Source organism: Methylobacterium sp. JK268 (assembly GCF_054052225.1).
Genome location: NZ_JBSVZN010000002.1, coordinates 109,345 through 163,542, shown reverse-complemented (window position 1 = coordinate 163,542; position 54,198 = coordinate 109,345). Strand labels below are relative to the sequence as shown.

Genomic DNA, 54,198 nt, shown 5'->3' with positions numbered 1-54,198 from the left:
AGACTGGTCGCAACCGGGATTCTGCCGCCCCCGACCCTACGTCGGGTTGCCTCGCACAACCTTCCTCCCGCTCGGCCGCGCTAGAGGCCGGCCAGCGGGAAGGCCGCAACGGCGGCCAGGAACACCACGTCGGAGATCAGCGTCGTCCAGAGGGCCTTGCGGCGCATCTGCGGGAGCGGCGGGGCACCGGGATCCTGGCCCGGCACGTAGGGGATCGACCCGTCGTCCTTGGCGCGGAACGGCAGCACCGCGAAGAGCAGCGTCCACCAGACCACGAAGTAGAGGGCGAGCGCCCCGAACCAGCTCAGGCCGAACGGTCCGGTGGCGAGGAGCAGCGCCGGCAGCATCGCGACGATGCAGGCGAGGAGAGCCCGCGGGATCGAGGCGGTGGCGCTGGTCAGGAGGGCGCTCAGCACCGGGTCAGGCCTGTTCCAGCTCGACCAGCGTCCCGAGGAAGTCCTTGGGATGCAGGAACAGCACGGGCTTGCCGTGGGCGCCGATGCGCGGCTCGCCGGAGCCGAGGATGCGGGCACCCTGCTCCTTGAGCCGGTCGCGGGCGGCCAGGATGTCGTCCACCTCGTAGCAGACGTGGTGGATGCCGCCCCCCGGGCTCCGCTCCAGGAAGGCGGCGATCGGGGAATCGGCCCCGAGCGGCTCCAGGAGCTCGATCTTGCTGTTGGGCAATTCCACGAAGATCACCGTGACCCCGTGCTCCGGCTGCGGCAGCGGCGGCGACAGGGTGGCGCCGAGACCGTCGCGGTAGACCTTGGCGGCGGCCTCCAGGTCCTTCACCGCGATGGCGACGTGGTTCAAGCGACCGATCATGGGCGTCACGCTCCTCATCGTCTCGTCGTGCGCCCGTTCTACACGAGGCCGCGGCGGTGCCACCCGGTCTTTCGTCGGACCGGGCGGCGGCGATCGGGATCAGACCTCGACCACCTGCACGTGGCAGGCCGGCTTCTTGCCCCAGACCTCGTTGACGGCCGAGCGGACCGCGCGGTCGACGGCGTTCTCGACCGCCTCGGAATCCCGCCGCTTCTGCCGCGACAATCCCTCGAAGGTCCGCTCCACCGCCTCCTCGACCACGTCGATGATCGCCTCGCCCTTGCGGCCGAAGGTGGGGAGCCCCATCAGGTCGATGGCCGGCTCGCCCTTCATCTGGCCGTGCTGGTCCACCGCGAGGGCGACCGAGATGATGCCCGTGAAGGCGAGCTTGCGGCGCTCCGGGATGGCACGGTCGTTCTCGCCGATCAGCACCATGCCGTCCTTGTAGAGCCGGCCGCGGGTGACGTGGTCGATGATCTCCGGCTCGCCGGGTGCCAGCCGGATCAGCGTGCCGTTGCGCGCCTTGACGATCTCCGCGACCCCCTGCTTGCGGGCGAAGGTCGCGTGCTCGGCGAGGTGGAGCGCCTCACCGTGGACGGGCACCGCGATCCGCGGCTTGGTCCAGCGATACATGGCGGCGAGTTCGTCGCGGCGCGGATGGCCGGAGACGTGGACCAGTTCCGTGCGGTCGGTGATCACCTCGACGCCGGCCTCGACGAGGTCGTTGATGATCGCGCCGATCGAGCGCTCGTTCCCGGGGATCGCCCGCGAGGAGAAGATCACCCGGTCGCCCGCCGCCAGGGCGATGTCGGGGTGCTCCTCCCGGGAAACCCGGCCGAGGGCCGCGCGCGGCTCGCCCTGGGATCCGGTGAGCAGGGCGACGACCTTGTCGCGGGGCAAGTAGCCGTAGGCGTCGGCCGAGCGGAAATCCGGAAGACCGTCGAGGTAGCCGCATTCCCGCGCCACGTCGATGACCCGGTCCATGGCCCGGCCGACCGCGATCACCTCGCGGCCGCAGGCCCGCGCGGCCTCCGCCACCGCCCGGATGCGGGCGACGTTCGACGCGAAGGTCGTGACCGCGACGCGGTGGGGCGAGGTCTTGATCAGCTCCGCGAGGTGGGCCGCCACCTCGGTCTCGCTCGGCGAGCGCCCCTCGCGCGTGACGTTGGTCGAGTCGCAGATCAGCGCCAGCACGCCCTCCTCGCCGAGGCGCAGGAAAGCCTCCTCCGAGGTGACGTTGCCCGCCACCGGCCCGTCATCGAGCTTCCAGTCGCCCGTGTGGAGGACGAGACCGTGCGCGGTGCGGATCGCGAGCGCGTTCGCCTCCGGGATCGAGTGGGCCACCGGCACGTACTCGACGTCGAACGGGCCGAAGGTCTGACGCTCGTTGGGGCGGATCTCCCGAAGGTCGATCTTCGGAGCGCCGGGCTCGCCGAGGCGCCGGGTCTCGATCAGGGCCTTGGTGAACTTCGTCGCGTAGACCGGCACCTTCAGGCGCGGCCACAGCTCCGAGAGGGCGCCGATATGGTCCTCGTGACCGTGCGTGATCAGGATCGCCAGCAGGTTCTCACGCTGCTTCTCGATGAAGCTAAGGTCCGGATACATCAGGTCGACGCCCGGCATGTGCTCCTCGCTGGCGAAGCCCATGCCGCAATCGACCATGATCCACTTGCGGGCGTTCGGCGGGCCGAAGCCGTAGAGCGCCGCATTCATTCCGATCTCGCCGACGCCGCCGAGCGGCAGGAAGACGAGTTCCTCTCCCTTCGCAGTCATGGACACATGTGACCTCGTGGGCCGCCGTCGCGGCTCCTCAACAAACGGCATCCTGCCGCCACGGTCGCGGCGCCGTCACGTCCTTCGCGGTCGCCCGTGGGCGACCCGGGGCCGCCATCGGCGCCCCGTTCCTGGTCTCGCGAGGGCCGTCGTCGCCATCCCGGCGCCGCCCCGACCCCGTCCCTACGCCGCTGACGCGGCAGAACCGAAATGCACCTCGCCCGCGGCGACCGTGCGGCGCGACCCATCGGCGAGGCGTAGCACCAGCCGACCGCCGAAATCGATGGTCTCGAAGGTGCCGGCGAGCCGGTCCGGTCCGGACTGGACGCGGACCTCGCTGCCCACGCCCGCCGCGGCGGAGAGCCAGGCATCGCGGACCGCCGGAAAGCCCCGCCCCTCATCCCACAGATGGAGGGCCCGAAGCCAGGTTCCCGTGAGCGTCCGCAGCACGCCCTCCGCGTCGGCGGGCCGGCCGGCGGCGCGCAGGGACGTCGCCCGGTAGGGCAGCCCCTCGGGCGCGGCCGTCACGTTGACGCCGAACCCGATCACCAGCACCGCACCGCCCCGCGGCAGCGTCTCGAATTCGAGCAGGATGCCGGCGAGCTTGGCGCCGTCGACCAAGAGGTCGTTCGGCCATTTCAGCCGGACCGGCGCCGCGCCCTCGCGCAACGGGCCGCAGGCGGCGGCGAGCGCCCGCTCCAGGCTCACCCCTGCCACGAAGCCGAGGGTCGCGACCTGCTCGGCCGCGAGCCCCGCCGGGACCGGCCAGGACAGGCTCGCGGACAGGTTGCCCTCGGGCGCCGACCAGGCATTCCCGCGGCGTCCCCTCCCCTCGGTCTGGCGGCGCGCCACCACCCAGAGCGGGCCCGGATCGCCCTCGCGGGCACGCAGCATCGCCTGCGTGCTCGTCGAGCCGAGTGTGTCGTGGGCTTCGAGGCGGTACCCCGAGGCGGCGGCCGCGGGGTCGAGGGAGAATGCCATGCAGTCGGATCAGAACAGGGATCGGGCGGCGGTGCCGGCCGCGGCCACCAGCGGGGCCGGGACGATCCAGAACAGCACCACCACGATGCTCGACGCGGCCAGCACGATGCGCAGGCCCGGCGCCAGGGGTTCGTAGGCGGCCTGCGGCTCGTCGAAATACATCACCTTGACGACGCGCAGGTAGTAGTAGGCGCCGACCACGCTGGTGACGACGCCGATCACCGCCAGCACGTTCAGGCCCGCCTTGATGGCCGCCGCGAAGACGTAGAACTTCGCGAAGAACCCGGCGAGCGGCGGGACGCCGGCGAGCGAGAACATCATCATGGCGAGGCAGAAGGCCATCCACGGATGGGTGCGCGACAGGCCCGAGAGGTCGTCGATCGTGTCGAACATCTGCCGCCCGCGCCGCATCCCGAGGATGATCGCGAAGGCGCCGAGCGTCATGGCGAGGTAGATCGCCATGTAGATCACGACGCCGCGCACGCCCTCCTCGGTGCCGGCCGCCAGCCCGATCAGCGCGTAGCCGACATTGCCGATCGACGAATAGGCCATCAGGCGCTTGAGGTTGCGCTGCCCGATCGCGGCGAAGGAGCCGAGCGCCATCGAGGCGATGGCGATGAACACGATGATCTGCCGCCACTCGTCGACCACGCCCGGGAAGGCGCCGACGAAGACGCGCACGGTCATCGCCATGGCGGCCATCTTGGGGGCCGAGGCGAAGAAGGCGGTCACCGGGGTCGGGGCGCCCTCGTAGACGTCCGGCGTCCACATGTGGAAGGGCACGGCCGCGAGCTTGAAGGCCACGCCCGCCGCCACGAAGACGATGCCGAGCACGAGGCCGAGGCCGACATGGGTCTGGCTGAGCGCCGTGACGATGCCCGGGAAGGACACGCTGCCGGTGAAGCCGTAGACCAGGGAGGCGCCGTAGAGCAGCATGCCCGACGAGAGCGCGCCGAGCACGAAGTACTTCAGGCCGGCCTCGGTCGAGCGCACGTCGTCGCGGTGGAACGAGGCGATGACGTAGGCGGCGAGCGACTGCAGTTCGAGGCCGAGATAGAGGCCGATCAGGTCGTTGGCCGAGGCCATGACCAGCATCCCGATCGAGGAGAGCACGATCAGGATCGGGTACTCGAACCGGGCGATGCGCTGCCGGTTGAACAGGTCCTGCGCCAGCAGCAGGGCCGCGATCGAGCCGAGCAGCGTCAGGGTCTTCATCACCCGGGCGAAGGCGTCGACCACGAAGGAGCCGTTGAACGTCGTCACCTTCGCCCCGAAGGGCTGCGTCACCACGGCGAACAGGGCGACGATCAGCACGATGATCGCCCCGACCGTGACGCTCTCCGCGGAGCGCTCACCCCGGAACGCCCCGTAGAGGATCAGCGTCAGGACGCCGAGCGCGAGGATCAGCTCCGGCAGGGCGGGCCCGAGGGCGGGCATGACGAGTGGGGCGGGATGCATCGGGGATCTCTATTGCGCGACCGGGAGCGCCGCGGCGGCGGTCTGGGTCGAGGAGAGGGCGGCCCGCAGCCCCTGCATCAGGGCGTCGGTCGAGGGGGCGAAGGTGTCGAGGATCGGGCTCGGGTGCACGCCGTAATAGATCGTCAGCACCACGAGCGGGGCCAGGATCGCGATCTCCCGGCGATCGAGGTCGGTGATCGCCTGCAGGCTCGGCTTGTCGAGCTTCCCGTAGATCACCCGCGCGTAGAGCCAGAGCGCGTAGCCCGCCGACAGGATGATGCCGAAGACCGAGAAGAACGACACCATCGGGTTCGCCCGGAAGGCGCCGAGCATCGACAGGAACTCGCCGACGAAGCCCGAGGTGCCCGGCAGGCCGACATTGGCCATGGTGAAGACCATCATGGCGACCGCGTAGACCGGCATCCGGTTCACGAGGCCGCCATAGGCCGCGATCTCGCGGGTGTGCATGCGGTCGTAGACGACGCCGACGCAGAGGAACAGCGCGCCCGAGACGATGCCGTGCGAGATCATCAGGAACAGGGCGCCCTGGATGCCCTGCTCGGTCATGGTGAAGAGGCCGAGCGTCACGAAGCCCATATGAGCCACCGACGAGTAGGCGATGAGCTTCTTGATGTCGGTCTGCACCAGCGCGACGAGCGAGGTGTAGATGATCGCCACCACCGAGAGCGCGAAGACCAGCGGCGCGAACTCGTGCGAGGCGTCCGGGAACATCGGCAGCGAGAACCGGATGAAGCCGTAGCCGCCCATCTTCAGAAGGATGCCGGCCAGGATCACCGAGCCCGCGGTGGGCGCCTCGACGTGGGCGTCGGGCAGCCAGGTGTGGACCGGCCACATCGGCATCTTCACCGCGAAGGAGGCGAAGAAGGCCAGCCAGAGCCAGGTCTGCATGTTCACCGGGAAGTGGTGCTGCAGCAGGGTCGGGATGTCGGTGGTGCCGGCCTCCCAGTACATCGCCAGGATGGCGAGCAGCATCAGCACCGAGCCGAGCAGGGTGTAGAGGAAGAACTTGAACGAGGCGTAGATCCGACGCTTGCCGCCCCAGATACCGATGATCAGGAACATCGGGATCAGGCCGGCCTCGAAGAAGAGGTAGAACAGCACGAGGTCGAGCGCGCTGAACACGCCGATCATCGTGGTCTCGAGGACCAGGAAGGCGACGAAGTACTCCTTCACCCGGGTCCCGATCGAGTGCCAGGAGGCGGCGATGCAGAACGGCATCAGGAACGTGGTGAGGAGCAGGAGCGGCATCGAGAACCCGTCGACGCCGAGCTTGAAGCGGATCGAGTCCGTCAGCCAGGCGTGGGTCTCGACGAGCTGGAACGCCGCCGTCGAGGTGTCGTAGCGGCCCCAGGCCACCAGCGAGAGCAGGAAGGTGGCGATCGTGGCGATGAGCGCGGCCCAGCGGGCGTTGCGCTGCACGCCCTCCTCGTCGCCCTGCAGGGTGAGGATGAAGGCGGCGCCGACGAGGGGCAGGATGAGGAGGCCGGAGAGGATCCCGAGGCCGAACATCAGACGCGTCTCCGGTCGATTGGGGCGGGGCGGACGGGCATCAGTGGGCGCCCACGCCGTTCAGGAGGTACCAGCTCACCAGCGCCGCGACGCCGACGAGCATCACGAAGGCGTAGTGGTAGACGTAGCCGGTCTGGAGCCGGACCACCCCACGGGTCACGTCCACCACCCGGGCCGCGATGCCGTTGGGGCCGAGCCCGTCGATGATCGTGCCATCGCCGACCTTCCACAGGAACGTGCCGAAGCCCTTGGCCGGGCGCACGAAGATCCGGTCGTAGATCTCGTCGAAGTACCACTTGTTGAGCAGGAAGCGGTAGAGCAGCGGCTGGCTCGACGCGAGCTGGTTCGGCAGTTCCGGCCGGCGGATATACATCACGTAGGCGAGCAGGAAGCCGAGCACCAGCATCACGAAGGGTGATGCGGAGACCCAGGCCGGGGCCTCGTGGATCGCGTGCATGATGTGGTTGTCCGGCGAGTGCGCGATCGCGCCCTTCCAGAACTCGTCCATGCCCTCGCCGATGAAGCGGTTCTTGAACACCAGGCCCGCGAACAGCGCGCCCAGCGCCAGGATCGCGAGCGGGATCGTCATCACGCGCGGGCTCTCGTGGGGCGTGTGCGCGTGGTGGTGATCGTCGTGGTGCGCGAGGTCCGAATGCGAGACCGGCTCGACGTCGTGGCCCTTGTCGTCGTGGGCGACGCCCTCGTGGTGGCCCGGCGCGCCGTCGGCCTCGGCCGCGTGGGCCGCGACCGCGTGGTGGCCCGTGGCATGCGCGTGGTCGTCGTGGTGACCATGCGCGTGGGCATTCTGCCATCGGGCCGGCCCCTCGAAGGTGAGGAAGAACAGGCGCCAGGAGTAGAAGGAGGTGAAGAAGGCCGCGATCACGGTGGCGAGGAACGCGAGCACGTGGCCCGGCCGGTCCGACATGTAGGCCGCCTCGATGATCGCGTCCTTCGAGTAGTAGCCCGCCGTGAAGGGGAAGCCGATCAGCGCCAGGGTGCCGATCGCCATCATCAGCGTGGTGAAGGGGATGTAGCGGCGCAGCGCGCCCATGTTCCGCATGTCCTGCTCGTGGTGCATCGCGTGGATGACCGAGCCGGCCCCGAGGAACAGCAGCGCCTTGAAGAAGGCATGGGTGAAGAGGTGGAAGATGCCCGCCGCGTAGGCGCCGACGCCGAGCGCCACGAACATGTAGCCCAGCTGCGAGCAGGTCGAGTAGGCGATGACCCGCTTGATGTCGTTCTGCACGAGGCCGACCGTGGCCGCGAAGAAGGCCGTGATGCCCCCGATCACCGTGACGACGGTGAGCGCCGCCGGCGCCGCCTCGAAGAGCGGCGAGAGCCGCGCCACCATGAACACGCCCGCCGTCACCATGGTGGCGGCGTGGATGAGGGCCGAGACCGGGGTCGGGCCCTCCATGGCGTCGGGAAGCCAGGTGTGCAGCAGGAACTGCGCCGACTTGCCCATGGCACCCATGAACAGGAGCAGGCAGGCCAGCGTCAGGGCGTTCCAGTCATAGCCGAGGAAGTGGAAGCTCGCGCCCTTGAGCTCGGCCACCCGCGGGAAGATGCCGTCGAAGGCCACCGAGCCGAACAGGACGAAGACCAGGAAGATGCCGAGCGAGAAGCCGAAATCGCCGACGCGGTTGACGATGAAGGCCTTCATGGCCGCGGCGTTGGCCGAAGGCTTCTCGTACCAGAAGCCGATCAGCAGGTAGGAGGCCAGGCCGACGCCCTCCCAGCCGAAGAACATCTGCACGAGGTTGTCGGCCGTCACCAGCATCAGCATGGCGAAGGTGAACAGCGACAGGTAGGAGAAGAAGCGCGGCCGGTGCGGATCCTCCTCCATGTAGCCCATGGAGTACAGGTGCACGAGGGACGACACGCTCGTCACCACGACCAGCATGACGACGGTGAGGGTGTCGGCCCGGAAGGCCCAGTCGACCACGAGGTCGCCGGCCGAGAACCAGTGCGCCACCTGGTGCCGGGTCGCCCCGTGCCCCTCCCCTCCCGTGACCTCGAAGAAGGCCACCCAGGACAGGAGCGCGGCGAAGAACAGGATCGAGGTGGTGATGACCTCGCTCGCCTTGGCGCCGATGCGCCGGCCGAACAGGCCGGCGATGAGGGAGCCGATGAGGGGCAGGAAGACGATCGCGTGGTACATGCTCGGGGTCCGGCCTTCGGGCTGGGGCTCGGTGACGGCGAAGGGCTGGGATCTCAGCCCTTCATCATGCTGACGTCCTCAACCGCGATCGAGCCGCGGTTGCGGAAGTAGACCACCAGGATCGCGAGCCCGATCGCCGCCTCGGCGGCGGCCACCGTCAGGACGAACAGCGCGAAGACCTGGCCGACGATGTCGCCGAGATGGGTCGAGAAGGCGACGAGGTTGATGTTGACGGCGAGCAGGATCAGCTCGACGCACATCAGGATCACGATGATGTTCTTGCGGTTGATGAAGATGCCGAGCACGCCGAGCGTGAACAGGATCGCGGCGACCGTCAGGTAGTGGCTCAAACCGATCATCTGTCTGCCTCTCGGCCGCGGGGCGGCCGCCTCGTGTCAGCGTGCATTCATCGGGCGCGTGATCCCCTCTCCCGGGTGGGAGAGGGGTAGGGGCGATCGAAGATCGCGCAGGGTGGCTCGGGTTCAGGATCGTTCTGAACGGTCGAGCCGCCAGCGGCACGGTCCCGCCCTCTCGCGGAACCGTCTCCACCCTCACCCCTACCCTCTCCCACCCGGGAGAGGGGATCCCGCGCTCTCCTCGTCTGCCGTCCCGCCGTCACACTTCGACGCCCTGGCCGGTCGGGACCTTGCGCAGTTCCACCGCCATCGCCTGGGTGCGGGCGTTCTGCAGCGAGATGTCCTGCCGCTTCACGCCCGGCCGGTCGCGCAGCGTCAGCACGATCGCGCCGATCATCGCGACCAGCAGGATCAGCCCGGCGATCTGGAAGAACAGGAAGTAGTTCGTGTAGAGCACCGACCCGAGGGCCTGCGTGTTGGTGATCTGCTCGCCGCCCGGCGCGATCGCCAGCGGCGCCTGGACCAGGCCGGGGTCGATCGCCCAGGAGCCGACCACCAGCAGCAGCTCGACCAGGAACACCGCGCCGATCAGGCCACCGACCGGGAGGTAGTCCTGGAAGCCCTGGCGCAGCTCGGCGAAATCGACGTCGAGCATCATCACCACGAACAGGAACAGCACGGCGACGGCGCCGACATAGACCACGACCAGGATCATCGCCAGGAACTCGGCGCCCATCAGCACGAACAGGCCGGCCGCGTTCACGAAGGCGAGGATCAGGAACAGGACCGAGGTCACCGGGTTGCGGGCGGCGATCACCATGAAGCCCGAGGCGACCGTGATCGCGGCGAAGAGGTAGAAGAAGGCGGCGGCTGCGGTCATGCGCGAAACTCATGCCGCCTCGCGGCGGCCTCCTGCCTGGTGCCGACATCCGGCCCCGGATGCCCCGGCGGCCCGTCTATAGATCCCGCTCCCGCGACGCACAACGGGGGAAGCCGCTGCGCGAGGCGAATGCCGAATGGTGAGTGACGAATGGATTGGCGGTCGGCCGGGCGCCTTCACCCCATTTGCTATTCGCCATTCGCCATTCGCCACTCGCCATTCGCCCTACCGGTACGGTGCGTCCGCCGCGATGTTGCGAGCGATCTCGCGCTCCCAGCGGTCGCCGTTCGCGAGCAGCCGCTGCTTGTCGTAGAGGAGCTCCTCCCGGGTCTCGACGGAGAACTCGAAGTTCGGTCCTTCGACGATGGCGTCCACCGGGCAGGCCTCCTGGCACATGCCGCAGTAGATGCACTTCACCATGTCGATGTCGTAGCGCGTCGTGCGGCGCGTGCCGTCGTTGCGCCGCGGCCCCGCCTCGATGGTGATCGCCTGGGCCGGGCAGATCGCCTCGCAGAGCTTGCAGGCGATGCAACGCTCCTCGCCGTTCGGGTAGCGGCGCAGCGCGTGCTCGCCGCGGAAGCGCGGCGAGCGGTGACCCATCTCGAAGGGGTAGTTGATCGTCGCCTTGGGCTTGAAGAAGTAGCGCATGGCGAGGGTGAACCCCGACACGAACTCCTTCAGCAGCAGGCTGCGGGCGACTTGATCGAGCCTCATCGCTCAATCTCCGATTCTCAGGTTCAGGCGACCGGCGCGAGGCCGGTCAGCTTCAGGACGAGGGCGACGACGAAGACCATCACGAGCGACAGGGGCAGGAATACCTTCCAGCCCAGCCGCATGAGCTGGTCGTAGCGGTAGCGGGGCACCATCGCCTTGACCATGGCGATGAGGAAGAACAGGAAGCTCGCCTTCAGGGCGAACCAGATCAGGCCCGGCACCCAGGTGAAGGGCGCGAAGGGGATCGGCGAGAGCCAGCCGCCCAGGAACAGGATGGTTCCCAGCGCGCACATCGTGACGATCGCCACGTACTCGCCGAGCATGAACAGCAGGTACGGGGTCGAGGAGTACTCGACCATGTAGCCCGCCACGAGCTCCGATTCGGCCTCCGGCAGATCGAAGGGCGGGCGGTTCGTCTCGGCGAGCGCCGAGACGAAGAACACCACGAACATCGGGAACAGCCACAGCCAGTACCAGCCGAGGATACCGAGCGAGGTGTCCTGCGCGCGCACGATCTGCGACAGGTTCAGGGAGCCGGCGCACATCAGCACCGTGATGATCACGAAGCCGAGCGAGACCTCGTAGGACACCATCTGGGCGGCGGAGCGCAGGGCGCCCAGGAAGGCGTATTTCGAGTTCGAGGCCCAGCCGCCCATGATCACGCCGTAGACGCCGAGCGACGAGATCGCGAAGATGTAGGTCATGCCGACATTGATGTCGGCGATGGCCCAGCCGTCGGCCAGCGGGATCACCGCCCAGGCCGAGAGCGCCAGCGTCGCGAAGACGAGCGGCGCGAGCAGGAAGTACGCCTTATTGGCGCCCGCCGGGATCACCGGCTCCTTGAGCACGAACTTCAGCAGGTCGGCGAAGGACTGGAACAGGCCCCAGGGCCCGACCACGTTCGGGCCGCGCCGGAGCTGCACCGCCGCCCAGATCTTCCGGTCGGCGAGGAGCGCGTAGGCGATGAAGACGAGGAGCGCGACCAGCAGCACCACGCTCTTCAGCGCGATCAGGCCGACGGTCAGCAGGATGTCGGTGATGCTCATGGGGCGAGCGTCCTATTCGGCGGCCTGGAGCACGCGCTCGCGGGCGAGCCCGGAGCACTCCGCCAGCACCCGGGAGGCGCGGGCGATCGGGTTGGTGAGATAGAAATCGGCGATCGGCCCGCGGAAGGGCTCGCGGCCCGGCTCGCCGCCGAGTCTCTCGAGGGCCGTCAGCGCCGTCCCGAGATCCGATCCGGCGACCTGGTCGACCGCCGCGAAGTGCGGGTGGTCTGCGTAGAGCGCGCGGCGGAGCTGCGCCAGCGAATCGAAGGGCAGGCGCTGCCCGAGCGGCTCGGAGAGCGCGCGCAGGATCGCCCAATCCTCACGGGCGTCGCCCGGCGGGAAGCCGGCGCGGTTTCCGAGCTGCACGCGGCCTTCCGTGTTCACGTAGGTCGCCGACTTCTCGGTATAGGCGGCTCCCGGCAGGATCACGTCGGCGCGATGGGCACCGCGGTCGCCGTGGGTGCCCTGGTAGATCACGAAGGCGCCCGGCCCGACTTCCACCTCGTCCGCACCGAGGTTGTAGAGCACGTCGAGGGCGCCGGGCGCGATCATGCCGGCGAGGTCGAGCCCGCCCTCCCCCGGCACGAAGCCGAGGTCGAGCGCCCCGACGCGGGCGGCGGCAGTGTGCAGCACGCCGAAGCCGTTCCAGCCCTCGGCCAGCGCCCCGATGGAGCGGGCGTAGCGCGCCGCCGCCGCCAGGATCGCGCGGCCGTCCGGCCGGGCGAGCGCGCCCATACCGACGATCACCAGCGGGTGCTCGGCCTTGGTCAGCACCTCGGCGAAGCTGTGGTTGCCCGCAGCCAGGTCCGCCAGCGTCTCCGGACCGGCGCCCAGATAGGTGTGAGGATAGGTCAGGTCCGTCGGCTCGCCGATCACGCCGACCGCGAGCGGCGCCATGCGCCAGCGCTTGCGGATGCGCACGTTGAGGAGGGAGGCCTCGACGCGCGGATTCGCGCCGACGAGCAGGATCGCGTCCGCCTGCTCGATGCCGGCGATGGTTGTGCCCAGGGTGTAGGCGGCGCGGCCCCAGGCCGGGTCGATCGCGGCCGCGTCCTGCCGGCAGTCCAGGTTGGTCACGCCGAGGGCGGTCATCAGGCGCTTGAGCGCGTAGATCTCCTCGACGCCCGCGAGGTCGCCCACGATGGCGCCGACGCGCTTGGGATCCGCCCCCTTCAGCTTGGCCGCGATCGCCGCGAAGGCCTCGGCCCAGGAGGCGGGCCGCAGGCGGCCGTTCTCGCGCAGGTAGGGCCGATCGAGGCGCTGGAGCCGCAACCCGTCGACCACGTGCCGGGTCTTGTCGGAGATCCACTCCTCGTTGATGGCCTCGTTCACCCGGGGCTCGATCTGCATGACCTCGCGGCCGCGCGCGTCCACCCGGATCGCGCTGCCGACCGCGTCCATCACGTCGACCGATTCGGTCTTCGACAACTCCCAGGGGCGCACGTTGTAGGATTGCGGCTTGTGCACGAGCGCGCCGACCGGGCAGAGGTCGGCGACGTTGCCCTGCAGCTCCGATTCCATCGCCTGTTCGAGGTAGGAGGTGATCTCCATGTCCTCGCCGCGCCCGATGGCGCCGAGATCCGGCACGCCGGCCACCTCGGCCAGGAAGCGCACGCAGCGGGTGCAATGGATGCACCGGTTCATCGCCGTGCGCACCAGCGGGCCGATGTACTTGTCCTCGACCGCGCGCTTGTTCTCGCCGTAGCGGGTCGAGTCGACCCCGTAGGCCATCGCCTGGTCCTGCAGGTCGCAATGGCCGCCCTGGTCGCAGATCGGGCAGTCGAGCGGGTGGTTGATGAGGAGGAACTCCATTACCCCCTCGCGCGCCTTCTTGGTCAGCGCCGACTTGGTCAGCACCTGCGGCGGCTCGCCGTTCGGGCCGGGCCGGCAGTCGCGCACGCCCCAGGCGCAGGAGGCCACGGGCTTCGGCGCGCCCTTCAGCTCGACGAGGCACATGCGGCAATTGCCGGCGATCGACAGCCGCTCGTGGAAGCAGAAGCGCGGGATCTCCGCGCCGGCCGCCTCGCAAGCCTGCAGCAGCGTGTAGTCCGGCGGGACATCGACCTCGGTGCCGTCGACGACGATCTTGGTCACGGTGTTGTCTCCAGGCGTTCGCCGCGCGCGCTGCTCACTCCGCCGCCATCGGCACGGGGTCGCTGTGCGGATTGGCGCTGTAACGGTCGATGCGCTTCTCGATCTCGGGGCGGAAGTGGCGGATGAGGCCCTGGATCGGCCAGGCCGCCGCGTCGCCCAGCGCGCAGATCGTGTGGCCCTCGATCTGCTTGGTGACGTCGAGCAGCATGTCGATCTCGCGCTTCTGCGCCCGGCCCTCGGCCATGCGCAGCATCACGCGCCACATCCAGCCCGTCCCCTCGCGGCAGGGCGTGCACTGCCCGCAGGATTCGTGCTTGTAGAAGTACGAGATGCGGGCGATCGCGGCGACGATGTCGGTCGACTTGTCGAGGACAATCACCGCCGCAGTGCCGAGGCCCGAGCCGAGGCCGCGCAGGGTGTCGAAGTCCATCGGCGCGTCGGCGATCTGCTCGGCCGGCACCAGCGGCACCGATGAGCCGCCGGGGATCACCGCGAGCAGGTTGTCCCAGCCGCCGCGGATGCCGCCGCAGTGGCGGTCGATCAGCTCGCGGAAGGGCAGCCCCAGCGCCTCCTCGACGTTGCAGGGCCGGTTCACGTGGCCCGAGACGCAGAAGAGCTTGGTGCCGGTGTTGTTCGGCCGGCCGATCCCGGCGAACCACGCCGCGCCCCGGCGCAGGATCGCACCCGCGACCGCGATCGATTCGACGTTGTTCACCGTCGTCGGGCAGCCGTAGAGGCCCATATTGGCGGGGAAGGGCGGCTTCAGCCGCGGCATTCCCTTCTTGCCCTCCAGGCTCTCCAGCAGCGCCGTCTCCTCGCCGCAGATATAGGCGCCGGCGCCGTGGTGCACGTAGAGGTCGAAGGGGTAGCCGTGGACGTTGTCCGGGCCGATCAGCCGCGCCTCGTAGGCCTCGTCCACCGCCCGCTGCAGGGCGTGCTTCTCGGCCACGTACTCGCCGCGGATGTAAATGTACGCCGCGTTCGCCCCCATGGCGAAGGACGCGAGCAGGCAGCCCTCGATCAGGAGATGCGGGTCGTGCCGCATAATCTCCCGGTCCTTGCAGGTCCCGGGCTCGGATTCGTCGGCGTTCACCACGAGGTAGTGCGGACGGCCGTCCGACTTCTTCGGCATGAACGACCACTTCAGGCCGGTCGAGAAGCCGGCGCCGCCGCGGCCGCGCAGGCCCGACTTCTTCATCTCATCGATGATCCAGTCGCGGCCCTGTTCCAGCAGGAACTTGGTGCCGTCCCAGGCGCCGCGCTTCCTGGCGGCGTCGAGGCCGGGCGAGTGCAGCCCGTAGAGGTTGGTGAAGATCCGATCCTGGTCGGAGAGCATGGCGTCGTCCTACCGGTTCGAGGAGGGCTTGGCGCGGCCGCGCGGGCCGGGACCGGGCGGTCCCTTGTCGTTCGGGTCGACCCCGACGGGTTTGGCCTGCGATCCGTCGGTCCGCCCGGGCGAGGCGATCGGCTCGGCACCCGCGATCGGCGTCGACCCCTTGGTCTCCGCCACGGGCCGGCCCTCCTCGGGCTTCGACGGGGTCTTGGTGTAGGAGCGGCCGCTCTGGGGCGCGGGCTGCGCCTCGGGGCCGGAGGTCGGCGCGGCGACGGTGGAACGCTCCGGCGCGCCCTGCCCCTTCGCCTCGGCCGGCGCCTCGCCATCGGCGGCGCGATGGGCCGGCGTCGCGGCGGCCGGGCTCTCGACGGCGCGCCCGGATTCGGGACGGGCGGGCTTCGGAGTCGCGGCCGCATTCGCCGCCGCGTTGGCACCCTCCGCCTGCGCCCGCTCGGGATTCGCCTGCGCCGGCGCGGCCGGCTCAGTCTTGGCCGCTTCAGTCTTGGCCACTTCAGTCTTGGCCGGCTCGGCCTTGGCCGGAGCTTCGGCCCCCGCCTCGCGCAGACCCTGCTCTTCGAAGCGCTTGCGCCACGCGCCGACGCGCGAGCCGTCGAACAGCGTCTCGTCGGTCAGCGTCGTCAGGGCGCCCTTCGGCTCGGAGGAGGTCCGCCCGGCCTGCGAGCCGACCTTGACGGGACGACCGGCCGCCAGGTCATCCATCAGCGTGCCGAGCAACTCGGGCGTCAGGTCCTCGTAGTAGTCCTGGTTGATCTGCACCATCGGCGCGTTGCAGCAGGCGCCCAGGCACTCGACCTCGAGCCAGGAGAAATTTCCGTCCCGGCTCACGTGACCGGGCGGCCCGAGCCGGTCGTGCAGCATCTGCTTGAGCTCCTTCGCCCCGCAGACGTCGCAGGGCACGGTGCCGCAGACCTGGATCCAGTAGCGCCCAACCGGCTCCAGGGCGAACATCGTGTAGAAGGTCGCGACCTCGAGCACGCGGATATGCGGCATGCCGAGTTCGTCCGCGACGGCCTCGATCGCCTTCTGCGGCAGCCAGCCGCCGTTCTGCTCCTGGGCACGCCAGAGCAGCGGGATCACCGCCGAGGCCTGCCGGCCCGGCGGGTACTTGGCGATCTGCGCCTTGGCCCAGTTCGCGTTCTCCGGGGTGAACGCGAAATCGGCGGGCTGCTCTTCGGCGGGCGCCAGTCTGCGGTTTGCCATCGCTTCAGTTCCGTTGGCCGCTCGTGGGGCCGCTCGTCGCGCGTGTCACCGGTCGACCTCGCCGAACACGATGTCGAGGGTGCCGAGGATGCAGGAGACGTCCGCCAGCATGTGGCCGCGGCACATCCAATCCATCGCCTGCAGGTGGGCGAAGCCCGGCGCGCGGATCTTGCAGCGGTAGGGCTTGTTGGTGCCGTCCGCCACCAGGTAGACGCCGAACTCGCCCTTGGGCGCCTCGACCGCGGCGTAGACCTCGCCGGCCGGGACGTGGAAGCCCTCGGTGTAGAGCTTGAAGTGGTGGATCAGCGCCTCCATCGAGCGCTTCATCTCCCGCCGCGGCGGCGGCGCCACCTTGCCGTCCTGCGTGGCGATCGGCCCCTGGCCGTCGGGCGCCCGCAGCTTGGCGATGCACTGCTTCATGATGCGCACGGACTCGCGCATCTCCTCCATGCGGATGACCTGGCGATCGTAGGTGTCGCCGTTCTTCCCCACGGGGACGTCGAACTCCATCTCCGCGTAGGCCTCGTAGGGCTGCGCCTTGCGCAGGTCCCACGGGATGCCCGAGCCGCGCAGCATCACGCCCGAGAAGCCCCAGGCCATGGCCTCGTCCACCGACACGATGCCGATATCGACGTTGCGCTGCTTGAAGATGCGGTTGCCCATCACCAGGGCGTCGAGGTCGTCGACCACCTTCAGGAACGGGTCGCAGAAGGCTTCGATGTCGTCGAGGAGGCCCGCCGGCAGGTCCTGATGGACGCCGCCCGGCCGGAAGTAATTGGCGTGGAGCCGCGCCCCGCTGGCGCGCTCGTAGAAGATCATCAGCTTCTCGCGCTCCTCGAAGCCCCAGAGCGGGGGCGTCAGGGCGCCGACATCCATCGCCTGCGTGGTGACGTTCAGGAGATGCGAGAGCAGCCGGCCGATCTCGCAGAACAGGGTGCGGATGAGCTTCGCCCGCCGCGGCACCTCGATCCCGAGCAGCTTCTCCACCGCGAGGCAGAAGGCGTGCTCCTGGTTCATCGGCGCGACGTAGTCGAGCCGGTCGAAATAGGGCGTGACCTGCAGGTAGGTCTTGACCTCGATCAGCTTCTCGGTGCCGCGGTGCAACAGCCCGATATGCGGGTCGACGCGCTCGACGATCTCGCCGTCGAGTTCGAGCACGAGACGGAGCACGCCGTGCGCCGCCGGATGCTGCGGACCGAAGTTGATCGAGAAGTTGCGAATGCTGTGCTCGGTCATCGGGAGCGTCCAGCGCGATCGAACGCGCAGTGCGGGAGCGAATAGCGAATAGCGAATGGCGAATAGAGAGTGCCTGCCATCAGACATTCCCCTTTTCTGCGGAAGCGCGCCGCTGCAGTGACCGGATGAGAGACCGAAGCTGCCGACCGAGACCGTCGCACTTCGCCATGAGTGAGCCGGCGGGTGCGCCCGCCATCAAACCGACCCTCTGTGACAGCAGCACATGCGTCTCGAGTTCCTTGAGCGATCCCTGGGCGATTCGCAGCGCATTGACGAACGAAGGCGTGCTTTCGCGGCCATGCCCTTCGGCGATGTTCGCCGCGATCGAGGCCGACGCGCGGCGGATCTGCGACGTCATGCCGAACAGCTCCTCCCGAGGGAAGGCGGCCGTTACGCGATAGCACTCCTCGGCAAGGGTCATAGCACCCTGCCAAACATCGAGGTCACGATACGATGTGATCGGCCTCTCGCTTTCCATTCGCCATTCGCCATTCGCCATTCGCCCCCTACTGCTTCGCCTTCTCGTCGCCGGGCAGCACGTAATCCGTGCCTTCCCAGGGCGACAGGAAGTCGAACTGGCGGAACTCTTGGGTAAGCTTCACCGGTTCGTAGACCACGCGGCCCTCGTCCTGGTCGTAGCGAACCTCGACGAAGCCGGTGAGCGGAAAGTCCTTGCGCAGCGGGTGGCCCTCGAAGCCGTAATCGGTCAGGAGCCGGCGCAGGTCGGGATGGCCCGAGAACAGGATCCCGTAGAGGTCGTAGGTCTCGCGCTCGTACCAGTTCGCCGCCGGGAAGACGGAGATCACCGAGGGAACCGGGGTCGCCTCGTCGGTCTGCACCTTCACGCGGATGCGCCGGTTATGGCGCAGCGAGAGCAGGTGGTAGACCACGTCGAAGCGCCTGGCGCGGCCCGGATAATCCGCCCCGCAGATGTCGATGAAGGACCGGAAGCCGCAGGCCGGATCGTCGCGCAGGTGGGTGAGCACGCGCACGATCTCCGCGGCCTCGACGACGAGCGTCAGTTCCTCGAAGGCGATGGCCCGATGGGTGATCGCCCCGCCGAGCGTCTCGGCGAGGCGGTCGCTCAGCGCCTGCAGCGGCCCGGTCCCGGCCTCGACCGCGGTGTGGGGCAGGATGGTGATGCCGTTCGTCATCGCGGCCCCTCAGCGCTCGATCGTGCCGGTGCGGCGGATCTTCTTCTGCAGCAGCAGCACCCCGTAGAGCAGCGCCTCGGCGCTCGGCGGGCAGCCCGGCACGTAGATGTCCACCGGCACCACCCGGTCGCAGCCCCGCACGACCGAATAGGAGTAGTGGTAGTAGCCGCCACCGTTGGCGCAGGAGCCCATCGAGATGACGTAGCGCGGCTCCGGCATCTGGTCGTAGACCTTGCGCAGCGCGGGAGCCATCTTGTTGGTCAGGGTGCCGGCGACGATCATCACGTCGGATTGGCGCGGGCTCGCGCGGGGCGCGAAGCCGAAGCGCTCGGCGTCGTACCGCGGCATCGACATCTGCATCATCTCGACCGCGCAGCAGGCGAGGCCGAAGGTCATCCACATCAGCGAGCCGGTGCGGGCCCAGGTGATGAGGTCGTCCGCGGTGGTGAGCAGGAAGCCGCGATCCGCCAGCTCGTCGTTGATCGACAGGAAGGTCGGGTCGGTGGCCCCGATCGGCAGGCCGGTCGACGGATCGATCAGGCCCTTGGGCTGCGGAGCGATCGCCGGAGCGCGGGAGAGGGGAGCGTCGAGGTCCATGGGGCGGGATCTCTCAGAGGGCGGCGGGGCTCGGTCGGCTCAGTCCCATTCGAGGGCGCCCTTGCGCCACTCGTAGACGAACCCGACCGTGAGCACGCCGAGGAAGATCATCATCGACCAGAAGCCGAACCAGCCGAGGTCCCCGAACGTGATCGCCCAGGGAAACAGGAACGCGACCTCGAGGTCGAAGATGATGAACAGGATGGCGACGAGGTAGAACCGCACGTCGAACTTCATGCGGGCGTCGTCGAAGGCGTTGAACCCGCACTCGTAGGCCGAGAGCTTCTCCGGGTCCGGGCTGTTGTAGGCGACGAGGAAGGGCGCGACGAGGAGCGCGACCGCGATCACCAGCGACACGCCGATGAAGATCACGAGCGGCAGGTAGTCGGTGAGGAGGCCGTTCATCGTGAACCCTCGTGGCTCGTGGTGGGCGACGCGGGCGCGCGCGGCCCGGCCTTCGGCCCGTCGTTCGGAACGGTTCCAAGGCCCGGAATTGCCGCGAGGCTTAAACGAGCGGGTATGCCGAAACAAGGGGCGTTCGCAGCGCACAAACCGCGAACGCCTGGTGCATAGATAAAACCAACCGGGCCGGCCACAACACCCGCGAAGGGCGATCGGGCTGGCCAGTATCGTCGCAGGGCCCGCGCTTTCCCGGTCGTTTCCGGGCCAAGTCAAGCTTTGCCGCGGCGCGGCGGTTGGGCTCTCAGGTATCGGAGAGGATCAGCGCCCAGTACCGCTTGTAGCGGGTTCCGGGCGCGTCGACCCGGGCGATTCCGACGCGCCGGACCTGCGGCATGAGCATGTTGCGATTGTGCTCGGGCGAGGCCTGCCAGCGCTTCAACACCTCGTCGAACGTGGCCGAACCGGCGCTCAGGTTCTCGGCCGCGTAGCGCCCGCCGAACCCGGCGCGCTTCAGGCGGCTGTCGAAGGTCCCGCCGACCTCGTGCGAGAGATAGCCCGCCCGGGCATTCGCTTCCGCCTGGTAGGAGGCGGCGCGGATCAGCGACGAATCGATCACCACCGGTCCGAGCCCGTGACTCGCCCGGTAGCGGGAGATGGCGGCGGCGGCGGCGCCCTCGTCGAGGATCACCGGGCTGGTGGCGATGTCGGGCTGCGGCAGGAGGGGGACGCCGCTGCAGCCGGCGAGACTCAGGCAGGCCACGAGGAAGGCGAGGCGCAGGGGCGTGATCAACGTCGAATCTCCCGTCCCGCTCAGGCGGGGCGGCGGCGCATTACACGGTCAATTGTGAAGATTTTCGGGATCGTGGCGCGGGCGACGGGGCTCGAACCCGCGACCTCCGGCGTGACAGGCCGGCACTCTAACCAACTGAGCTACGCCCGCGGACTGGCCACAGCGCGAACACGAACATCCGTGAGGAGATGGCGCGGACGACGGGGCTCGAACCCGCGACCTCCGGCGTGACAGGCCGGCACTCTAACCAACTGAGCTACGTCCGCGCGGCGCATCGCTGTGCTGCGATGGCGGCGGTGTATGGGCCGGGCCGGGACGTGTCAAGCCGGGCCGGGCGGGTTTTCAGCGGGCCGGCACCGGGTCTTGCGCTGCCGGGGGGCTGCCCTTAACCATGCGCGCCGGGGCGGTTAGCTCAGTCGGTAGAGCATCTCGTTTACACCGAGAGGGTCGGCGGTTCGAGCCCGTCACCGCCCACCATCCCGCGCCCGCAACCGGGATGCGCGTTTGCCAGGCTTGTCATCTGGGCCGGCTTGGCGCCAAGCAGGGTTCCGTGATCTCCGACGCCGCCCCGACCTCCCGACCGACCGGCCGGGCCCTCCTGTCGAACCCCGACTTCCGCCTGTTCGGCCTTGCCCGGTTCCTCACCGGCGTCGCCTATCAGATGCAGGCGGTGGCGGTCGGCTGGTTCGTCTACGACCTCACCCACAGCGCGCTCGCCCTCGGCCTCGTCGGGCTCGCGAGCTTCGCGCCCGCCATCCTCGGCGCCCTCGTCACCGGGCACGTCGCCGACACCTACGACCGGCGCCGGATCGCGGCGGTCGCCTACGGCCTCATCGCCGCCGCGGCGCTGGGCCTCACCGGCCTCGCCCTCGTGGCACAGGCGCCCGTCTGGCCGATCTACGCGCTGATGATCCTCACCGGCGGCGCGCGCGCCTTCGCCAACCCGGCGACCCAGGCGCTGATGCCGACGCTGGTCCCGCGCGAGCAGTTCGGCACCGCGATCGCCTGGAACTCCTCGATCTGGCAGAGCGCGGCGATCTCGGGCCCGGCCCTCGGCGGCCTGCTCTACGCCCTCGGCCCCGCCGTCGTCTTCGCGCTCGCCGCCGCCTGCTTCGCGGTGGCGGCGCTGAGCGTCGGGAGCATCCGCCCACGGGAGGCCGCTGCGGGCCACCGCGGGCCCGTCACGCTCACGACGCTGCTCGCCGGCCTCACCTATATTCGCTCGCAGCCGGTGGTGCTCGGCGCAATCACCCTCGATCTCGTGGCGGTGCTTCTCGGCGGCGCCACCGCCCTGCTGCCGATCTTCGCCCAGGAGGTCCTTCACGTCGGTCCCCTCGGCCTGGGGCTGCTGCGCAGCATGCCGGCGGCGGGCGGCGTCGGCATGGCGGTCGTCCTCGCCCACCGCCCCCTGACCCGTCACGCCGGCGCGCGCCTCCTGGCGGCCGTCGCGGTGTTCGGCCTCGCGACGATCGGGTTCGGCCTCTCCTCCTCGCTGCCCCTGTCGATGGCCTGCCTGCTCGTGACCGGCGCCGCCGACATGGTGAGCGTCTACGTGCGCCAGAGCCTTGTGCAGGGCGAGACGCCCGACGCCATGCGGGGCCGCGTGGCGGCGGTGAACACCGTCTTCATCGGCGCCTCGAACGAACTCGGCGAGTTCGAATCCGGCACCCTCGCGGCCCTGGTCGGGGCGGTGCCCGCCGTCGTGATCGGCGGCATCGGCACCCTGCTGGTCGCCGCCCTGTGGAGCCGCCTCTTCCCGGCCCTGCGGCAACGGGACCGGCTGATCGCCTGAACCGGGCCGGAGGCCGGCGCGATCCTTGAAGCGCGGCCGGGAGAGCCGCGGCGCGGTGCCATCGCGGGACGGTGCCCGAGATCAAGAGCAGGCCGCAGGAGCAGGTCCCATGTCCGCTTCCGAGACGGCCGCGTCCGATCCGCCCGCTTCCGGGACGCCCCCCGCCGTGGCCCCTCGGGCCGCGCCGCCCGCGGAACCGCCGCTCCCCTCCCCTTTTCCTGTCTTTCTGGTCGGCCAGGATCCGGAGGGGCGGTGGCTGGCCCTGCGGGTCGGGGGTCGCGCGGGTGGGCTGTTCCGCAGCCGCGCGGACGCGCTGCGCTACGCGCGGTCGGAGACGGGCCGGCGGCCCGGCGCGGTGCGGCTCTCCGCGGAGCCGCTGACGCTCCTCTCCTCGGCTCAGGGCTCCCGGCCGGAGACCCCGGCCTGCGCGAAGGTCGCCATGTCCCGGTGACAGGCGAGCGCGGCCTTCAGGAGGCCGAGCGCCAGCGCCGCGCCCGAGCCCTCGCCGAGGCGCATGCCGAGGGAGAGGAGAGGGTCGAGGCCGAGCCGCTCCAGCACCGCGCCGTGCGCACCCTCGGCCGAGAGATGGCCCGCCACGCAATGATCGAGGGCGGAGGGGTCGAGGGCGTGCAGCACCGCGGCGGCCGCGCAGGCGACGTAGCCGTCGAGCACCACCGGCACCCGCTGCATCCGCGCCGCCAGGATCGCGCCGGCCACCGCCGCGACCTCGCGGCCGCCGAGCCGGGCCAGCACCTCCAGGGGATCGTCGAGATGGCCGGCGTGGCGGGCGAGCGCCGCCTCGACGGCCGCGACCTTGCGGGCGTGGCCCGCCGCGTCGAGGCCGGTGCCGTACCCGACCCAGGAGGCGGGGTCGCCGCCGTAGAGCGCCGCGTAGATCGCGGCCGCCACCGTGGTGTTTCCGATGCCCATCTCGCCGAGCGCGAGCCCGTCGGTCCCAGCCGCTACCGCCTCCATGCCGAAGGCCATGGTGGCCACGCAGGCCTTCTCGGTCATCGCCTCGGTCTCGGTGATGTCGCCCGTCGGCAGGTCGAGGGCGAGGTCGAACACCTTGAAGCCGAGCCCGTAGCTGGCGCAGATCTGGTTGATCGCCGCCCCGCCCGCCGCGAAGTTGTCGAGCATCTGGCGGTTCACCGCGGAGGGGAAGGCCGAGACGCCCTTCTGCGTGACCCCGTGGCTGCCCGCGAAGACGCAGACCAGGGGCCGGTCGAGGCTCGGCATCGCCTTGCCCTGCCAGGCCGCGAGCCACGCGACGAGGGTCTCGAGCCGCCCGAGGCTGCCGGCCGGCTTCGTCAGCTCCGCTTGCCGCGCCGCGACCGCCCGCGCGGCCGCCGCGTCCGGGCCGGGCATGCCGGCAACGAGCTGGCGGATATCCGCGAAGGGGCTGGCATCGGGTGAGGCGGTCATGGCAGGGCTCCGGCGAGACGGGATCCGCGCCTCTAACCCGAAGCCGGGCGCGATGGCGAGCGGACGGGAGCGCGCACGGGCGGAACGCCGGAGACGGCGCGCACCTCCCTGCTGTATAAGCGGGCGGAACGGGCGGAACGGGCGGGACGTGGGCGCGATGGCCGAGGGTGCGGGACTGAACGCGAAGCCGGCCGCCGCCGACGAGGCGGATGACGAGTTCGAGCCGCCGCCCGAGACCGGTCCGTGGCCGCCCCTCCTCGACCTCGCCGCGTGCCTGCGCTTCTACTCCCGCCTGCCGGTGCCGGCGCTGCCGGGCGAGACCGGGAGCCACGCCGCGCCCGACTTCCGGACCGTGCCGCGGATGCTGCCGGTGGCGGGGCTCATCATCGGGCTGCCCGGCGCCATCGCCCTCCTGGGCGCGCTGGGACTTGGGCTCGGCCCCTACCTCGCCGCGACGCTGGCGGCGGCGGCGCTGACGCTCGTGACCGGCGCCCTGCACGAGGACGGCCTGGCGGATGTGGCGGACGGGTTCGGGGGCGGCGCCACGCGGGAGCGCCGCCTCGACATCATGCGCGACAGCCGCATCGGCGCCTACGGCGCGGCGGCGCTGATCCTCTCCTACGCCCTGCGCATCGGGGCGCTCGCCACCCTCGCCGACCGCATCGGCTGGCGCGTCGCCGTGATGCTGCCCGCGGCCGCCGCCCTGTCGCGCACGGCGGCCCTCTGGCCGATGCGGGCGCTCGCCCCGGCGCGGCCGGACGGCGCCGCGCAGGCGGTGGGGCGGCCGAGCGGCGCCACCCATGCCACGGCCTGGGCGCTCTGCCTCGCGATCCTGCTCGCGGTCTGGCTGCTCGGCCTGCCGTGGATCGGCCTCGTCCTCGCCGGCCTCTTCGCGGCCCTGGCGGCCTGGACGATGAGCCGCATGGCCGAGCGCCTGATCGGCGGCCAGACCGGCGACGTGATCGGGGCGACCCAGCAGATCGCCGAGATCGCGGTGCTGCTGGCGATCCTGATCGCCGTCCCGCGCTGACCCTTCGGCCCTCATGCCCCCTCCCTCGACGCCCTGCACCCGCATCTGCGTGCTCGATCCGCGAAGCGGCCTCTGCGAGGGCTGCGGCCGCACCCGCGACGAGATCGCGGCCTGGGGCGCCCTGTCCGAGCCCGAGCGCCGGCGCATCATGGCGCTCCTGCCCGCGCGCCTCGCGGCCGCCTTCCCGGCCCGGGACCGCGCCACCGCCCCGGCCTGAGATGCCGGGCGCCCTCGGAGTCGCGCTGCTCCTCGTCGCCGCGGCGATCGCGGCGGCGACGCTCGCCGAGGGACCGCTCGCCGGCTTCGCGCCCCGGGAGATCGCCGCGGGCTTGGCCGTTGGGGCGGCCCTCCTCGTGCTCCTCGGCGGCCTCGTGCGGCAGTTCCGGGCGGGCTTCGGCGAGGGCGTCGCCGCGCTCCTGGTCTGGGTGGCCCTGGGGGCGGGCGGCGCCTCGCTCTACCGGTGGCGGGACGAGGCGCGCGAATGGGCCTTCCGGCTGTTCGGCGAGCTCGCCGCGGGGGAGCCGGTGGTGATCCCGGGCGGCGAGGTCGTGGTGGCGCGCCGGGCCGATGGCGGCTTCAGCGTCCGCGCGAAGGTCAACGGGCGCGATCAGCTCTTCGCCTTCGACACGGGGGCGAGCGCCGTCGTGCTCACCGCCGAGAGCGCCGCCGCGATCGGCCTGCATCCGCGGCCCGACGCCTTCGTGGTCACGGTGCAGACCGCGAACGGGGCCGCGGCCGCGGCGCCGGTCGTCCTCGACAGCATCGCGGTCGGTCCCATCCGCGAGCAGCGCGTGCCGGCCCTGGTCACGCGGCCGGGAAGCCTCAGCGTCAACCTCCTCGGCATGACCTTCCTGGAGCGGCTCGCCTCCTACGAGGTGCGCGGAAGCCGGCTGATCCTGCGCGGGGCGCGGCCCGGCTGAGGAACGGCCGGGACCTCGGGGCCACGCCCTCAGGCGGCGCGCGCTGCCTCCCGGACCACGAGGGCCACGGCCTCGCGCAGGACCGCGATCCCGGCCTGCGCGCGCATGCCCTCGGTGGAGAGGTGGCGGCGGAAGGCACGGGCGCCGGGACGGCCGTTGAAGAGGCCGAGCATGTGCCGGGTCATCGCGTGCAGCCGCACCCCCTCGGCGAGACGGGCCGCGACGTAGGGCAGGTACGCCTCCACGGCCTCGAACGGATCGGCGACCGGAGCCGGGACACCGAACAGGGCCGGATCGACGTCGAGCAGGAGCGCGGGTTCCGCGTAGGCGGCGCGGCCCAGCATCGCCCCGTCCACGTGGGCGAGCTGCCTCTTCGCCTCGGCGAGGTCGCGCAGGCCGCCGTTGATGGCGATCGGGAGGTCCGGATGGGCCGCCTTGAGGCGGTGGACGCGCCCGTAATCGAGGGGCGGGACGTCGCGGTTCTCCTTCGGGGAGAGACCCTGGAGCCAGGCCTTGCGGGCGTGGACGATGACGCCGTCGACTCCCGCCGCGCGGACGGACGCGACCAGGGCGTCGAGCGCCGCCTCGGGATCCTGGTCGTCCACGCCGATCCGGCACTTCACCGTGACCGGCACCGCCACCGCCGCCCGCATCGCGGCGACGCAGTCGCCCACCAGCGCCGGCTCGCGCATCAGGCAGGCGCCGAAGCGCCCGTCCTGAACCCGATCCGACGGACAGCCGACATTGAGGTTGACCTCGGCATAGCCGAAATCCTGCGCGATGCGGGCGGCCGCCGCGAGGTCGGCCGGGTCCGAGCCGCCGAGCTGGATCGCCACCGGATGCTCGGCCGGATCGAACCCGATCAGGCGCTCGCGCGGGCCGTGCAGCACGGCGCCGGTCGTGACCATCTCGGTGTAGAGGCGCGCCCGGCGCGAGAGGGTGCGGTGGAAGGCCCGGCAGTGCCGGTCCGTCCAGTCCATCATCGGGGCCACGCTGAAGCGCCAGGACGGCATCAGGCTCCGCGCGGCCGGGGCCTCAATGCCCGTGGTCGTGAGGGTGCCCGTGGTGGTGGTCGTGTCCGTGGTCATGCCCGTGATCGTGGTGATGGTCGTGCCCGTGGTGACCGTGGTCGTGGTGATGGTGGTCATCATGGGCGTGATGATGATCGTGGTGGTGGTCGTGCCCGCACTGGCTGTGGTCATGCGCCACGACCTCGCGCTCGGGCTTGAACGGCCGCTCGACCGGGTTCCCGGCGCAGCCCTGGCCGCGGACCAGTTCCGCCACCACGGCATCGGCCTTCACGTAGAGCGCCTCGGCGGTCACTTCGAGCGGCACGTGATTGCTGCCGAGCTGCCAGGCGAGGCGGGTGAGGCGCAGCGGGTTCTCGGACCGGACCTCCAGCAGCGGCTCGGCCGCGGCGGCGATCCGCACGAGGCGGCCGTCCTCGAGGCGCACGGCGTCGCCGTCCTCCAGGACGGAGGCGCGGTCGAGGTCGAGGCGGAAGGCGAGCCCGCCCGCGGCGGTGAGGTCACCCGTCTGCCGGGCGCGATCGGCATGGGCGAGGGTGATCGTGTCGGCGACCGCGTCCGGACGGACGGCGGCCCGGCGGACGAGGGTGGTGGCGCGCAGCATGCGGGATCCTCGCGGCGAACGTGTCGCCCCTCCTCTACGCATCGCCGGGGCGGGTGTCACGGTTTCGCGCGGCCGAACCACTGCCGGACCGTGACCCGGATGCCGCGCCGCGCCGATTTCGCCCCCGGTTCGGCGCGGTTCCCCCTGCGCTCATCTGGCATTCAGGGTCCGCCTAGCTAGGCTGTGGGAAGCGGCGATCGGCGCTTGATCCGGCGCAAGACCGCGAAGTGCACAAGGGAATCACGTCATGAAGAAGCTCATTGCCGCGACCCTCGCGGGCGCGCTGGCCCTGTCCGTCGGTGCCTGCAACACCCCGGGCGACCGGGCGGCGGGCGGCGCCGCCCTCGGCGGCCTCACCGGCGCGGCGGTCGGCGCGGCGGCGACCGGCCGGGCGAGCGGCGCGGTGGCCGGCGGCCTCATCGGCGCGGCCGGCGGCGCCATCGTGGGCGCCGCCACCGCCCCGCAATGCCCCTACGGCACCTACCGGGACGCCTACGGCAACGTGTATTGCCGCTGATGCGTGCGGCGCGGGGCCGTTTGGTCCCGCGCCATCCCGGTCGCGGCGTCCCGCCGGGTTCCGCGGCGTCGCGATCGGTCTTAGAACGGCCGCATGACGACTCACCCGCTCCCGCAAGAAGCCGCCCTCCGATGAGTCAGGGGCTGTGGGGAAAGATCGGCGGCGCCGGACTTGGCCTTGCCATCGGCGGGCCGCTCGGCGCGCTCGCCGGCGCGGTGGCGGGGCACTTCCTGGTTGACCGCGAGGGCTCGCTGCTCGGGCCGACCCCGCGCGACGTCCTCTTCACGACCGGGCTCGTGGCGCTCGCCGCGAAGATGGCGAAGTCGGACGGGGTGGTGACCCCGGCCGAGGTCGCGGCCTTCGCCGAGGTGGTCCGGGTGCCGGAGGCCGACCGGCCGGGCGTGACCCGGCTCTTCGACCTCGCCAAGGGGACCACGAACGGCTTCGAGGCCTATGCGCAGCAGGTCGCGGAGGCGTTCCGCGACGAGCCGGGCCTCCTGGAGGACGTGCTCGACGGGCTCTTCCACATCGCCAAGGCGGACGGGGCGATCCACGAGAACGAGGCGCTCTACCTGCGCGCGGTGGCGGAGATCTTCGGCTTCGACGAGACCGCCTTCGCCCGTATCAGCGCGCGCCACGTCCGCCTCGCCGACGATCCCTACGAGGCGCTGGGTGTGACGCGCGACCTGCCGGACGCGGAGCTGAAGGCCCGCTACCGTGCCCTCGTCGCCGAGACCCATCCCGACCGGGCCGTCGCCCGCGGCCTGCCGCCGGCGGCCGTCGCGATCGCCACCCGCCGTCTCGCGGCCATTAACGCCGCCTGGGACCGGGTCGCCGCCGAGCGCGGCCTGTGAACGGACGCCCCGCATGAAACCCAAGCCCGAGAGCCCGGTCGCCACGCAGGTCGTGCCCTCGCCCAATCACGGCGAGCGGCAGGGCGGGATCGACATGCTGATCCTGCATTACACGGGCATGGACTCCGCGACGGACGCGCTGCTGCGCCTGGCCAATCCCCTCTCCGAGGTCTCCTGCCACTACTTCGTCTTCGAGGACGGGCGCGTGGTGCAGATGGTCCCGGAGGGACGCCGCGCTTGGCATGCCGGCCTCTCGGCCTGGGAGGGCGAGCGCGACATCAACTCCCGCTCGATCGGCGTCGAGATCGCGCATCCGGGTCACGCGGGCGGGCTGCCGCCCTATCCCGAGGCCCAGATCGCCGCGGTCACGGCGCTGGCGCGCGACCTCCTCGCCCGCTGGCCGATCCGCCCGGACCGGGTGCTCGGCCATTCCGACGTGGCGCCGGGCCGCAAGCAGGATCCCGGCGAGATCTTTCCGTGGGAGCGCCTGCACCGCGAGGGGATCGGCCACTGGGTGCCGCCAGCGCCGATCCGCGACGGGCGCTTCTTCGCGCAGGGCGAATCGGGCCAGCCGATCGAGGCGCTCCAGGCGATGTTCGCGCTCTACGGATACGGGCAGCCGGTGACGGGTTCCTTCGATGCCGGGATGCGGGACGTGGTCGAGGCGTTCCAGCGCCACTTCCGCCCGGCGCGGGTGGACGGCGTCGCGGATTCCTCGACCATCACCACCCTGCGGGACCTGATCGCGGCGCGGCCGGCGCCCTGACCCGCGGACGGCCGCCAGGGCGCGAGGCGTTACCCCCTCACCGCCCGATGCGCGGGATGCTCCTCGACCTCCGCATGCACCGCGTCCCGGGTCCGCCACAGGCTGTAGAGCACACCCGACGCGAGCAGCGCGACGGTGACCACGAGCGACACCCAGGGCGGCACATCGACCAGGTCGAACGTATCCGCGACGACGATCTTCCCGCCGATGAAGACGAGGATCAGGGCGAGCGACGTCTTCAGATAGGCGAACCGGTCGACCATGGCCGCGAGGGCGAAATAGAGGGCGCGCAATCCGAGAATCGCGAAGATGTTCGACGTGTAGACGACGTAGGTGTCGGTGGTGATCGCGAAGATGGCCGGGACGCTGTCGACCGCGAAGATCACGTCCGCGCCGTTGACGAGCACCAGCGCGAGGGCGAGGGGCGTGAACCAGCGCACGACCTTCCCGGTCTTCGGATCGGGCTGCCGGACCGTGTAGCGCTGGCCGTGAAGCGTCTCCGTCACCCGGAACCGACGTCGCATGAAGGCGGCGAACCGGCCCGCGGTCTGGCTCTCCTCGTCCCCGTCGTTGCCGGAGAGCAGCATCCGGATGCCGGCGTAGATCAGGAAGGCCGCGAAGAAGACCAGCACCCACTCGGCCTGATGAACGAGGGCCGCGCCGAGCCCGATCATCAGCCCGCGCAGGACGACGGCCGCGAGGATACCCCAGAGCAACACCCGGTGCTGGGCGGCCCGCGGAATGCCGAGGAAGCCGAAGATCACCGCGATGACGAACACGTTGTCCATCGACAGCGATTTCTCGACCACAAGTCCAGCCAGGTACTCCTGTCCGGATTGCGCCCCGAGGTACCACCAGACCCAGCCTCCGAACAGGAGGCCGAGGCTCAGGTAGAAGGCAGTGAGGCCGAGCGACTCCTTCACCCTGATCTCGCGGCTGCTGTCGCGGTGCAGGAGGCCGAGATCGAAGGCGAGCAGGACGATGATCAGCCCGTGAAACACGAGCCACATCCAGATCGGCTTTCCGAGCCAAGGGGCGGAGAGGAGTTCAACCATGGGCGGACCATCGATGCTTACGAAAGAAAGCATCGGCTCCGACATCACGAGGCGCGCGAGGAGCGCGGCTCGCCAGAGGGGCCCGCAGCCGATGGACCGGACTTAAGTCTCGGATGACGGCGGATCAAGGGCAGCCGGTTGACACTGCGCGCCGGGCCGGGGCTTTGGTCCCGCATGGCTGAGATGCGTGCGGCGGGCCGGCGAGCGGCGGTGATCGGGGCGGGACCGGCGGGCCTGTTCGCAGCGGAGACCCTGGCTCGGGCGGGACTCGCCGTCACACTCGTCGAGCAGATGCCCTCGCCCGCCCGCAAGCTGCTGATCGCCGGGCGCGGCGGCCTCAACCTGACCCACAGCGAGCCCCTGGACCGGTTCGTCGCCCGCTACCACCCGCAGGGAGGCGCCGTGGCGGCGGCCGTGCGCGCCTTCCCGCCGGACGCTCTGCGCGCGTGGTGCGAGGATCTCGGCCAGCCGACCTTCGTGGGATCGAGCGGGCGCGTCTTCCCGACCGCCTTCAAGGCCTCGCCGCTGCTGCGCGCCTGGCTGGCGCGCCTCGACGCCCTCGGGATCCGCCTGCGCACCCGGATGCGCTGGACCGGTTTCGCCGACGACGGTGCCCTCCACCTCGCCGGGCCGGAGGGTGCGGAGCGGCTGGAGACCGACGTGACCATCTTGGCGCTCGGCGGGGCGAGCTGGCCGCGCCTCGGCTCCGACGGGGCCTGGGTGCCGGCCTTCCGGCAGGCCGGCATCCCGGTCGCCCCGCTCCGACCGGCCAATGGCGGCTTCACGGTCGCGTGGTCCGAGACCTTCGCGCGCCGGTTCGCCGGCGCCCCCCTGAAGCGCGTGGCGCTCGCGGTGGGGCCGCACCGGGCGCGGGGTGAGGCGCTCGTCACCGCGACCGGCATCGAGGGCGGCGCGGTCTACGCCCTGTCGCGGGTGCTCCGGGAGGCGATCCTGGCGGAGGGCGCGGCGACGCTGTGCCTGGATCTCAGGCCAGACCTCGACGCGGCGGTGCTGGCGGGGCGGCTCGCGGCGGCGCGGCCCGGACAATCCCGGGCCACCACCCTGCGCAAAGCGGCGGGCCTCAGCCCGGTCGCGGCCGGCCTCCTGCGCGAGGCGGGCGAGTTGCCGAACGACCCCGCACGCCTCGCCGGGCTCATCAAGGACGCGCCCATCCGGCTGACGGGCCTTCAGCCGATCGCGCGCGCCATCTCGTCGGCGGGCGGCGTCGCGCTCTCCGCCCTCGACGCCCGCTTCATGCTGATCGATCGCCCGGGCACGTTCCTGGCCGGCGAGATGCTCGACTGGGAGGCCCCGACCGGCGGCTACCTGCTCCAGGCGAGCTTCGCCACCGGGCGCGCCGCCGCCGAGGGTGCGCTGGCCTGGCTTGGCGCGCGCGTCGGCTGAAGCGAACGCGGGCGTAAAGCATTGTCATTGCTGCGCGATCTGATGCGTCCCGGTCCTAAGGTCAGGGCGCGGGGGAACCCCTCTCCCGAGTGGGAGAGGGGCAGGGGTGAGGGTGGCCCGGGTTCAGGACAAAACGCTGACAGTCGAGCTGGCAGCGGCACGGCCGCGTCATCTCGCTGAAGCGTCCGTCCCTCACCCCTACCCCTCTCCCACTCGGGAGAGGGGATCCCGCGCCAGTCTTGATCTGCAATCGTCAGAGATGGAGTGTCTCTGCCGCAAACCAGATCACTCGTTCGTCCACGGAAGACGGCGAGGCCAGCGTGCAGCTGGTCACAACCGGCCGCAGATCGCCACGAGGCCGGCGCTCTCGCCCGGGCAGGAGGCCGCCGCCTCCCCGGCGTCGCGGCGGGTAAAGGTCGGGGTGCCGGCGCGCAGACAATAGGCCGAGACCAGGGTCTCCCCCGCCGCGCAGGCGGCGTCGCAGGCGCCCTGCGCACAATCGCCGGTGCGCAGCAGGCGCATGGGAAGCGTCGTCGCCGTCACGGGCGCGGGCGCGGGCGCCCCCTGCGCCCCCCGCTCGCCCTGCGGGCCGCGCGGCCCGGCTTCCCCGCGGGCGCCCGGCGCACCCGGAGCGCCCGGCAAACCCGCCTCACCCTTGGCACCAGGGTCTCCCTTGGCACCAGGGTCTCCCTTGGCACCAGGGTCTCCCTTTGCGCCCATCTCGCCCTTGGGACCGGGCTCCCCTCTCGGGCCCGTCTCCCCCTTCGGCCCGGGCTCGCCTCTGGGCCCCACCGGGCCGGCGACACCCTGCGGCCCCATGGGACCGGCCTGGCCGGCCGGTCCGGTCTCGCCCCGGGGCCCGCAATTGGTGATCGCGATCTCCCGTGCCTCCTCGCCGACGGTCAGGGTCGCGACGCAGGTCAGCGGGACATACGGCACCTTGATGGTGAAGCGGCCCCGGCGGTCGGTCTGGACCGCCACCTCGTCGTCGAGCGAGACGGTGATGCCCGCCTTCCCGGCATTGCCCGAGACCTGCAGGGCGCCACCCTCGATGCGGGCATCCCAGACCTGGATCGCCGAGGACGCGGCCCGGGCGGACGGCGCGCGTTGCGGCACCTGGACGGCCGGTGGAGCGCCCTCCCCTTGAGCGAGAACCGGACCCGCCCCGAACAGGACGCAGGCGGCGAGGACCAGCACGGCACGGCTTGGACGCATCGAAAGACTCGGGAGGCGCGACGGGCCGGAGGGTCGGCCCCGCAGGCGGCGACCACCTTGGGACGCGGTTAAGGGAGGGTCAACCGCCACGCTTGCGCCGCGACGCCCTCTCTCCAGAACCGTGTCCGCGCCGTCACGCGTCGTAGTCGATCACGTCTTCGAGTGCGTAATGCTTGACGGTTTTCCGGTTGGCGATCAGGTCGTCGATGGTCGGTTCGCCGCGGAGGGCGCGCCCGATGGCGAGCTTCGTCGCTTCGTAATTGGTCCGGTACAGATCCTTACGGTCGAGATTCGGATCCTCGGCGCAGCGCGGGTCGAGCCAGATCATGATGATCATGCACAATTCGTCGAGGCCGTCCTTCGGCAGCACACCCTCGATCACGCAATCGACGATCGCGTCTCCGGTCGCCGCCTGGACCACGCCGCCGAGCAACTCGACGTAGTCCGCGGTGTGGATCGTCGCCTTGGTGGTCATCATCGTGGCGGGACGCACGAGCTGGTTGAGGTCGCGCACCACGAACATGCGGGTGTGCCCCTGGACCTGCCCCATCATCGAGGCGAAGGCGGTCCCGACCGGGCCGCGCACGGACCCGATCAGCACCTCGGGCATGGCATCGGTATACTGCCCCTCAGCCGCCAGCACCGTGGCCTCGCCGGTGCGGAAGACAATCTCACTCATCGCTGGATCCTGCGGTGCGGGGCCTCCGGCGCCCCATCGGTGCCGGGCACCCACCACGTACCGCCCCTGTGGGTCAACGGCCGCTGCGTGGTCGCCCCGAGTCGCGGCCGCCGGAAAATGGTCTATAGGCTGATTCGGGCGGGACGGTCCCGCTGAGGAAGGCCTCGGCATGAGCGAACGGGACTGGACCCTGCGGGTGTCGCCGACGGAACAGGGCGTCCAGGTCGAGCTCGGGCTGTCCGAGGGCAATGGCGGGCCGCTGACGGCGGTGATCTCCCTGGACCGCGCCGAGGCGCGGACCCTTGCGCGCGCCCTCCTGGCGGCGGCGGGCGACGCCGCGGAGCGGACCTTCCCGCGTCCGAAGCCGTCCGGCCGGGGCTGAGGCACGAGGCGGCCTCGAGCGGACGAGGGACGGAAGCACGAAGAGGAGCGGCCAGGGCGGGATAATTCCGACATCCCTCACCTCTCGGCGCCCTTCTTCTGGTCGCGCCAGCGCAGCGCCTCGATGAGGGCACGAAGGGCCGGCGTGACCTGCCGCCCGAGAGAGTAGAGGTGGTAGCCGGGGAACGGCACGCACCACGCGTCCAGAACCTGAACGAGGGCTCCCGTGGCCACCTCGTCCGCCACATCCTCCTCCAGCATGTAGCCGAGCCCCGCGCCCGCCCTAACGGCAGCGCCCGCGAGCGCCGCGTCGTTGACGACGAGTTGCCCGGTCGCGCGGATGCGGATCTCGCGACCGTCCTGCGCGAACTCCCACGGCAGGAGACCGCCGCCTCCGGCGAGGCGGTAGTTGACGCAGTTGTGCGCCTCGAGATCGGCCGGCGTCTCGGGGCGCGGGTGGCGCTCGAAGTAAGAAGGCGTCCCCACCACCACCGTGCGCAGATCCGGCCCGACCCGCACGGCCAGCATGTCGCGGTCCACCGCCTCGCCGAAGCGAATGCCGGCGTCGAACCCTTCCGCGACGATGTCGGCCAGACGGTCGTCGACGGTGACCTCGACCGAGACGGCAGGGTGATCGAGGAGGAAGCGCGGCAGCGCCGGGTCGAGCACGCTGCGCGCCGCGGACGAGAAGGTCGTCAGCCGGAGCCTGCCGGAGGGCGCACCGCGCCAGTCGGAGAGGGCAGCGAGCCCGCGCGCCACCTCCGCCAGAGCCGGATCGAGCGAGCGGAGCAGCCTCTCGCCGGCCAATGTCGGCGCGACGCTGCGCGTGGTGCGCGCGAGCAGACGGACCCCGACTTCGGCCTCCAACCCGCGCATGGCGTGGCTCAGCGCCGAGGGCGACACACCGAGCTCCGCCGCCGCGCGCGTGAAACTGCGGCTGCGCGCCACGGCCGCGAAGGCCGCCAGGTCGCCGAGCATGCTGCGCCGCATTCCTGAGTCCTGCTCACAAACCCTTGCTGCCGATCCCGTCTAATCCCCCGGCGGGCGCTGCGCTATCGCCGTGTCGGCATCGAGGATATGCAGCAATGGATCTCACGCATTACCGGTCACTCGGTCGCTCGGGTCTGGCCGTCAGCCCTCTGGCCCTCGGCACGATGACGTTCGGCACGGCCCGCTGGGGGATGAACGAGACCGGCAGCCGCGCCGTGTTCGACGCTTACGTGGGCCGGGGCGGCAACTTCATCGATACGGCGGACGTCTATGCGGGCGGCGAGAGCGAGGCGATGGTCGGCCGCTTCGTCGCCGAGCGCGCCTGCCGTGATCGGATGGTGCTCGCGACCAAGTCGGGCTTCGCCGCCGGCAAGGGGCCCCACAGAGGCGGCAACGGCGCCAAGCACGTCCGCGCGGCCCTCGACGGATCGCTGCGCCGTCTGCGGACAGACTTCGTCGACCTCTACTGGGTGCATGTCTGGGACGGCGTCACGCCGGCCGAGGAACTGCTGGAGACGATGGCCGGCCTCGTTCGTGCCGGCAAGATCCGCTACTGGGGCCTGTCGAACACGCCGGCCTGGTACGCGGCCAAGCTCGCGACGCTCGCCGCGATCCGGGGCCTGCCGGGGCCGATCGGGCTTCAGTACTTCTACTCGCTCGTCAGCCGGGAGGTGGAGGACGAGCACATCCCGCTCGCGGCCGAGTTCGGCCTCGGAATGGTGCCGTGGTCGCCGCTCGCCTACGGATTGCTGACCGGCAAGTACGACCGCGCCGCGGTCGAAGCAGGGCCGGCGCGCGGGCCCGGGGGTCTGCCGGCGGACGCAGCGGCCGCGGGCGAGGTCCGGCCGCCTGACGACAGACGGCTCGACGGCGCCAACCCATTCGGGGACACGCTGTTCTCGCCGCGGAACTGGGACATCGTCGATGCGGTGCGCCGCACCGCGCACGCGATCGGCCAGTCGCCCGCGCGCGTCGCGCTCGCCTGGGTCGTCGGCCGGCCGGGCGTGGCTTCGACGCTCATGGGCGTGAGCAGGCCGGAGCAGGTGGAGGACAACGTCGCCGCGCTCGATCTGGTCCTGTCAGCAGAGCACCGCTCCGACCTCGATGCCGCCAGTTCACCGGCCGAGCCGCGCCTGATCTACGGCCTCGGGCGTCGACCGTTTCGCGATCAGGTCGTTTTCGGCGGCGACGTCGTCTTGGGTTCGGATGAACTCGCCGTCCGGGCGGGTCGGTAAGACCCGATGCGAGGCCTAGCCGTTCGCACCTTCGGCCTGGCGCAGGCTCCGATCGGCTCATGCCTCGGTCCAGCCGGACAGCGCCCGCGCAGGCCTCGGTCGGGTTGAAACCTCGGGGCTGCTCCAGGTCCTTGTTTCTGCAGCCTCGCCTCCGCTGAACCGGGGACCACTTCAGCGGGAGATGCTCTAGCTGCGGCCCGGCAGGCGCAGCACCTTCGTCCCCGGCTTCTCGACCGGCTCGGCGCAGGTATAGGTGTACTCGGCCTTCTGCTCGTCGAAGGTGGCCTGGCCGGTGATGCGGCAGGTCTCGCGGCCGGTCTCGTCGAGATAGGTGCGGGCCGCCTCGTCGAAGCGGCGGCGGCGGGTCAGATCGGGGTCGGCGCCGTCGAGGCCGCAGCCCGCGTACTCGCGCAGACCGTTCGAGACGATCAGCATCTTGCGCACCTGGCGCTGGTCGTAGACCTCGTAGGGATCCTTGCAGCCGATCGTGACCACTTCCGGCTTCAGGCTCGCATAGGTGCGCGAGATGTAGCCGAACTCCACGCATCCCGCCGAGGCGAGGACCGCGAGGCTCGCGACGACCCACAGACCTGTCCGCATCGCGACCCTTCCCGGCTCACCGGCCTCGCCCGCAGCATTGAGCCGGGGCGGGGCCGGCGGTCAAGCTCTCCGGCGCCTCACTCCGCCGCCGCGAGGTGCCGCGCCGGATCGTAGTTGAGGATCGGGCCGAGCCAGCGCTCCACCTCGGCCACATCCATGCCCTTTCGGGAAGCGTAATCCTCGACCTGGTCGCGCTCGACCTTGGCGACGCCGAAATAGTGCGCGTCCGGATGCGCCAGGTAGAGCCCCGACACCGAGGAACCCGGCCACATGGCGTAGGATTCGGTGAGCTTCACCCCGATCCGCGGCTCGACCTGGAGCAGGTCGAACAGGGTGGCCTTCTCGGTGTGGTCGGGCTGGGCGGGGTAGCCCGGCGCCGGGCGGATGCCCTGGTACTCCTCCGAGACGAGGTCGGCGGGCGTGGTGCGCTCGTCGGCCGCGTAGGCCCAGAACTCCTTGCGCACCCGCTCGTGCATCCGCTCGGCGAAGGCCTCGGCGATGCGGTCGGCCAGGGCCTTGACCAGAATCGAGCGGTAATCGTCGTTCTGGCGCTCGAAGCGCTCGGCGATCCGAACCTCCTCCAGCCCGGCCGTGACCACGAAGCCGCCGACATAGTCGGGGATTCCGGACTCCGCCGGAGCCACGAAGTCGGACAGGCAGGTGTTCGGCCGTCCGTCCCGCTTCGAGAGCTGCTGGCGCAGGCCGTAGAAGGTCGCCAGCGCGTCGGTGCGGCTCTCGCCGGTGAACAGCCGGATGTCGTCGCCCACGGCGTTGGCCGGCCAGAAGCCGATCACCGCCTTCGGGTTGAACCAGCGCTCCTCGACGATGCGGGCGAGCATCGCCTGCGCGTCGTCGAACAGGGCGCGGGCCGCCGGCCCCTGCACCGGGTCATCCAGGAGGGCCGGGTAGCGGCCCTTGAACTCGTAGGTCTGCAGGAAGGGCGTCCAGTCGATGTAGGGGACGAGTTCCGCCACGTCGTAGGACCGGAACACGCGGGTCCCCGTGAAGGTCGGCTTCACCGGCCGGTAGGCGGTGAAATCGGCCTTGAACGGGTTGGCGCGGGCCTTGGCCAGCGGCAGGCGCTGCTTGTCGGCCTCGGCGCGGGCATGGGCGTCGGCAACGCGCTTGTACTCCGCCCGCACGCCCTCGATCGTGGTCACGCGGGTCTCGGGCGAGAGCAGGCTCGACACCACGCCGACCGCGCGGCTGGCATCCGTCACGTAGACCGCCTGCCCGCGCTCATAGGCCGGGTGGATCTTCACGGCCGTGTGGACCCGGCTCGTCGTGGCGCCGCCGATCAGGAGCGGAACGTCGAAGCCCTCGCGCTCCATCTCGGAGGCGACGTGCACCATCTCGTCGAGGGAGGGCGTGATCAGGCCCGACAGGCCGACGATGTCCACGTTCTCCTTGCGGGCGGTGTCGAGGATCTTGGCCGCCGGCACCATCACGCCGAGATCGATGATCTCGTAGTTGTTGCAGGCGAGCACGACGCCGACGATGTTCTTGCCGATGTCGTGGACATCGCCCTTGACGGTGGCCATCAGCACCTTGCCGGCGGCCTGCCGGCCGGTGCCGCCGGTCCGCCGCTTCTCCTCCTCCATGAAGGGCATCAGGTAGGCGACGGCCTGCTTCATCACGCGGGCGGACTTGACCACCTGGGGCAGGAACATCTTGCCCGACCCGAACAGGTCGCCGACGACGTTCATGCCAGCCATCAGCGGTCCCTCGATCACGTCGAGGGGCCGGGTGGCGGAGAGGCGCGCCTCCTCGGTATCGGCCTCGATGTACTCGGTGATGCCGTTGACCAGCGCGTGCTCCAGCCGCTTGCCGACCGGCGCCTCGCGCCACGCGAGGTCGGCCGCGCGCACCTGGGCGCCGCCGCCCTTGAACTTCGCCGCCTGGTCGAGGAGGCGCTCGGTGGCGTCGGGGCGCCGGTTGAGGACCACGTCCTCGCAGAGTTCGCGCAGCTCCGCGTCGAGCTCGTCGTAGACCGCGAGCTGGCCCGCATTGACGATGCCCATGTCCATGCCGGCCCGGATGGCGTGGTACAGGAACACCGCGTGCATCGCCTCGCGCACCGGCTCGTTGCCGCGGAAGGCGAAGGACAGGTTCGACACGCCGCCCGAGATGTGGGCGTGCGGCAGGGTCTCGCGGATCTGCCGCGTCGCCTCGATGAAGGCGACGCCGTAGCCGTCATGCTCCTCGATGCCGGTGGCGACCGCGAAGATGTTCGGGTCGAAGACGATGTCCTCGGGCGGGAAGCCGACCTGCTCGGTGAGGATCCGGTAGGCGCGGGTGCAGATCGCGACCTTGCGCTCCAGCGTGTCGGCCTGGCCCTGCTCGTCGAAGGCCATCACCACCACGGCGGCACCGTAGGAGCGGCAGATGCGGGCCTCGTGCAGGAACTTCTCCTCGCCCTCCTTGAGCGAGATCGAGTTCACGATCGGCTTGCCCTGGATGCATTTCAGGCCGGCCTCGATCACCGAGAACTTCGAGGAATCGACCATCACCGGCACGCGCGCGATGTCGGGCTCGGCCGCCACGAGGTTCAGGAACTCGACCATGGCGGCGCCGGAATCGAGCAGGCCCTCGTCCATGTTCACGTCGATGATCTGGGCGCCCGCAGCGACCTGGTCGCGGGCAACGTCGAGGGCGGCCGCGTAGTCGCCGTTGGTGACGAGCTTGCGGAACTTGGCCGAGCCGGTGACGTTCGTGCGCTCGCCGACGTTCACGAAGGGAATCTCCTTCGCGAGCGTGAAGGGTTCGAGGCCCGAGAGCCGCATCAGGCGGGGCACCTCCGGCACGCGGCGCGGCGCCTTGCCGGCCACGGCCTCGGCGATGGCGCGGATGTGGTCCGGCGTCGTGCCGCAGCAGCCGCCGACCATGTTGACGAGGCCGCTCCCGGCGAACTCGCCGACGAGCGCCCCCATCGCCTCCGGGCTCTCGTCGTAGAGGCCGAACTCGTTCGGCAGGCCGGCATTCGGATAGGCGCAGACCAGCGTGTCGCAGACGCGGGACAGCTCGCTGATGTGCGCGCGCATCTCGCGGGCGCCGAGCGCGCAGTTGAGGCCGAAGGTCAGCGGCTCGGCGTGGCGGAGCGAGTGCCAGAACGCGGTCGGGGTCTGGCCAGAGAGCGTGCGGCCCGACAGGTCGGTGATGGTGCCCGAGATCATGATGGGCAGCCGCACGCCCATCTCGCCGAAGACCTGCCACGTCGCCGCGACGGCCGCCTTGGCGTTGAGCGTGTCGAAGACCGTCTCGATCAGGACGAGGTCGGAGCCGCCCTCGATCAGGCCCCGCACCTGCTCGGCATAGGCCTCGCGGACCTGGTCGAAGGTCACGGCCCGGAAGCCCGGATTGTTCACGTCCGGCGAGATCGAGAGGGTGCGGTTCGTCGGCCCGACCGCGCCCGCCACGAAGCGGCGCAGCCCGTCGCGGCTTTCGGCCTCCACCGCCGCCTCGCGGGCGAGCCGGGCACCCTCACGGTTCAGTTCGCGGACGATGGCCTCCATGCCGTAATCGGCCTGGGCGATCGCGGTGCCCGAGAAGGTGTTGGTCTCGACCACGTCCGCCCCGGCCAGGAAGTAGTCGAGGTGGATCTGCCGCACCGCCTCGGGCTGGGTCAGGATCAGGAGGTCGTTGTTGCCCTTCTGGTCGTGGGCGTGGTCCATGAACCGCTTGCCGCGGAAATCCGCCTCGCCGAGCTTCAGGCGCTGGATCATGGTCCCCATCGCCCCGTCGAGGACGAGGATCTTCTCCGCCGCGCGCTTGCGGAGCGTGGCGAGGATGTCGGCGCCGTCGGCGGGGCGGAGGTCGGTCATCGGGTGCCTGTCTGGGTCGCGGCCAGGGACTGGGCCATGTTGGGAGGGTTGGAGGTCACGCACGCGTCTCGAGGGCGGCGAGCCGGGTCTCGATGGCTGTCAGCCGCTTCTCGACCTGCGCGATGGCGTACCGGCCGAGCACGGCCTCACCGGCGAGGAAGGCCTGCACGTCGCCGATCGAGCCGATCGCGTCCCGTCGGCGGTCGGCGAGGCGGGCCTCGAACGACCGCCGCATCGCCGCGACCTCGCGCAGGATCGCCGCCGGGTCGACCGTCTCGTGGGTCACGCCGCCACCTTCTCCGCGACCGACGTGCCGGGAATGGCGCGCAGGCCGAGCAGGTGGCAGATCGCGTAGACGAGGTCCGCGCGGTTCATCGTGTAGAAGTGGAAGTCGGTGATGCCGCGGTCAACGAGGTCCAGCACCTGCTCGGCCGCCACCGCCGCCGCCACCAGCTTGCGGGTGCCGACGTCGTCCTCCAGACCCTCGAAACGGGCCGCCAGCCAGTCCGGCACCGAGGCGCCGGTGCGCTTGGCGAAGCTCGCCGCCTGCTTGAAGTTCTGCACGGGCAGGATGCCCGGGATGATCGGGATGTCGATGCCGCGGGACTGCACCCGGTCGAGGTAGCGGAAGAACAGGTCGTTATCGAAGAAGAACTGGGTGATGGCGCGGTCGGCGCCGTTGTCGACCTTGGCCTTCAGGGCGTCGATGTCGGCGTCGAGGGACGGCGCCTCCGGGTGGCGCTCCGGATAGGCCGAGACCGAGACCTGGAAGTCGCCGATCCGCTTGATGCCGGCCACGAGGTCGCAGGAGCGGGCGTAGCCGCCGGGATGCGGGCGATAGGCGGTGCCGACGCCCTCGGCCGGGTCGCCGCGCAGGGCCACGATGTGGCGCACGCCCGCGTCCCAGTAGGCGCGCACGACGTCGTCGACCTCGGCCTTCGTGGCATCCACGCAGGTGAGGTGGGCCGCGGGCTTGAGGCTCGTCTCGCGCACGAGGCGCGCGACGGTGTTGTGGGTGCGCTCACGGGTCGAGCCGCCGGCCCCGTAGGTCACGGAGACGAAGTTCGGCTGCAGCGGCGCGAGGCGCTCGATCGAGGACCAGAGCGTCTGCTCCATCTCGGCCGTCTTCGGCGGGAAGAACTCGAAGGAGACCCGGATCGGACGGCGGCTCTCGCGGCTGGGGCGGAAGGCGGTGGAAGCCATCGGGGACCTCGGTTCTTGTCTCAGGCTGACGGGAGGACGCACACCGTGTCGCGCACGGGCGGCGGGGGCTTGGGGCATCCGGCGCGCATCAGGCCACCTCGCGGGCGAGCGCCCGGTTGTGGGCGAGCCAGAGCGTCACGGTGAGGCGGTGACCCGCCTCGCTGCTCGGGGGCAGTTCGCGGACCTCGACGTCGTCGAGGTTCGATTCCATCAGCCAGCCCGCGACCTGCTCGGGTGCGAAGCCGAGGCGGCGGTGGGCCTGCGACTCGCGCAGGAATTCCAGGTCGTGCGGCGCGAAGTCCACCACCAGCAGCCGCCCGCCCGGCGCCACGAGGCGGCCCGCCTCGCGCAGCGCCCGGGCCGGATCGTCGAGGTAGTGCAGCACCTGGTGGATCAGCACGAGGTCGAAGCTCGCGCGGCCGAAGGGCGGCGCGTGGATGTCGCCCTGGCGGAGATCCACCCGGGACAGGCCCTGGCGCTCGAGATTGGCGCGTGCCACCGACAGCATGGCGTGGTTGGCGTCGAGCCCGGTGGCGCGCGCCGCCCGCGGCGCCAGCAGCCCGAGCATCCGCCCGGTGCCGGTGCCGAGATCGACGAGGCTCCCGATCGGCCCGGGGCCGAGCGCGTCGAGCACCGCCGCCTCCACGGTGGCCTCCGGCACGTGGAGCGAGCGCACCCTGTCCCATTGCGGCGCGAGCCGCGCGAAGAAGCTCTGCGCGGCCTCCGCGCGCTGCGCCCGCACGGCGTCGAGCCGCGCCCGATCCTCCGACAGGGGCGGCGCGGTCCTGTCGAGGGCCGCCGCCAGCGGCTCGACCAGGGCCGAGACGCCCTCGACCAGCCGGAAGAACGCCCAGGCCCCCTCGCGGTGACGCTCGACCAGCCCCGCCTCGACCATCAGCTTCAGGTGGCGGGAGATGCGCGGCTGGGATTGGCCGAGGATGTCCGTGAGGTCGGAGACCGACAATTCCCCCTCGCGCAGCAGCACGATGATGCGCAGCCGCGTCTCCTCGGCCGCCGCGCGCAGCACGCTCAGGGCCTCGGCGAAGGGGACCGGGTGTCTCATCAGGGGGCGGCGCTCCGCTCGGTTTCAAACATAAAGATATCTTTATGTCCGCCGAGACCCGGAGGCAAGCGGAGATTCCGATGCGTGGCCCCGAAACGCGAGACCCCTCGCCCGCGGTGACGGGCGAGGGGTCCGGATCAGTCTTGGAGGATGGTGGGAGCGCCGGTCGTCAGATCGGGCGCGGCAGCTTGCAGCTGTCGAGGGCGCTGAGCGCCTTGGACCGGGCGCTGTCGTTGAAGTAGCCGGTGGTCCGGTAGGCCTCGATCTCGGAGGCGTCGAGGGACCGCAGGGTGGTTCGGGCGTAGCAGCCGCAGGGCCGCTCGAGGGCCGTCTCGGCCGCGTTCTGGAGCCGGGCCTGGACCACCGCGCAGGCATTGCGCACGCGGCTCTCGAGCTCGGTCTTGGGCGCGGTGCGCAGGGCCGGGTCGGGCTGGTAGGCTTCGAGGGGAGCGGAGGAGCCGCCCGCCAGGGCGGTCGAGGCGCCGAGGGCCAGGAGGCCGGCGGCGAGGGCGATGCGAAGGCGCATGGGTCGTGATCCGGTGAACAAGCTCGACCGTTGGACTCCGAATCAACGCTGCGTCGCAAGAGCGGGCGGGCCACACCCGCCGTGAAAAGATCCCGCTCAGCGGGGCGTCCGCCGCCCGCGCCGGAGGGCCGCCCCCGCCGCGATCAAGAGGGGCGCCAGGGCCAGCAGCGCGGCGAGGGCCTGCAGGAGCGGTCCGGCCGTGCCGGGCGCGACGCCCGGTCCCTGCGAGGCCAGGGCCGGCGGCACGGGGAGAAGCAGGGCAACGAGGCCGAACCAGCGCATCGGTCACCCTCCGGTCGGGGAGCGAGGGGATCCCTTCAAGGTGGTCGTCACCCCGATGCGCGGGCAGGCGTCATGGAGCCACAGGGGCGACCGGGTTGGTCGGGGCGACCGGGTCGACCGCGGCGATCGGGTCGATCGCCACGCGGATGTCGTGGAAGGCGGCGCCGCCGAACGGGGCCGGCGCATCGGCGCCGGTGAGCGTGTTGATGCCGCGCCCATCCGGGAAGGCGTCGTTGGGCCAGATCGATTCCGCGATGAGCACGCCGCGCCTCACGCCCGGAAACAGCGTCGCCCGCAGCGTCACCGCCCCGAGCGCGTTCGAGAGCCGCACCCAGGTCGCCTCCCCGATCCCGCGCGGGGCCGCGTCGTCGGGGTGGATCATCACGGTCGGGTGCCGCTCCTTCGCCCGCGAGGTCGGCGTCTCGTTGAAGGTCGAGTTGAGGAAGTTGCGGGCCGGGCTGGTGGCGAGCCGGAACGGATGCCGCTCCGTCGCGCTCAAGAGCGGCGCCTCCCAATGGTCGGGAAGGGCTGGCAGACGATCGGCGGGGCCGCGCGGCCCGTCATTCGCCAGCGGCACGGCGGCCCAGTCGGGCCGGAAGTGGAACTTGCCGTCCGGGTGGCCGAACCCGTCGATGTAATGCGCGCGGGCGAAGGGCGGCTGCACGTCGAGGATGCCGCCAGCCGCCTCCAGCGCCGCGAGCGTGCCGCGGCCCGAGGCGCGCAGGGTCGCGTCGATGATCTCGCGCGGGCTCATGGCGAAGCCCGGATGCGCGGCGCCGAGCCGTTCGGCGAGTCCCGTCAGCACGTCGTGGTTCGAGCGGCAGCCCGCGGGGGCGTCGATCAGCTTCGGCCCGAGCTGGAGGTGCTGGTGGCCGCCGCTCGTGTAGAGGTCGTCGTGCTCCAGGAACATGGTCGCGGGCAGCACGATGTCCGCCATCCGCGCGGTCTCGGTCATGAACTGCTCGTGCACGCAGACGAAGAGGTCGTCGCGGGAGAAGCCGCGCTTGACCGCCTCCTGCTCGGGGGCGACCGAGACCGGATTGGTGTTCTGGATCAGCATCGCGGTCACGGGCGGGCCGGAGCGGAGGGCCTCCGCGTCGCCGCACAGGACCCGCCCGATTTGCGACTGGTCGAGCATGCGCACCTTCCGGTCGCGCGCGTCGAGCCCCTCGATCAGGCGCTTGTCGAGGCCGTAGATGCCGCTGTTCGAGTGGAAGGCGCCGCCGCCCGGATGTTGCCACGCCCCCGTCACCGCCGGGATGCACAAAGCCGCGTGCATGTTCGCGGCGCCGTTGCGGCTGCGCGCGAAGCCGTAGCCGAGGCGGAAGAAGCTGCGCTTGGTGGTGCCCACGAGCCGGGCGAAGGCCTCGATCTCGGCCACCGAGAGACCGGTGATCGCCGCCGCCCAATCCGGGTCGCGGGAGCGCAGGTGCGCCTCCAGCTCGTCCGGGCAATCCGTGTAGCGGGCGAGGTAGTCGCGGTCCGCGAGGCCGTCGCGAAACAGCACGTGCATGACCGCGCAGGCCAGCGCCCCGTCAGTGCCGGGGCGCAGCAGGAGCGGCATGTCCGCCTGCCGCATCGTCGCATTGTCGTAGATGTCGACCGCCACGACCTTCGCGCCGCGGGCCTTCCGGGCCGCCTGGACGTGGGTCATGACATTGACCTGCGTGTGCACCGGGTTGGTGCCCCAGATCACCACGCAGTCGCTCTCCGCCATCTCGCGCGGATCGCTCCCGGCGAGGCGGCCGGTGCCGGCGACGTAGCCGGCCCAGGCCAGCGTCGTGCAGATGGTCGAGTACTGGCCCGAATAGCCCATGGCGTGCCGGAGCCGGTTGATGCCGTCGCGCATCACCAGCCCCATCGTGCCCGCGTAATAATAGGGCCAGACCGCCTCCGCCCCATGGGCGGCCTCGGCCTTGAGAAAGGCCTCGGCTGTGCGGTCGAGGGCCTCGTCCCAGGAGATCGGCGCGAATTGCCCCGATCCTTTCGGCCCGGTCCGCACCAGCGGTTGCGTCAGCCGGTCCGGGTGGTGGATCCGCTCGGCGTAGCGGGCGACCTTCGCGCAGACGACGCCCGCCGTGTAGCTCTGCCGGGTGGATCCCCGCACACGGCCGATCGCCGAACCGTCGATCACCTCGACGTCGAGGGCGCAGACCGAAGGGCAATCGTGCGGACAGGTCGAGGTCCGCCGTTCGATCCGAGCCTGCGCCGTCACCGGTTATCCTCCGTCCCCCGAGTCGGGGTGGAGATTACCCGACGATGTCCTTCTCGTCGAAGAACTGCGCGATCTCGATCTTCGCGTTCTCGGCGCTGTCGGAGCCGTGCACCGAGTTCTCGCCGACCGAGAGGGCGAACTTCTTGCGGATGGTGCCCTCGGCCGCCTGGGCCGGGTTCGTAGCACCCATCACCTCGCGGTACTTGGCGACGGCGTTCTCGCCCTCCAGGACCTGCACGACCACGGGGCCGGAGGTCATGAAGGAGACGAGCTCGCCGTAGAACGGCCGCTCCGCGTGGACCTCGTAGAACGTCTTGGCCTGGGCCTCCGTCATGCGGATGCGGCGCTGGGCAACGATGCGCAGGCCCGCCTCCTCGATGACCGCGTTGATCGCGCCGGTGAGGTTCCGGGCGGTGGCGTCCGGCTTCAGGATGGAGAAGGTGCGCTCGCTGGCCATGGGGGATCCGTCGGAGAAAAGCTTTGCGCGACGGCCGGATGCCGCCCGCGGCGCCGGGCTTATAGCGGCGGGCCGACTCGCCCTCAAGCCGCGGGCCGTCCGCGTTGCTGCGCCTCGGCCGCAACGCGGCCGAAAAATCGCCAGAAACGCAGCGTTTTTAGAGGGCACCGCGGCCTTTCGGCCACGCTTGGCGCGCCGCAGCGCCAAGTCTCGTCACGACGATCCGCCGCGCCGGGCGCAGTCCCGCGGCGGAGCCAAGGGAGATTCGCACATGCGTATCGGTCGAACCCCCGCACTGACCGCGTTCCTCGTCCTCGCAGGCAGCGCCGCGCAGGCCGCTGCCGATCCGGCCGGCACCTGGCTCACCGGCGACGGGCGGGCGAAGATCAGGATCGAGCATTGCGGCCCGAACGGTGCCCATGCCTGCGGCACGGTCGTGTGGCTGAAGATGCCGCTCAACGACCAGGGTCAGCCGCGCACCGACATCAAGAATCCCGATCCGAAGAAGCGCAGCCGGCCGGTGATCGGTCTGCAGCTCATGGACGGCCTCAAGCCCGGCGAGGACGGCTATTCGGGCCAGATCTACAACGCCGAGGAGGGCAAGTTCTACGAGGTGACGCTCAACCGCGAGAGCGCGAGCGAACTGTCGGTCTCCGGGTGCCTGCTCAAGGTGCTGTGCGGGTCCCAGACCTGGACCAGGGCCCCCGACGAGGTCGCCCAGGTGGCCCCGGCGGCCCGTCCGACCAAGCCCGCCCCGGTGCGGAATGTGACGCCCTGAGGCGCGAGCGGCCCGTCAGGCGAGCGCGGCGGCGGGCTCCGGCTCGACCCGGAGCTTGAAGCCGCGCAGCACCGCGGGGCGGGCCTTCATCGCGTCGAGCCAGCGGCCGACATGCGGGAAATCCGCGATGTCCTGGCCCTGGCGCTCCCACAGCTTGGCCCAGGTCACGATGGCGATGTCGGCGATGGTGAACTCCTCCCCGGCCACGTAAGGGGTCCGGGCGAGCTGCGCGTCGAGGACGCCGTAGAGCCGCGTCGCCTCCCCGGTGTAGCGCTCGATCGCGTAGGGGATCTTCTCCGGCGCGTAGATGCGGAAATGGTGGGTCTGGCCGAGGGCCGGGCCGAAATTCGACGCCTGCCAGAACAGCCAGATGTCCACCGCGATCCGCGCCCGCTCGTCGGTCGGGTAGAAGCATCCGGTCTTGCGGCCGAGATACTGCAGGATCGCGTTCGACTCGTAGACCGTGATCGGGGCGCCGCCCGGCCCGTCCGGATCGACGATCACCGGGATCTTGCCGTTCGGCGCCACGGCGAGGAACTCGGGGGCGCGCTGCGCGCCCTTGCCGATGTTCACCGGGATCATGCGGTACGGCAGCCCGCATTCCTCGAGCATGATCGAGGCCTTCCAGCCGTTCGGCGTCGTCCAGTAGTAGAGGTCGATCGGCGGAGTCGTGACGGCCGGCATGAAGACGGTCCCCTCCCACGGGCGTGGATCGGATCTCTCGCGGGCGAGCTTAAGCAGAGAGGCCCGGCGCCTGTGAAGCGAAAACGTCGCACGGCCGGTTCGGGCTGCGGCGAAAATGTGACGCAAAGGTCTTTTTCGTCGGCCCGGGGGAGCGGGGATCGGGTCGGCGCTTGCGGGCGTGGCCGGCTGTGGCAGTGATCATGGCCACGCCTGCCCCAGCGTCATCGGGGCGAACGGAGGTTCCCCCGATGGTCTCCCGCCTCGTCGCCGCCTCGCTCTCGGTCCTCCTCCTCGCGACCGCGCTCCCCGCCGCCGCGCAGGACAAGCCGGCGTCCCCGCCCAAGGAGAAGAAGGAGCCGACCGCGAGCGGCCTCGCGGCCCGCGAGCGCCAGAAGAAGTGCGGCACCGAGTGGCGCGCCCTCTCCGCCGCCGAGAAGACGGCGCAGGGGCCGAAATGGCCGCAATATTTCAGCAAGTGCGTGAAGCGCCTGAAGGAGCAGCGGGCCTGAGCGGCCTCACAGCGCCTTGCGGAATCCCTCGTGGCTACGGGCGTAGCCGAGCCGCTCGTAGAATCGGTGGGCGTCCGTCCGGCGCTTGCTCGACGTGAGGGCGAGGGAGGCCGCGCCCGCGCGGCGGGCGAGGCGCTCCGCCTCCTCCACCATCCGGGCGCCGATCCCGAGGGAGCGCTGGTCGGATCGCACCTGCACGCTCTCCAGCACCGCCGACCGGGCGCCCCGGGAGGTGATCCCCTGCCGGATGCTGAGTTGGAACGTGCCGATCACCGCCCCGTCCCGGACCGCCACGTAGAGGTCCGTCGCGGGATCGGCGGCGATCGCCGCGAAGGCCGCCGCGTAGCCCGCGATCGTCTCCGGCGTCCAGGCATCGCCGTGTCCGCCGAGCGCGTCCGCCTCGTGCAGGCGCACGATCGCCTCGAGATCCTCGGGTGCCGCGGTGCGGATCGTGAGCGTGTCCATGGCGTTCCTCCGCGGGGTCCGGCCGGCGTCATCGCATGGCCGCGTGAAACCGCGAAGGTCGTCGTGGATTGTGCGGTCTGAACGGACCGGCGGAGACGACGTATGGATCGGGAACGGCGCCTGTTGCAGCGCGTGGTGGCGCTCGCCGCCCTGGTTCCAGTGGCGGGCGGCCTCTACGGGGTGCTGTTCGGCGCCGCCGGGATCGGCGGTGCCGCGGTGGCGGTCTCGGTCGACAGCCACTTCCGTTACCTATCGGGGCTGCTCCTCGGCATCGGCCTGCTGTTCTGGTGGACGGTGCCGGGGATCGAGACGAAGGGGCAGCTCTTCCGCTTTCTCACGCTCGTCGTCGTGTTGGGCGGGCTCGGCCGCCTGCTCGGCCTGTGGCTGACCGGTGTGCCCTCCGCCGTGATGCTGGCGGCGCTGGGCATGGAACTCGTGGTGACGCCGCTGCTCTGCCTGTGGCAGCTGCGGGTCGCGAACCTCGCCCGCGACCGCCGCGCGACGCTGCCGGAGGTCTGAGGTCAGTTCACCCGCGACCAGATCTGGCGCTTGCAGAACAGGCCGCCGAGCACGCAGCCCGAGAGTTCGAGGGAATCGCGGCCCTTCATGGCGAGCTTGCCCGTATAGGTCTTCCCGTCCCGGAAATTGTAGAGGGAGCCCTCCCAGCCCTCCTGGGTCGGGTGCATGTCGCTGGTGAGCGCCACCCCGACGATGCTGCGCTCGCGCAGCGCCGGATCGGGGTTGTGCACGTCCTTGGCCTCGCCCTTGAGCACCTTCGCCACCGTGCCGCAATAGCCCTGGCCGCAGCGGGCGAAGCGGATCTGGGCGTCGCCGCCCGCCGTCAGCCACGTGCCGGCCGGATCGGCCTTCGTCTGGGCGAGGACGGGCATCGTCAGCGCCAGCAGCGCGATGGTTGCGCGAAACACCACTCTCGTCTCCTCCTCCATCCCGCGGGCCGCCCCTTCTCGGGGCGACCCGGCCGCATGATGCTGGCATTGCTGCCGATACATCAGGCCACGAGTTCGGGGAACGGGATGATGGTGGACTTCACCGTCCTCATCGCCATCGCGTCCGCGACGGCCGAGGCGACGCCCTCCTGCGTGAACGGGTAGAGGGTCTGCATCTCGAGCCAGGGATACTTGTCCCGGGCCCGGTAGAGCATGTCGACGCCGAGCGGCAGGTCGTTGCCGGTGAAGGCCCAGGAGCCCAGCACGTTCAGGTCCTTGGCGCAGATCCGGTGCCAGGAGGTCTGGATGGAGCCCGCATCCGTGAACTGACCCATCTCCACGTAGGTGCCGCCGTCGCGCAGGAACTCGATGCCCTCCGGTCCGGCCGTCGGATGGCCGGAGCAATCCATCACGAGGTCGGCCCCGAAGCCGCCCACGATCTCGCGCACCCGGGCGATGCGGGCCTCGGGCGTGGTGACCTCGGTGATGTCGACCGTGGCCTCGGCGCCGAAGCGGCGGGCGAGCGCGAGGCGCGGCTCCTCGGGCGCGCCGACGCAGATCACCCGCCCGGCCCCCATTTCCTGCGCGGCCGCGACCGCCAGGATGCCGATCGGTCCCGAGCCCTGGATCACCACGGTGTCGCCCCAGCGGAACCCGCCCGCCCGGGTGGCGCGGTTGAAGGCCCGGATGCAGGAGGTCAGCGGCTCGGACAGCGCCCCCAGCCGCAGGTTCATGTCGTCGGGGAGCTTGTAGACCTTGGTGCCGGGCAGCATGTCGAGGTCGACGTAGACGTACTCGGCCCAGCCGCCCCACAGGTGCGGCGCCTTGTCGAAGCCGAGATAGCGCCCGTAATAGACCGGCGTCAGGCACTTGTTGGCCTGCTCCGGATAATGAACGCAGTAGTAGCAATGGCCGCAGGGCATCAGCGGCGGGATCATCACCTTGGAGCCGACCTGAAGCGGCTTCTCCATGAAGTCGGCGGTGAACTCCTCGCCCTTCTCGACGATGACGCCGCCGATCTCGTGGCCCAGCGTGAAGGGCCAGGGCAGGGGTTTGGGCCAGTGGCCCTTCAGGATGTGCTGGTCGGTGCCGCAGACGCCGCAGGCGCCGATCTTGATCAGCGCGGCCTTGCGCGGCACGGCGGGCCACGGAACCGTGCGGATCTCCGGGCTCGCGCCCGGCCCCGCGAAAGTCGCGACCCGGATCTCGGGCTTGTTCATCGGCGTCTCCTCCAGTCGACGCGGACGGGTCGAGCCGTCCGTCGGCGGAGTGTAGCAGCCGATCGGCGGCCGAATCTCCCTTGACCTTCCGGGGTGACGAGATCACGCTCGCGTTGCTTCGGGCCGTTCTGAGCGGTCAGATCCCGCCGGGCGGCAGGCCGATCCGAGGACGCGGAGGGAGGCATGACGCCACCCACGAGGCGAGCCGCGACGATCGCGCCGGATGGTGTCCGGTCCGGCGCGTAGCGACCACACGCGGATGACGGGTGGAAGCGGCGCCCCGGGCCCGAGCCCACGGCTTCGCGCGCGCGGCTCACGACAGGGATGCCCATCTTCGCCGCTTCCGCTTTGAATGTAGCGCCTGCGCCCGCCGATGACGGCGCGGGATCCCCTCTCCCGTGCGGGAGAGGGGTAGGGGTGAGGGTCCCGGACCTTTCCGCAATCTGTCTGAAGCGGCAGTGCTTACGGCGGGAAGGTCCAGTCTTCTTGCTGAACCACCTGGACCCTCACCCCTGCCCCTCTCCCGCACGGGAGAGGGGTTCCGGCGCTAAAACCGCCGAAGTCCCGGACGTTCTTAACGTTTTCAAATATCCAGCTCCGCCTCGTCCGCGAAGGCCGCGCGCTCGGAGATGAAGGCGAAGCGGGCCTCGGGCTTGTTGCCCATCAGCCGCTCCACCGCGTCGCCCGTCGCCTCGCGCGCCTCGTCCAGGACCGCGACGCGCAGCAGCGTGCGCTTGGTCGGGTCCATCGTCGTCTCCTTGAGCTGGCCCGGCATCATCTCGCCCAGGCCCTTGAAGCGCCCGATCTCGACCTTGCCGTTCTTGAACACGCTCTTGATCAGCTGCTCCTTGTGGCGGTCGTCGCGGGCGTAAGCGATCTTGGCGCCCTGGCTCAGCCGATAGAGCGGCGGCACTGCCAGGTAGAGGTGCCCGCGCTCGATCAGCCGCGGCATTTGCCGGTAGAAGAAGGTGATCAGCAGCGAGGCGATGTGGGCGCCGTCCACGTCGGCATCCGTCATGATGATGACCTTCTCGTAGCGAAGGTCGTCCTCGCGGTAATGGGCGCCCGTGCCCGCGCCGAGGGCCTGCGTCAGATCGGACAGGAGCTGGTTCGCCCCGAGCTTGTCGCGGCTCGCCGAGGCGACGTTCAGGATCTTGCCGCGCAGGGGCAGCACCGCCTGCGTGGCGCGGTCGCGCGCCTGCTTGGCCGATCCGCCCGCCGAATCGCCCTCGACGATGAAGATCTCGGAGCCCGCCGCCCCCGCCTTCGAGCAATCGGCGAGCTTGCCGGGCAGCCGCAGCTTGCGGGTCGCGGTCTTGCGGGCGACCTCCTTCTCCTGGCGGCGGCGCAGGCGCTCCTCGGCCCGGTCGATGACCCAGTCGAGGAGTTTGTTCGCCTGGCTCGGCGAGGCCGCGAGCCAGTGGTCGAAGGCGTCGCGCACCGCCGCCTCGACGATGCGGGAGGCTTCGAGCGTGGCGAGCTTGTCCTTGGTCTGGCCCTGGAATTCCGGCTCGCGGATGAAGACCGACAGCATCGCCGCGCAGGTCGCCATCACGTCGTCGGTCGTCACCGCCTGCATGCGCTTGACCTGGCCGACGCGCTCGGCGTGGTCGCGCAGGCCCCGCAGCAGCGCCACGCGCAGCCCGCTCTCATGCGTGCCGCCCTCGGGCGTCGGCACCGTGTTGCAGTAGGAGGAGGAGAAGCCGTCGTCGTTGGCGAGCCACGCCACCGCCCATTCCAGCGAGCCGTGGCTGCCGGGCTTGGTGATCTTGCCCGTGAACAGCGCGTCGGTGACGAGCTCCTTGCCGTCGATCTCCCGCGCCAGGTAGTCCTTGAGGCCCGCCGGGAAGCGGTGCACCGCCTCGGCCGGGACGTTCTCGACGCCCTCGAGCAGCGCGGGCGCGCAGCGCCAACGGATCTCGACGCCGCCGAACAGGTAGGCCTTCGAGCGTGCCATCTTGAACAGGCGCCGCGGATCGAAGGCGAGCGCCCCGAAGATCTGCGGGTCGGGATGGAAGCGCACCCGCGTGCCGCGCCGGTTCTGCACCCGCCCGACCTGCTCGACGCCGCCCTGCGGCGCGCCCCGCGAGAAGGTCTGGCGGTACAGGGTCTGGTTGCGGGCGACCTCGACCTCCAGCAGGTCGGACAGCGCGTTCACCACCGAGACGCCCACGCCGTGCAGGCCGCCCGAGGTCTCGTAGACCTTCGAGTCGAACTTGCCGCCCGCGTGCAGGGTGGTCATGATCACTTCGAGGGCCGACTTGCCCGGGAATTTCGGATGCGGGTCGACCGGGATGCCGCGGCCGTTATCGGTCACGGTGAGGATCCCGCCCTCCTCCAGTTCCACCTCGATGAAGCTGGCGTGGCCCGCCACCGCCTCGTCCATGGAATTGTCGATCACCTCCGCGAAGAGGTGGTGCAGGGCCTTCTCGTCGGTGCCGCCGATATACATGCCGGGCCGGCGCCGCACCGGCTCCAGACCCTCCAGCACCTCGATGGTGGAGGCGTCGTAGCCGGCCTCCGCCGCCTGCGCAGCGGATTGCGGCACGGCCACGGGCTTCGGGCGACGCGCCGCGGCATCGGACTCGGCGGGCGCCGGCTTGGCGCCCGGGCCGAACAGGTCGCGCGCGGGGTCGCTCACGCGACGGCTCCGCGACGGGGGGACGGCTCTGGCAGCATTGGCACTCATCCTCTCCCTATACCGGAACAAACCGGAAACAGAAAGGGTCCAAACACGGGTTGGCGGCGAGGCGGGGGCGCGCGGCACGTCCCCACCCCGGGGCGGCTTGGTAAACGGTTACCCTTAAGATTGCTTCAACCCTGTTCTCCCGGCGGGAACAAAGAGAGTTTCAACGCGTTACGGCCACGCTGACCCCATCCGACCCGAGGAGGTCCCCCCGATGACGGCCGCCACCCGCCACGCGCGTCACACCGCCCTCGCGCGCGCCGAGCGCGCCGCCGGCCATGCCTTCGGTTGCCTCG

General features: G+C 70.8%; 55 protein-coding genes and 3 tRNA genes (1 of these 58 only partly in view). 15 read left to right on the top strand and 43 right to left on the bottom strand.

Translation table 11 applies throughout. The features are described 5' to 3' along the window. Positions 1–80 precede the first annotated feature (80 nt). The 22 genes from ACW9J6_RS02720 to ACW9J6_RS02615 form a co-directional block, all read right to left on the bottom strand. On the bottom strand, positions 81–347 hold the full coding sequence (locus ACW9J6_RS02720; protein ID WP_457115108.1) for a DUF1467 family protein: 267 nt from the start codon (positions 345–347) through the stop codon (positions 81–83). Positions 348–420: 73 nt separating this feature from the next. Further along, positions 421–825, bottom strand: coding sequence for a methylmalonyl-CoA epimerase (gene mce / locus ACW9J6_RS02715; protein WP_457114888.1), 405 nt, complete (start codon positions 823–825; stop codon positions 421–423). A 99-nt stretch (positions 826–924) separates the two neighbouring features. Next, positions 925–2,598, bottom strand: a complete 1,674-nt coding sequence (locus tag ACW9J6_RS02710) for a ribonuclease J (RefSeq protein WP_457114887.1) — start codon at positions 2,596–2,598, stop codon at positions 925–927. Positions 2,599–2,781: 183 nt separating this feature from the next. Continuing rightward, positions 2,782–3,579: a biotin--[acetyl-CoA-carboxylase] ligase gene (locus ACW9J6_RS02705; protein WP_457114886.1), complete on the bottom strand. Its 798-nt coding sequence runs from the start codon at positions 3,577–3,579 to the stop codon at positions 2,782–2,784. 9 nt (positions 3,580–3,588) lie between these two features. Further along, the gene (nuoN, locus tag ACW9J6_RS02700) at positions 3,589–5,037 is read right to left on the bottom strand and encodes an NADH-quinone oxidoreductase subunit NuoN (protein ID WP_457114885.1); all 1,449 of its coding nucleotides are present in this window, start codon (positions 5,035–5,037) and stop codon (positions 3,589–3,591) included. A 9-nt stretch (positions 5,038–5,046) separates the two neighbouring features. Continuing rightward, the gene (locus tag ACW9J6_RS02695; protein ID WP_457114884.1) at positions 5,047–6,567 is read right to left on the bottom strand and encodes an NADH-quinone oxidoreductase subunit M; all 1,521 of its coding nucleotides are present in this window, start codon (positions 6,565–6,567) and stop codon (positions 5,047–5,049) included. A gap of 40 nt (positions 6,568–6,607) precedes the next feature. Then, positions 6,608–8,728, bottom strand: coding sequence for an NADH-quinone oxidoreductase subunit L (gene nuoL, locus ACW9J6_RS02690; protein WP_457114883.1), 2,121 nt, complete (start codon positions 8,726–8,728; stop codon positions 6,608–6,610). A 53-nt stretch (positions 8,729–8,781) separates the two neighbouring features. After that, positions 8,782–9,087: an NADH-quinone oxidoreductase subunit NuoK gene (gene nuoK / locus ACW9J6_RS02685; RefSeq protein WP_457114882.1), complete on the bottom strand. Its 306-nt coding sequence runs from the start codon at positions 9,085–9,087 to the stop codon at positions 8,782–8,784. Positions 9,088–9,343: 256 nt separating this feature from the next. Next, positions 9,344–9,964, bottom strand: a complete 621-nt coding sequence (locus ACW9J6_RS02680) for an NADH-quinone oxidoreductase subunit J (RefSeq protein WP_457114881.1) — start codon at positions 9,962–9,964, stop codon at positions 9,344–9,346. Between the two features lie 225 nt (positions 9,965–10,189). Further along, positions 10,190–10,678 carry an NADH-quinone oxidoreductase subunit NuoI gene (gene nuoI / locus ACW9J6_RS02675; RefSeq protein ID WP_457114880.1) on the bottom strand — a complete coding sequence of 163 codons (489 nt, stop codon included), beginning with the start codon at positions 10,676–10,678 and terminating at the stop codon, positions 10,190–10,192. Positions 10,679–10,701: 23 nt separating this feature from the next. After that, positions 10,702–11,724, bottom strand: coding sequence for an NADH-quinone oxidoreductase subunit NuoH (gene nuoH / locus ACW9J6_RS02670; protein WP_457114879.1), 1,023 nt, complete (start codon positions 11,722–11,724; stop codon positions 10,702–10,704). Between the two features lie 12 nt (positions 11,725–11,736). Further along, positions 11,737–13,818: an NADH-quinone oxidoreductase subunit NuoG gene (gene nuoG / locus ACW9J6_RS02665; RefSeq protein WP_457114878.1), complete on the bottom strand. Its 2,082-nt coding sequence runs from the start codon at positions 13,816–13,818 to the stop codon at positions 11,737–11,739. Positions 13,819–13,852: 34 nt separating this feature from the next. After that, positions 13,853–15,154 (bottom strand): NADH-quinone oxidoreductase subunit NuoF, encoded by a 1,302-nt coding sequence (gene nuoF / locus ACW9J6_RS02660; RefSeq protein ID WP_457114877.1) that lies wholly within the window; start codon positions 15,152–15,154, stop codon positions 13,853–13,855. Positions 15,155–15,163: 9 nt separating this feature from the next. Continuing rightward, positions 15,164–16,372, bottom strand: coding sequence for an NADH-quinone oxidoreductase subunit NuoE (nuoE, locus tag ACW9J6_RS02655; protein ID WP_457114876.1), 1,209 nt, complete (start codon positions 16,370–16,372; stop codon positions 15,164–15,166). A 45-nt stretch (positions 16,373–16,417) separates the two neighbouring features. After that, positions 16,418–17,608 (bottom strand): NADH-quinone oxidoreductase subunit D, encoded by a 1,191-nt coding sequence (locus ACW9J6_RS02650; protein ID WP_457114875.1) that lies wholly within the window; start codon positions 17,606–17,608, stop codon positions 16,418–16,420. 79 nt (positions 17,609–17,687) lie between these two features. Beyond that, complete coding sequence (locus tag ACW9J6_RS02645; RefSeq protein ID WP_457115107.1) at positions 17,688–18,086, bottom strand: four helix bundle protein; 399 nt, start codon at positions 18,084–18,086, stop codon at positions 17,688–17,690. 28 nt (positions 18,087–18,114) lie between these two features. Beyond that, on the bottom strand, positions 18,115–18,762 hold the full coding sequence (locus ACW9J6_RS02640; protein ID WP_457114874.1) for an NADH-quinone oxidoreductase subunit C: 648 nt from the start codon (positions 18,760–18,762) through the stop codon (positions 18,115–18,117). Between the two features lie 9 nt (positions 18,763–18,771). Further along, positions 18,772–19,359 (bottom strand): NuoB/complex I 20 kDa subunit family protein, encoded by a 588-nt coding sequence (locus tag ACW9J6_RS02635; RefSeq protein WP_457114873.1) that lies wholly within the window; start codon positions 19,357–19,359, stop codon positions 18,772–18,774. 39 nt (positions 19,360–19,398) lie between these two features. Then, positions 19,399–19,764: an NADH-quinone oxidoreductase subunit A gene (locus ACW9J6_RS02630; protein ID WP_457114872.1), complete on the bottom strand. Its 366-nt coding sequence runs from the start codon at positions 19,762–19,764 to the stop codon at positions 19,399–19,401. Between the two features lie 298 nt (positions 19,765–20,062). Next, positions 20,063–20,548: a CAP domain-containing protein gene (locus ACW9J6_RS02625; RefSeq protein ID WP_457115106.1), complete on the bottom strand. Its 486-nt coding sequence runs from the start codon at positions 20,546–20,548 to the stop codon at positions 20,063–20,065. Between the two features lie 76 nt (positions 20,549–20,624). Then, positions 20,625–20,701, bottom strand: a tRNA-Asp gene (locus ACW9J6_RS02620). Positions 20,702–20,740: 39 nt separating this feature from the next. Further along, positions 20,741–20,817, bottom strand: a tRNA-Asp gene (locus tag ACW9J6_RS02615). A gap of 135 nt (positions 20,818–20,952) precedes the next feature. Here ACW9J6_RS02615 and ACW9J6_RS02610 point away from each other — a divergent pair. Both ACW9J6_RS02610 and ACW9J6_RS02605 read left to right on the top strand, forming a co-directional pair. Next, a tRNA-Val gene (locus tag ACW9J6_RS02610) sits at positions 20,953–21,028 on the top strand. Between the two features lie 73 nt (positions 21,029–21,101). After that, on the top strand, positions 21,102–22,343 hold the full coding sequence (locus tag ACW9J6_RS02605; RefSeq protein ID WP_457114871.1) for an MFS transporter: 1,242 nt from the start codon (positions 21,102–21,104) through the stop codon (positions 22,341–22,343). 396 nt (positions 22,344–22,739) lie between these two features. Here ACW9J6_RS02605 and cobT read toward each other — a convergent pair whose 3' ends face one another. Continuing rightward, the gene (gene cobT / locus ACW9J6_RS02600; RefSeq protein ID WP_457114870.1) at positions 22,740–23,768 is read right to left on the bottom strand and encodes a nicotinate-nucleotide--dimethylbenzimidazole phosphoribosyltransferase; all 1,029 of its coding nucleotides are present in this window, start codon (positions 23,766–23,768) and stop codon (positions 22,740–22,742) included. Positions 23,769–23,925: 157 nt separating this feature from the next. Between cobT and cobS the strand changes: the two genes are divergently transcribed. Genes cobS through ACW9J6_RS02585 form a run of 3 tightly spaced genes read left to right on the top strand, consistent with a single transcriptional unit; the run spans position 23,926 to position 25,718 of the window. Then, a complete protein-coding gene (gene cobS, locus ACW9J6_RS02595) occupies positions 23,926–24,798 on the top strand; it encodes an adenosylcobinamide-GDP ribazoletransferase (RefSeq protein ID WP_457114869.1) in 873 nt (290 codons plus the stop codon). Positions 24,799–24,811: 13 nt separating this feature from the next. After that, positions 24,812–25,015: a DUF1289 domain-containing protein gene (locus tag ACW9J6_RS02590; RefSeq protein WP_457114868.1), complete on the top strand. Its 204-nt coding sequence runs from the start codon at positions 24,812–24,814 to the stop codon at positions 25,013–25,015. A gap of 1 nt (position 25,016) precedes the next feature. Then, positions 25,017–25,718, top strand: a complete 702-nt coding sequence (locus ACW9J6_RS02585) for a retropepsin-like aspartic protease family protein (protein WP_457114867.1) — start codon at positions 25,017–25,019, stop codon at positions 25,716–25,718. 29 nt (positions 25,719–25,747) lie between these two features. Here the strand turns inward: ACW9J6_RS02585 and dusA are convergent, their stop codons facing one another. Both dusA and ACW9J6_RS02575 read right to left on the bottom strand, forming a co-directional pair. Then, entirely contained in the window at positions 25,748–26,731 is a 984-nt protein-coding gene (gene dusA, locus ACW9J6_RS02580) for a tRNA dihydrouridine(20/20a) synthase DusA (RefSeq protein ID WP_457115105.1), read from the bottom strand. A gap of 22 nt (positions 26,732–26,753) precedes the next feature. Then, positions 26,754–27,350, bottom strand: a complete 597-nt coding sequence (locus ACW9J6_RS02575) for an urease accessory protein UreE (protein WP_457114866.1) — start codon at positions 27,348–27,350, stop codon at positions 26,754–26,756. Positions 27,351–27,597: 247 nt separating this feature from the next. Here ACW9J6_RS02575 and ACW9J6_RS02570 point away from each other — a divergent pair, with 247 nt between their 5' ends. The 3 genes from ACW9J6_RS02570 (at position 27,598) to ACW9J6_RS02560 (ending at position 29,487) form a co-directional block, all read left to right on the top strand. After that, positions 27,598–27,867, top strand: a complete 270-nt coding sequence (locus ACW9J6_RS02570) for a hypothetical protein (RefSeq protein WP_457114865.1) — start codon at positions 27,598–27,600, stop codon at positions 27,865–27,867. Between the two features lie 131 nt (positions 27,868–27,998). Next, a complete protein-coding gene (locus ACW9J6_RS02565) occupies positions 27,999–28,721 on the top strand; it encodes a TerB family tellurite resistance protein (protein WP_457114864.1) in 723 nt (240 codons plus the stop codon). A 13-nt stretch (positions 28,722–28,734) separates the two neighbouring features. Beyond that, positions 28,735–29,487 carry an N-acetylmuramoyl-L-alanine amidase gene (locus ACW9J6_RS02560; RefSeq protein ID WP_457114863.1) on the top strand — a complete coding sequence of 251 codons (753 nt, stop codon included), beginning with the start codon at positions 28,735–28,737 and terminating at the stop codon, positions 29,485–29,487. Positions 29,488–29,516: 29 nt separating this feature from the next. Here the strand turns inward: ACW9J6_RS02560 and ACW9J6_RS02555 are convergent, their stop codons facing one another. Continuing rightward, the gene (locus ACW9J6_RS02555) at positions 29,517–30,542 is read right to left on the bottom strand and encodes a TerC family protein (protein ID WP_457114862.1); all 1,026 of its coding nucleotides are present in this window, start codon (positions 30,540–30,542) and stop codon (positions 29,517–29,519) included. Between the two features lie 174 nt (positions 30,543–30,716). Between ACW9J6_RS02555 and ACW9J6_RS02550 the strand changes: the two genes are divergently transcribed. Continuing rightward, complete coding sequence (locus ACW9J6_RS02550; RefSeq protein WP_457114861.1) at positions 30,717–31,946, top strand: NAD(P)/FAD-dependent oxidoreductase; 1,230 nt, start codon at positions 30,717–30,719, stop codon at positions 31,944–31,946. 330 nt (positions 31,947–32,276) lie between these two features. Here the strand turns inward: ACW9J6_RS02550 and ACW9J6_RS02545 are convergent, their stop codons facing one another. After that, positions 32,277–33,161, bottom strand: coding sequence for a collagen-like protein (locus tag ACW9J6_RS02545; RefSeq protein WP_457114860.1), 885 nt, complete (start codon positions 33,159–33,161; stop codon positions 32,277–32,279). Positions 33,162–33,294: 133 nt separating this feature from the next. Continuing rightward, the gene (locus tag ACW9J6_RS02540) at positions 33,295–33,840 is read right to left on the bottom strand and encodes a formaldehyde-activating enzyme (protein WP_457114859.1); all 546 of its coding nucleotides are present in this window, start codon (positions 33,838–33,840) and stop codon (positions 33,295–33,297) included. A 169-nt stretch (positions 33,841–34,009) separates the two neighbouring features. Here ACW9J6_RS02540 and ACW9J6_RS02535 point away from each other — a divergent pair, with 169 nt between their 5' ends. Next, on the top strand, positions 34,010–34,222 hold the full coding sequence (locus tag ACW9J6_RS02535; protein ID WP_457114858.1) for a hypothetical protein: 213 nt from the start codon (positions 34,010–34,012) through the stop codon (positions 34,220–34,222). 77 nt (positions 34,223–34,299) lie between these two features. On the opposite strand, the gene ACW9J6_RS02530 is transcribed toward ACW9J6_RS02535, so the two are convergent. After that, the gene (locus ACW9J6_RS02530) at positions 34,300–35,211 is read right to left on the bottom strand and encodes a LysR substrate-binding domain-containing protein (protein WP_457114857.1); all 912 of its coding nucleotides are present in this window, start codon (positions 35,209–35,211) and stop codon (positions 34,300–34,302) included. Between the two features lie 95 nt (positions 35,212–35,306). On the opposite strand from ACW9J6_RS02530, the gene ACW9J6_RS02525 reads away from it, so the two are divergent. After that, positions 35,307–36,446: an aldo/keto reductase gene (locus tag ACW9J6_RS02525; RefSeq protein WP_457114856.1), complete on the top strand. Its 1,140-nt coding sequence runs from the start codon at positions 35,307–35,309 to the stop codon at positions 36,444–36,446. Positions 36,447–36,632: 186 nt separating this feature from the next. On the opposite strand, the gene ACW9J6_RS02520 is transcribed toward ACW9J6_RS02525, so the two are convergent. From ACW9J6_RS02520 to ndk, 9 genes are all read right to left on the bottom strand, one after another. Beyond that, positions 36,633–37,046 (bottom strand): hypothetical protein, encoded by a 414-nt coding sequence (locus tag ACW9J6_RS02520; protein ID WP_457114855.1) that lies wholly within the window; start codon positions 37,044–37,046, stop codon positions 36,633–36,635. A 77-nt stretch (positions 37,047–37,123) separates the two neighbouring features. Next, positions 37,124–40,867, bottom strand: a complete 3,744-nt coding sequence (gene metH / locus ACW9J6_RS02515; RefSeq protein ID WP_457114854.1) for a methionine synthase — start codon at positions 40,865–40,867, stop codon at positions 37,124–37,126. Between the two features lie 55 nt (positions 40,868–40,922). Beyond that, complete coding sequence (locus ACW9J6_RS02510) at positions 40,923–41,153, bottom strand: hypothetical protein (RefSeq protein WP_457114853.1); 231 nt, start codon at positions 41,151–41,153, stop codon at positions 40,923–40,925. Next, positions 41,150–42,070, bottom strand: a complete 921-nt coding sequence (gene metF / locus ACW9J6_RS02505) for a methylenetetrahydrofolate reductase [NAD(P)H] (RefSeq protein ID WP_457114852.1) — start codon at positions 42,068–42,070, stop codon at positions 41,150–41,152. The genes ACW9J6_RS02510 and metF overlap by 4 nt, the downstream gene beginning before the upstream one ends. A gap of 88 nt (positions 42,071–42,158) precedes the next feature. After that, positions 42,159–43,133: an ArsR/SmtB family transcription factor gene (locus ACW9J6_RS02500; RefSeq protein WP_457114851.1), complete on the bottom strand. Its 975-nt coding sequence runs from the start codon at positions 43,131–43,133 to the stop codon at positions 42,159–42,161. A gap of 169 nt (positions 43,134–43,302) precedes the next feature. Beyond that, on the bottom strand, positions 43,303–43,659 hold the full coding sequence (locus ACW9J6_RS02495) for a hypothetical protein (protein ID WP_457114850.1): 357 nt from the start codon (positions 43,657–43,659) through the stop codon (positions 43,303–43,305). Between the two features lie 96 nt (positions 43,660–43,755). After that, the gene (locus tag ACW9J6_RS02490) at positions 43,756–43,941 is read right to left on the bottom strand and encodes a hypothetical protein (RefSeq protein WP_457114849.1); all 186 of its coding nucleotides are present in this window, start codon (positions 43,939–43,941) and stop codon (positions 43,756–43,758) included. A 70-nt stretch (positions 43,942–44,011) separates the two neighbouring features. Beyond that, on the bottom strand, positions 44,012–46,156 hold the full coding sequence (locus ACW9J6_RS02485; protein WP_457114848.1) for a molybdopterin oxidoreductase family protein: 2,145 nt from the start codon (positions 46,154–46,156) through the stop codon (positions 44,012–44,014). 34 nt (positions 46,157–46,190) lie between these two features. After that, entirely contained in the window at positions 46,191–46,613 is a 423-nt protein-coding gene (gene ndk / locus ACW9J6_RS02480; RefSeq protein WP_457114847.1) for a nucleoside-diphosphate kinase, read from the bottom strand. 271 nt (positions 46,614–46,884) lie between these two features. Between ndk and ACW9J6_RS02475 the strand changes: the two genes are divergently transcribed. Then, complete coding sequence (locus ACW9J6_RS02475; protein WP_457114846.1) at positions 46,885–47,391, top strand: DUF2147 domain-containing protein; 507 nt, start codon at positions 46,885–46,887, stop codon at positions 47,389–47,391. 15 nt (positions 47,392–47,406) lie between these two features. On the opposite strand, the gene ACW9J6_RS02470 is transcribed toward ACW9J6_RS02475, so the two are convergent. Beyond that, positions 47,407–48,075, bottom strand: a complete 669-nt coding sequence (locus tag ACW9J6_RS02470) for a glutathione S-transferase family protein (RefSeq protein ID WP_457114845.1) — start codon at positions 48,073–48,075, stop codon at positions 47,407–47,409. 248 nt (positions 48,076–48,323) lie between these two features. Between ACW9J6_RS02470 and ACW9J6_RS02465 the strand changes: the two genes are divergently transcribed. Then, complete coding sequence (locus ACW9J6_RS02465) at positions 48,324–48,584, top strand: hypothetical protein (RefSeq protein WP_457114844.1); 261 nt, start codon at positions 48,324–48,326, stop codon at positions 48,582–48,584. A gap of 6 nt (positions 48,585–48,590) precedes the next feature. On the opposite strand, the gene ACW9J6_RS02460 is transcribed toward ACW9J6_RS02465, so the two are convergent. Next, a complete protein-coding gene (locus ACW9J6_RS02460) occupies positions 48,591–49,049 on the bottom strand; it encodes an N-acetyltransferase family protein (protein ID WP_457114843.1) in 459 nt (152 codons plus the stop codon). A gap of 102 nt (positions 49,050–49,151) precedes the next feature. Here ACW9J6_RS02460 and ACW9J6_RS02455 point away from each other — a divergent pair, with 102 nt between their 5' ends. Beyond that, entirely contained in the window at positions 49,152–49,568 is a 417-nt protein-coding gene (locus tag ACW9J6_RS02455; RefSeq protein WP_457114842.1) for a DUF4345 family protein, read from the top strand. Positions 49,569–49,570: 2 nt separating this feature from the next. Here ACW9J6_RS02455 and ACW9J6_RS02450 read toward each other — a convergent pair whose 3' ends face one another. From ACW9J6_RS02450 to parE, 3 genes are all read right to left on the bottom strand, one after another. After that, the gene (locus ACW9J6_RS02450) at positions 49,571–49,978 is read right to left on the bottom strand and encodes a DUF2147 domain-containing protein (RefSeq protein WP_457114841.1); all 408 of its coding nucleotides are present in this window, start codon (positions 49,976–49,978) and stop codon (positions 49,571–49,573) included. An 80-nt stretch (positions 49,979–50,058) separates the two neighbouring features. Further along, entirely contained in the window at positions 50,059–51,216 is a 1,158-nt protein-coding gene (locus tag ACW9J6_RS02445; protein ID WP_457114840.1) for a zinc-binding dehydrogenase, read from the bottom strand. Positions 51,217–51,799: 583 nt separating this feature from the next. Continuing rightward, on the bottom strand, positions 51,800–53,857 hold the full coding sequence (gene parE, locus ACW9J6_RS02440) for a DNA topoisomerase IV subunit B (protein WP_457114839.1): 2,058 nt from the start codon (positions 53,855–53,857) through the stop codon (positions 51,800–51,802). A gap of 259 nt (positions 53,858–54,116) precedes the next feature. On the opposite strand from parE, the gene ACW9J6_RS02435 reads away from it, so the two are divergent. Then, positions 54,117–54,198 carry the 5' end (the start) of a hypothetical protein gene (locus ACW9J6_RS02435; RefSeq protein WP_457114838.1) on the top strand. The gene runs 107 nt beyond the window's last position, so only the first 82 of its 189 coding nucleotides appear in the window; its start codon is at positions 54,117–54,119; the stop codon falls past the right edge of the window.

Excerpts from the sequence above, each read along its gene's own strand:
- ACW9J6_RS02680 (WP_457114881.1), bottom strand. The coding sequence starts at position 9,964 with ATGACCGCAGCCGCCGCCTTCTTCTACCTCTTCGCCGCGATCACGGTC.
- ndk (WP_457114847.1), bottom strand. The coding sequence starts at position 46,613 with ATGGCCAGCGAGCGCACCTTCTCCATCCTGAAGCCGGACGCCACCGCC.
- ACW9J6_RS02470 (WP_457114845.1), bottom strand. The coding sequence starts at position 48,075 with ATGCCGGCCGTCACGACTCCGCCGATCGACCTCTACTACTGGACGACG.
- ACW9J6_RS02585 (WP_457114867.1), top strand. The coding sequence starts at position 25,017 with ATGCCGGGCGCCCTCGGAGTCGCGCTGCTCCTCGTCGCCGCGGCGATC.
- ACW9J6_RS02500 (WP_457114851.1), bottom strand. The coding sequence starts at position 43,133 with ATGAGACACCCGGTCCCCTTCGCCGAGGCCCTGAGCGTGCTGCGCGCG.
- metH (WP_457114854.1), bottom strand. The coding sequence starts at position 40,867 with ATGACCGACCTCCGCCCCGCCGACGGCGCCGACATCCTCGCCACGCTC.
- ACW9J6_RS02545 (WP_457114860.1), bottom strand. The coding sequence starts at position 33,161 with ATGCGTCCAAGCCGTGCCGTGCTGGTCCTCGCCGCCTGCGTCCTGTTC.
- nuoE (WP_457114876.1), bottom strand. The coding sequence starts at position 16,372 with ATGGCAAACCGCAGACTGGCGCCCGCCGAAGAGCAGCCCGCCGATTTC.
- cobT (WP_457114870.1), bottom strand. The coding sequence starts at position 23,768 with ATGACCGCCTCACCCGATGCCAGCCCCTTCGCGGATATCCGCCAGCTC.
- nuoI (WP_457114880.1), bottom strand. The coding sequence starts at position 10,678 with ATGAGGCTCGATCAAGTCGCCCGCAGCCTGCTGCTGAAGGAGTTCGTG.
- ACW9J6_RS02525 (WP_457114856.1), top strand. The coding sequence starts at position 35,307 with ATGGATCTCACGCATTACCGGTCACTCGGTCGCTCGGGTCTGGCCGTC.
- cobS (WP_457114869.1), top strand. The coding sequence starts at position 23,926 with ATGGCCGAGGGTGCGGGACTGAACGCGAAGCCGGCCGCCGCCGACGAG.
- ACW9J6_RS02630 (WP_457114872.1), bottom strand. The coding sequence starts at position 19,764 with ATGAACGGCCTCCTCACCGACTACCTGCCGCTCGTGATCTTCATCGGC.
- ACW9J6_RS02590 (WP_457114868.1), top strand. The coding sequence starts at position 24,812 with ATGCCCCCTCCCTCGACGCCCTGCACCCGCATCTGCGTGCTCGATCCG.
- ACW9J6_RS02490 (WP_457114849.1), bottom strand. The coding sequence starts at position 43,941 with ATGCGCTGGTTCGGCCTCGTTGCCCTGCTTCTCCCCGTGCCGCCGGCC.
- ACW9J6_RS02460 (WP_457114843.1), bottom strand. The coding sequence starts at position 49,049 with ATGGACACGCTCACGATCCGCACCGCGGCACCCGAGGATCTCGAGGCG.
- ACW9J6_RS02445 (WP_457114840.1), bottom strand. The coding sequence starts at position 51,216 with ATGAACAAGCCCGAGATCCGGGTCGCGACTTTCGCGGGGCCGGGCGCG.
- ACW9J6_RS02640 (WP_457114874.1), bottom strand. The coding sequence starts at position 18,762 with ATGACGAACGGCATCACCATCCTGCCCCACACCGCGGTCGAGGCCGGG.
- ACW9J6_RS02635 (WP_457114873.1), bottom strand. The coding sequence starts at position 19,359 with ATGGACCTCGACGCTCCCCTCTCCCGCGCTCCGGCGATCGCTCCGCAG.
- ACW9J6_RS02555 (WP_457114862.1), bottom strand. The coding sequence starts at position 30,542 with ATGGTTGAACTCCTCTCCGCCCCTTGGCTCGGAAAGCCGATCTGGATG.
- ACW9J6_RS02540 (WP_457114859.1), bottom strand. The coding sequence starts at position 33,840 with ATGAGTGAGATTGTCTTCCGCACCGGCGAGGCCACGGTGCTGGCGGCT.
- ACW9J6_RS02695 (WP_457114884.1), bottom strand. The coding sequence starts at position 6,567 with ATGTTCGGCCTCGGGATCCTCTCCGGCCTCCTCATCCTGCCCCTCGTC.
- ACW9J6_RS02535 (WP_457114858.1), top strand. The coding sequence starts at position 34,010 with ATGAGCGAACGGGACTGGACCCTGCGGGTGTCGCCGACGGAACAGGGC.
- ACW9J6_RS02530 (WP_457114857.1), bottom strand. The coding sequence starts at position 35,211 with ATGCGGCGCAGCATGCTCGGCGACCTGGCGGCCTTCGCGGCCGTGGCG.
- ACW9J6_RS02575 (WP_457114866.1), bottom strand. The coding sequence starts at position 27,350 with ATGCTGCGCGCCACCACCCTCGTCCGCCGGGCCGCCGTCCGTCCGGAC.
- ACW9J6_RS02520 (WP_457114855.1), bottom strand. The coding sequence starts at position 37,046 with ATGCGGACAGGTCTGTGGGTCGTCGCGAGCCTCGCGGTCCTCGCCTCG.
- metF (WP_457114852.1), bottom strand. The coding sequence starts at position 42,070 with ATGGCTTCCACCGCCTTCCGCCCCAGCCGCGAGAGCCGCCGTCCGATC.
- ACW9J6_RS02550 (WP_457114861.1), top strand. The coding sequence starts at position 30,717 with ATGGCTGAGATGCGTGCGGCGGGCCGGCGAGCGGCGGTGATCGGGGCG.
- ACW9J6_RS02705 (WP_457114886.1), bottom strand. The coding sequence starts at position 3,579 with ATGGCATTCTCCCTCGACCCCGCGGCCGCCGCCTCGGGGTACCGCCTC.
- dusA (WP_457115105.1), bottom strand. The coding sequence starts at position 26,731 with ATGCCGTCCTGGCGCTTCAGCGTGGCCCCGATGATGGACTGGACGGAC.
- ACW9J6_RS02650 (WP_457114875.1), bottom strand. The coding sequence starts at position 17,608 with ATGACCGAGCACAGCATTCGCAACTTCTCGATCAACTTCGGTCCGCAG.
- ACW9J6_RS02455 (WP_457114842.1), top strand. The coding sequence starts at position 49,152 with ATGGATCGGGAACGGCGCCTGTTGCAGCGCGTGGTGGCGCTCGCCGCC.
- mce (WP_457114888.1), bottom strand. The coding sequence starts at position 825 with ATGATCGGTCGCTTGAACCACGTCGCCATCGCGGTGAAGGACCTGGAG.
- ACW9J6_RS02560 (WP_457114863.1), top strand. The coding sequence starts at position 28,735 with ATGAAACCCAAGCCCGAGAGCCCGGTCGCCACGCAGGTCGTGCCCTCG.
- nuoN (WP_457114885.1), bottom strand. The coding sequence starts at position 5,037 with ATGCATCCCGCCCCACTCGTCATGCCCGCCCTCGGGCCCGCCCTGCCG.
- ACW9J6_RS02475 (WP_457114846.1), top strand. The coding sequence starts at position 46,885 with ATGCGTATCGGTCGAACCCCCGCACTGACCGCGTTCCTCGTCCTCGCA.
- nuoL (WP_457114883.1), bottom strand. The coding sequence starts at position 8,728 with ATGTACCACGCGATCGTCTTCCTGCCCCTCATCGGCTCCCTCATCGCC.
- ACW9J6_RS02570 (WP_457114865.1), top strand. The coding sequence starts at position 27,598 with ATGAAGAAGCTCATTGCCGCGACCCTCGCGGGCGCGCTGGCCCTGTCC.
- ACW9J6_RS02710 (WP_457114887.1), bottom strand. The coding sequence starts at position 2,598 with ATGACTGCGAAGGGAGAGGAACTCGTCTTCCTGCCGCTCGGCGGCGTC.
- ACW9J6_RS02565 (WP_457114864.1), top strand. The coding sequence starts at position 27,999 with ATGAGTCAGGGGCTGTGGGGAAAGATCGGCGGCGCCGGACTTGGCCTT.
- nuoF (WP_457114877.1), bottom strand. The coding sequence starts at position 15,154 with ATGCTCTCCGACCAGGATCGGATCTTCACCAACCTCTACGGGCTGCAC.
- nuoK (WP_457114882.1), bottom strand. The coding sequence starts at position 9,087 with ATGATCGGTTTGAGCCACTACCTGACGGTCGCCGCGATCCTGTTCACG.
- ACW9J6_RS02465 (WP_457114844.1), top strand. The coding sequence starts at position 48,324 with ATGGTCTCCCGCCTCGTCGCCGCCTCGCTCTCGGTCCTCCTCCTCGCG.
- ACW9J6_RS02645 (WP_457115107.1), bottom strand. The coding sequence starts at position 18,086 with ATGGAAAGCGAGAGGCCGATCACATCGTATCGTGACCTCGATGTTTGG.
- ACW9J6_RS02720 (WP_457115108.1), bottom strand. The coding sequence starts at position 347 with ATGCTGCCGGCGCTGCTCCTCGCCACCGGACCGTTCGGCCTGAGCTGG.
- nuoH (WP_457114879.1), bottom strand. The coding sequence starts at position 11,724 with ATGAGCATCACCGACATCCTGCTGACCGTCGGCCTGATCGCGCTGAAG.
- ACW9J6_RS02495 (WP_457114850.1), bottom strand. The coding sequence starts at position 43,659 with ATGCGCCTTCGCATCGCCCTCGCCGCCGGCCTCCTGGCCCTCGGCGCC.